At 28.0% G+C, this 41,154-nt stretch carries 44 protein-coding genes; 13 read left to right on the forward strand and 31 right to left on the reverse strand.

Annotated elements, in window-relative coordinates:
• Positions 1 to 45: 45 nt before the first annotated feature.
• Positions 46 to 438: a hypothetical protein gene (locus ACRDDE_RS04405; RefSeq protein WP_438625788.1), complete on the reverse strand. Its 393-nt coding sequence runs from the start codon at positions 436 to 438 to the stop codon at positions 46 to 48.
• 151 nt (positions 439 to 589) lie between these two features.
• On the opposite strand from ACRDDE_RS04405, the gene ACRDDE_RS04410 reads away from it, so the two are divergent.
• Positions 590 to 739, forward strand: coding sequence for a hypothetical protein (locus ACRDDE_RS04410; protein WP_438625790.1), 150 nt, complete (start codon positions 590 to 592; stop codon positions 737 to 739).
• Positions 740 to 791: 52 nt separating this feature from the next.
• Here ACRDDE_RS04410 and ACRDDE_RS04415 read toward each other — a convergent pair whose 3' ends face one another.
• From ACRDDE_RS04415 to ACRDDE_RS04440, 6 genes are all read right to left on the reverse strand, one after another.
• Positions 792 to 2,201: a HAMP domain-containing sensor histidine kinase gene (locus ACRDDE_RS04415; RefSeq protein ID WP_438625792.1), complete on the reverse strand. Its 1,410-nt coding sequence runs from the start codon at positions 2,199 to 2,201 to the stop codon at positions 792 to 794.
• Between the two features lies 1 nt (position 2,202).
• Positions 2,203 to 2,925, reverse strand: coding sequence for a response regulator transcription factor (locus tag ACRDDE_RS04420; RefSeq protein WP_438625794.1), 723 nt, complete (start codon positions 2,923 to 2,925; stop codon positions 2,203 to 2,205).
• A 161-nt stretch (positions 2,926 to 3,086) separates the two neighbouring features.
• Positions 3,087 to 4,112 (reverse strand): hypothetical protein, encoded by a 1,026-nt coding sequence (locus ACRDDE_RS04425; RefSeq protein ID WP_438625796.1) that lies wholly within the window; start codon positions 4,110 to 4,112, stop codon positions 3,087 to 3,089.
• 59 nt (positions 4,113 to 4,171) lie between these two features.
• The gene (locus ACRDDE_RS04430) at positions 4,172 to 4,930 is read right to left on the reverse strand and encodes an ABC transporter permease (RefSeq protein WP_438625798.1); all 759 of its coding nucleotides are present in this window, start codon (positions 4,928 to 4,930) and stop codon (positions 4,172 to 4,174) included.
• A gap of 3 nt (positions 4,931 to 4,933) precedes the next feature.
• Positions 4,934 to 5,821 carry an ABC transporter ATP-binding protein gene (locus ACRDDE_RS04435; protein WP_438625800.1) on the reverse strand — a complete coding sequence of 296 codons (888 nt, stop codon included), beginning with the start codon at positions 5,819 to 5,821 and terminating at the stop codon, positions 4,934 to 4,936.
• Positions 5,822 to 5,988: 167 nt separating this feature from the next.
• Entirely contained in the window at positions 5,989 to 6,876 is an 888-nt protein-coding gene (locus tag ACRDDE_RS04440) for a YitT family protein (RefSeq protein WP_438625802.1), read from the reverse strand.
• 595 nt (positions 6,877 to 7,471) lie between these two features.
• Between ACRDDE_RS04440 and ACRDDE_RS04445 the strand changes: the two genes are divergently transcribed.
• On the forward strand, positions 7,472 to 9,109 hold the full coding sequence (locus ACRDDE_RS04445; protein ID WP_438625804.1) for a Na/Pi cotransporter family protein: 1,638 nt from the start codon (positions 7,472 to 7,474) through the stop codon (positions 9,107 to 9,109).
• Between the two features lie 34 nt (positions 9,110 to 9,143).
• Here the strand turns inward: ACRDDE_RS04445 and eam are convergent, their stop codons facing one another.
• From eam to ACRDDE_RS04465, 4 genes are all read right to left on the reverse strand, one after another.
• The gene (gene eam, locus ACRDDE_RS04450) at positions 9,144 to 10,409 is read right to left on the reverse strand and encodes a glutamate 2,3-aminomutase (RefSeq protein WP_438625806.1); all 1,266 of its coding nucleotides are present in this window, start codon (positions 10,407 to 10,409) and stop codon (positions 9,144 to 9,146) included.
• Between the two features lie 194 nt (positions 10,410 to 10,603).
• On the reverse strand, positions 10,604 to 11,245 hold the full coding sequence (locus ACRDDE_RS04455; RefSeq protein ID WP_438625808.1) for an isochorismatase family protein: 642 nt from the start codon (positions 11,243 to 11,245) through the stop codon (positions 10,604 to 10,606).
• A gap of 120 nt (positions 11,246 to 11,365) precedes the next feature.
• The gene (locus ACRDDE_RS04460; protein WP_438625810.1) at positions 11,366 to 11,983 is read right to left on the reverse strand and encodes a HutD family protein; all 618 of its coding nucleotides are present in this window, start codon (positions 11,981 to 11,983) and stop codon (positions 11,366 to 11,368) included.
• A 129-nt stretch (positions 11,984 to 12,112) separates the two neighbouring features.
• Positions 12,113 to 12,301 (reverse strand): asparagine synthase, encoded by a 189-nt coding sequence (locus ACRDDE_RS04465; protein WP_195335539.1) that lies wholly within the window; start codon positions 12,299 to 12,301, stop codon positions 12,113 to 12,115.
• Positions 12,302 to 12,490: 189 nt separating this feature from the next.
• Between ACRDDE_RS04465 and ACRDDE_RS04470 the strand changes: the two genes are divergently transcribed.
• On the forward strand, positions 12,491 to 13,015 hold the full coding sequence (locus ACRDDE_RS04470; protein ID WP_438625812.1) for a 2'-5' RNA ligase family protein: 525 nt from the start codon (positions 12,491 to 12,493) through the stop codon (positions 13,013 to 13,015).
• 45 nt (positions 13,016 to 13,060) lie between these two features.
• Here the strand turns inward: ACRDDE_RS04470 and ACRDDE_RS04475 are convergent, their stop codons facing one another.
• Complete coding sequence (locus ACRDDE_RS04475) at positions 13,061 to 13,264, reverse strand: hypothetical protein (protein WP_438625814.1); 204 nt, start codon at positions 13,262 to 13,264, stop codon at positions 13,061 to 13,063.
• 138 nt (positions 13,265 to 13,402) lie between these two features.
• Positions 13,403 to 13,594 carry a hypothetical protein gene (locus tag ACRDDE_RS04480; RefSeq protein ID WP_021429486.1) on the reverse strand — a complete coding sequence of 64 codons (192 nt, stop codon included), beginning with the start codon at positions 13,592 to 13,594 and terminating at the stop codon, positions 13,403 to 13,405.
• A 357-nt stretch (positions 13,595 to 13,951) separates the two neighbouring features.
• On the opposite strand from ACRDDE_RS04480, the gene ACRDDE_RS04485 reads away from it, so the two are divergent.
• The 3 genes from ACRDDE_RS04485 (at position 13,952) to ACRDDE_RS04495 (ending at position 18,091) form a co-directional block, all read left to right on the forward strand.
• A complete protein-coding gene (locus ACRDDE_RS04485) occupies positions 13,952 to 14,563 on the forward strand; it encodes an acetate uptake transporter (protein WP_021429465.1) in 612 nt (203 codons plus the stop codon).
• A gap of 191 nt (positions 14,564 to 14,754) precedes the next feature.
• Positions 14,755 to 16,176, forward strand: coding sequence for a spore germination protein (locus tag ACRDDE_RS04490; RefSeq protein WP_438625816.1), 1,422 nt, complete (start codon positions 14,755 to 14,757; stop codon positions 16,174 to 16,176).
• A 352-nt stretch (positions 16,177 to 16,528) separates the two neighbouring features.
• A complete protein-coding gene (locus ACRDDE_RS04495) occupies positions 16,529 to 18,091 on the forward strand; it encodes an oleate hydratase (RefSeq protein ID WP_438625818.1) in 1,563 nt (520 codons plus the stop codon).
• Here the strand turns inward: ACRDDE_RS04495 and ACRDDE_RS04500 are convergent.
• Positions 18,069 to 18,224, reverse strand: a complete 156-nt coding sequence (locus ACRDDE_RS04500) for a TetR family transcriptional regulator (RefSeq protein ID WP_438625820.1) — start codon at positions 18,222 to 18,224, stop codon at positions 18,069 to 18,071. The two genes, ACRDDE_RS04495 and ACRDDE_RS04500, sit on opposite strands and share 23 nt — an antisense overlap.
• 259 nt (positions 18,225 to 18,483) lie before the next feature.
• On the opposite strand from ACRDDE_RS04500, the gene typA reads away from it, so the two are divergent.
• Entirely contained in the window at positions 18,484 to 20,310 is a 1,827-nt protein-coding gene (gene typA / locus ACRDDE_RS04505; RefSeq protein ID WP_438625822.1) for a translational GTPase TypA, read from the forward strand.
• 47 nt (positions 20,311 to 20,357) lie between these two features.
• Here the strand turns inward: typA and ACRDDE_RS04510 are convergent, their stop codons facing one another.
• Complete coding sequence (locus ACRDDE_RS04510; protein ID WP_438625824.1) at positions 20,358 to 22,037, reverse strand: ribonuclease J; 1,680 nt, start codon at positions 22,035 to 22,037, stop codon at positions 20,358 to 20,360.
• A 209-nt stretch (positions 22,038 to 22,246) separates the two neighbouring features.
• Between ACRDDE_RS04510 and ACRDDE_RS04515 the strand changes: the two genes are divergently transcribed.
• The 3 genes from ACRDDE_RS04515 (at position 22,247) to ACRDDE_RS04525 (ending at position 24,298) form a co-directional block, all read left to right on the forward strand.
• A complete protein-coding gene (locus ACRDDE_RS04515) occupies positions 22,247 to 22,792 on the forward strand; it encodes an NADH peroxidase (protein ID WP_021429493.1) in 546 nt (181 codons plus the stop codon).
• A 159-nt stretch (positions 22,793 to 22,951) separates the two neighbouring features.
• Positions 22,952 to 23,323: a Fur family transcriptional regulator gene (locus ACRDDE_RS04520; RefSeq protein ID WP_021429510.1), complete on the forward strand. Its 372-nt coding sequence runs from the start codon at positions 22,952 to 22,954 to the stop codon at positions 23,321 to 23,323.
• Between the two features lie 120 nt (positions 23,324 to 23,443).
• Complete coding sequence (locus tag ACRDDE_RS04525) at positions 23,444 to 24,298, forward strand: DegV family protein (protein ID WP_438625826.1); 855 nt, start codon at positions 23,444 to 23,446, stop codon at positions 24,296 to 24,298.
• A 393-nt stretch (positions 24,299 to 24,691) separates the two neighbouring features.
• Here ACRDDE_RS04525 and ACRDDE_RS04530 read toward each other — a convergent pair whose 3' ends face one another.
• Positions 24,692 to 25,150: a metal-dependent transcriptional regulator gene (locus ACRDDE_RS04530; RefSeq protein ID WP_438625828.1), complete on the reverse strand. Its 459-nt coding sequence runs from the start codon at positions 25,148 to 25,150 to the stop codon at positions 24,692 to 24,694.
• A 164-nt stretch (positions 25,151 to 25,314) separates the two neighbouring features.
• On the opposite strand from ACRDDE_RS04530, the gene ACRDDE_RS04535 reads away from it, so the two are divergent.
• Together ACRDDE_RS04535 and feoB are read left to right on the forward strand one after the other, a co-directional pair.
• Positions 25,315 to 25,542 (forward strand): FeoA family protein, encoded by a 228-nt coding sequence (locus ACRDDE_RS04535; RefSeq protein WP_021429491.1) that lies wholly within the window; start codon positions 25,315 to 25,317, stop codon positions 25,540 to 25,542.
• A gap of 28 nt (positions 25,543 to 25,570) precedes the next feature.
• Positions 25,571 to 27,697, forward strand: coding sequence for a ferrous iron transport protein B (gene feoB / locus ACRDDE_RS04540; protein WP_438625830.1), 2,127 nt, complete (start codon positions 25,571 to 25,573; stop codon positions 27,695 to 27,697).
• A 42-nt stretch (positions 27,698 to 27,739) separates the two neighbouring features.
• Here the strand turns inward: feoB and ACRDDE_RS04545 are convergent, their stop codons facing one another.
• Positions 27,740 to 28,585, reverse strand: a complete 846-nt coding sequence (locus ACRDDE_RS04545) for a DegV family protein (RefSeq protein ID WP_438625832.1) — start codon at positions 28,583 to 28,585, stop codon at positions 27,740 to 27,742.
• Positions 28,586 to 28,804: 219 nt separating this feature from the next.
• Between ACRDDE_RS04545 and ACRDDE_RS04550 the strand changes: the two genes are divergently transcribed.
• Positions 28,805 to 29,725 (forward strand): lysostaphin resistance A-like protein, encoded by a 921-nt coding sequence (locus ACRDDE_RS04550; RefSeq protein WP_438625834.1) that lies wholly within the window; start codon positions 28,805 to 28,807, stop codon positions 29,723 to 29,725.
• A 57-nt stretch (positions 29,726 to 29,782) separates the two neighbouring features.
• Here ACRDDE_RS04550 and ACRDDE_RS04555 read toward each other — a convergent pair whose 3' ends face one another.
• The 14 genes from ACRDDE_RS04555 to ACRDDE_RS04620 all read right to left on the reverse strand — a co-directional run.
• A complete protein-coding gene (locus ACRDDE_RS04555) occupies positions 29,783 to 30,652 on the reverse strand; it encodes an NAD(P)/FAD-dependent oxidoreductase (RefSeq protein WP_438625836.1) in 870 nt (289 codons plus the stop codon).
• A gap of 99 nt (positions 30,653 to 30,751) precedes the next feature.
• Positions 30,752 to 31,066, reverse strand: coding sequence for a thioredoxin (gene trxA / locus ACRDDE_RS04560; RefSeq protein ID WP_438625838.1), 315 nt, complete (start codon positions 31,064 to 31,066; stop codon positions 30,752 to 30,754).
• A gap of 167 nt (positions 31,067 to 31,233) precedes the next feature.
• Positions 31,234 to 32,466, reverse strand: coding sequence for a sensor histidine kinase (locus ACRDDE_RS04565; RefSeq protein ID WP_438625859.1), 1,233 nt, complete (start codon positions 32,464 to 32,466; stop codon positions 31,234 to 31,236).
• Complete coding sequence (locus tag ACRDDE_RS04570) at positions 32,456 to 33,127, reverse strand: response regulator transcription factor (protein WP_438625840.1); 672 nt, start codon at positions 33,125 to 33,127, stop codon at positions 32,456 to 32,458. The genes ACRDDE_RS04565 and ACRDDE_RS04570 overlap by 11 nt, the downstream gene beginning before the upstream one ends.
• 115 nt (positions 33,128 to 33,242) lie before the next feature.
• Positions 33,243 to 33,539, reverse strand: coding sequence for a hypothetical protein (locus ACRDDE_RS04575; protein ID WP_438625842.1), 297 nt, complete (start codon positions 33,537 to 33,539; stop codon positions 33,243 to 33,245).
• Positions 33,529 to 33,948 (reverse strand): DUF1284 domain-containing protein, encoded by a 420-nt coding sequence (locus tag ACRDDE_RS04580; RefSeq protein WP_438625844.1) that lies wholly within the window; start codon positions 33,946 to 33,948, stop codon positions 33,529 to 33,531. Before ACRDDE_RS04580 ends, ACRDDE_RS04575 begins: the two co-directional genes overlap by 11 nt.
• Positions 33,942 to 34,484, reverse strand: a complete 543-nt coding sequence (locus ACRDDE_RS04585; RefSeq protein WP_438625845.1) for a biotin transporter BioY — start codon at positions 34,482 to 34,484, stop codon at positions 33,942 to 33,944. The genes ACRDDE_RS04580 and ACRDDE_RS04585 overlap by 7 nt, the downstream gene beginning before the upstream one ends.
• 185 nt (positions 34,485 to 34,669) lie before the next feature.
• Complete coding sequence (locus tag ACRDDE_RS04590; protein ID WP_438625861.1) at positions 34,670 to 35,794, reverse strand: sodium ion-translocating decarboxylase subunit beta; 1,125 nt, start codon at positions 35,792 to 35,794, stop codon at positions 34,670 to 34,672.
• 35 nt (positions 35,795 to 35,829) lie between these two features.
• Complete coding sequence (locus ACRDDE_RS04595) at positions 35,830 to 36,186, reverse strand: biotin/lipoyl-containing protein (RefSeq protein WP_438625847.1); 357 nt, start codon at positions 36,184 to 36,186, stop codon at positions 35,830 to 35,832.
• Between the two features lie 37 nt (positions 36,187 to 36,223).
• Positions 36,224 to 36,520: an OadG family protein gene (locus ACRDDE_RS04600; RefSeq protein ID WP_438625849.1), complete on the reverse strand. Its 297-nt coding sequence runs from the start codon at positions 36,518 to 36,520 to the stop codon at positions 36,224 to 36,226.
• 17 nt (positions 36,521 to 36,537) lie between these two features.
• Entirely contained in the window at positions 36,538 to 37,938 is a 1,401-nt protein-coding gene (locus ACRDDE_RS04605; protein ID WP_438625851.1) for an oxaloacetate decarboxylase subunit alpha, read from the reverse strand.
• A gap of 234 nt (positions 37,939 to 38,172) precedes the next feature.
• Complete coding sequence (gene lepB / locus ACRDDE_RS04610) at positions 38,173 to 38,706, reverse strand: signal peptidase I (RefSeq protein WP_438625853.1); 534 nt, start codon at positions 38,704 to 38,706, stop codon at positions 38,173 to 38,175.
• 152 nt (positions 38,707 to 38,858) lie between these two features.
• The gene (locus ACRDDE_RS04615) at positions 38,859 to 39,698 is read right to left on the reverse strand and encodes a YjjW family glycine radical enzyme activase (RefSeq protein WP_438625855.1); all 840 of its coding nucleotides are present in this window, start codon (positions 39,696 to 39,698) and stop codon (positions 38,859 to 38,861) included.
• Positions 39,698 to 41,154, reverse strand: a 1,457-nt coding sequence (locus tag ACRDDE_RS04620; RefSeq protein WP_438625857.1) for a YjjI family glycine radical enzyme, incomplete at its 5' end; no start/stop codon positions are given. The genes ACRDDE_RS04615 and ACRDDE_RS04620, both read right to left, overlap by 1 nt.

Below are 41,154 nucleotides of genomic sequence, written 5' to 3' on the forward strand. Positions count from 1 at the left end.
AAAAAAGGCCCCTTGTATAAATGCAAGGGGCCTTACTTTTAAAAACTATTTTTTACAACATATTTTTTTAGCTGTTTTACATAGTTCCTTATTGTCTTCTAGTATAGCCATTAATATTAACTCTTCTAAACCTGGATGACCACATGGAAAATGTCCGCCATCTTCTAATATTCTTATTATTTCTCTTATTCCTGGATGACCGCATGGTAAATCCATATCTGATAATAAATCATATACAAATTTCCCTAAAATTTCATACACATTATTTTTATTTTTATCTCTACAAGTTGGGAATTTAACCCATTGCCATCCATTTGAGCAATTGCACTTACATTTTTTACAGTTATTACATGGTTTACATTGGTTCCATTGATTCCATTGATTATTGCATTGACAAGTTTTTTTGCAAGAACATCCTTTTTTATATTTGCAGCTCATGCTTTCAGCTCCTATATAGTAATGTATGGATAAAATATCCATACATTACTATATGACAAGTTTCATTTTTTGACACTATTTTACTTTTTTTATTTTTATTCATTTTTTTGCACCATATTTTACACTTTTATATATATTAATATAAGGAGGTGTGTATATATGCAAAATAGAAACTTTTTATGTTGTAGATGTAGATGTTGTGGAAGATGTTTTCTATTTTTTAAAATTTGTCCTAGATGTGGTTGCTGTAGATGTTGTTGTAGATGTAAATGCGGCTGTTAATTTTATAAACTTTTACTAATTTAACCAATTAATTCTATTAAAAAGTCGATCTAAATATAGATCGACTTTTTTTACTTAACAATTATTTTAATTTTAGTTCCTTTACCAACTTCACTATTCAAGTCTATATCAAACCCATGGGCAACTATAATATCTTTAGCTATTGCCATTCCAAGTCCAGACCCTTTGTGTACCTCTCCAGTACTTGTCCCTCTATAGTACCTATCAAATATTCTTTCTAAATCTTTTTTTTCAATACCTTTCCCATTATCTTCAATATTTATAATTGTTTCAGCTTCACTTATATATTCAACTTCAATTTTAATTTTTACCTTATCATTGTTATGAATTAATGCATTATAAACAAGATTGTTTATTACCCTCTTAAAAAGCATACTGTCTACTGACTTAATTATTGAGTCTTTGTTTGAAGTAAATTCTACATCTCTATTTGAATATTTAGGGTCATTTAAAATTTGAATCACAGAATCTTTTATAATTCTAACTATATTTTCATCTTTTTTGCTTAAAACTCTATCACTGCTTTTTAATTTCATAGTTAAGTTTAAATCATCAACTAATTCTTTTATATACTCTGATTTTTCATTAATTATAACCCCATAATCTTTAGCTTCTTCCCTATCCACATCATAATCTTCATCACTTAAAATTTCTGCATATCCTTTTATTGAAGATAGAGGTGTTTTTATATCATGAGAAATATTTGCTATCCACTCTTGTTTTAATTTATCTAATTTATTTCTTTCAATTTCATTACTTTTTAGGGTATCTGATAATTTATTTAATTTTTTGTATACACTCACATACAATCCTTTTTCTTTGTAGTATACATCGTATTTTCCTTCTTCTAAATTTTCTACCCCTTTTATAATATTTTTCATAGGTTTTGTTAATCTTCTACTAAAAATATATCCTACTATTAGAGCTATTATCAAATCTATAAATAATATTATCCATATTACTTTTATTATAGTATCACCTAAATCTCTAAGATTATATGTTATTATATATTTTTCTACTTCTCCCTTTGGGAATCCTAGTAAGTATGTATATTCTACGTCCCCGACTTTTTTACTAGAAACTAAAATATTGTCTGCTCCCGAATTAGGTAATCCACCTGCATACTTATATCCATTTATAAGCTCCATTGGAGTATACTTTTTGTTTAATTCTTTTGGGGCATTATATCGATATACTTGATTTCCATTTTCATCTAAAATTTGTATCCAAATTTCTTTATCATCTAAAGACTTTTTTCCTTCTTTACTTATATCTATTTTATTACTCTCAATTTGAATATATTTACTAAACTCTCTAGTAAACTCAGTTTCTGGAATTTTAGGAGAGTTTGATTTATTCGATAGTGTAACTCCTATTATTCCAATTATATTTAATATAGTTACAATCATAACTACACAAATAATACTAACTACATATCTTAGTGTTATTTTCCACTTCATATTAATCTTCCTTTAAAGTTAATTTATACCCTAACCCTTTAATATTTTTTATATATTTAGGTTTAGATGGATTATCTTCTATTTTCTCTCTAAGTCTTCTTATATGTACCATTATAGTATTATCATAACCTATAAAATCATCTCCCCATACTTCGTCACAAAATTTTTCTTTACTTATAATTTGTTCTAAATGTCTAGCCATATATATAAACATTTTAAATTCTTTAGCCTTTAGCTCTACGGTTTCTCCATTTTTTTTAACTTCAACTTTATCTTCGTCAATTTCAAATGGTCCAAACACTAACTTATCACTTTCAGGTTCTTCTTTTATTGAGTTTAATATAATGTTTTTCTTTAAATTTAACTTTACCCTAAGTACAACTTCTTTTGGGCTAAATGGTTTTGTTATATAATCATCCGCACCTAATGCAAGCCCTACTAGCCTATCCATCTCTTCAGTCTTAGCTGATAAAAATAAAACTGGAACTTGAGATATAGCTCTAATTTCTTTAAACACATCATATCCTTCTTTATCCGGCAACATTATATCTAAAACTACTATATCTATATTTTTATTTTTAAATATATCTAAAGCTTCATTCCCTGTTTCTGCTGTATAAATATTGTTAAATCCTTCCTTTTTAAAAACTGTGCTTAATAACTTTAATATATCTACTTCATCATCTACTAATAGTATGTTTTTTTCTTTTATTGTACTTTCCATATAAACCTCCTATATATCATTTTTTACAACGTTTATTTAATTGTATTTTATCCTAAAAACCCCTAATTTACAAATAATGTATATAAAACAAAATGACTAATATTTAATTATAATTAAATATTAGTCATTTTGTATAAATCCTATAACTAGTTGCTTTAAATTTATTTAGTTAAAACCTTTCTAAATACATATATATTTAATCCCATACCCATTAATAAAATTGCTCCTAATACTATATACCCCAAACTTATAATCCCTATGCTTTGCCCAAATAAGCTAATATTTCCCATATAGTTTCCTACAATCATATCTGGATGCATTATTATATCTATATAGTTTGAGTAATTGATCACACTTATTAATTTCGCAGGTAAAAATTTCATTAAAGTTAATAGCTTTCCTATAACTAAGAATACAGTAATTCCAACTATAGATTCTACTGAGTTTTTAGTTATAAATGAAAATAAACTTGCAAATATTCCAGTGCTTATAAATAGAATCATCATTGTTAATATACTTTGAATTGTATAAGCATTTATTGAAATTGGATTTACTAACGTTACTATATCAACTATTCTATATGCTTGTAACGCTCCATTTACTGGTTGTCCATATTGAACTATAGTTATACAGCCTATTATTAACACATATATTAAATATAAGACTGCTGATAGTATTATAGATAATATAAGTTTTGAAAATAAAGCTTTCGACTTATTTTTACTTGATAGTATTATAGAATCTACATTAGATAGTTTTTCATCTGTATATATATTAGAAAATATATATATTATAATACCAACTATAACAATACTTGCAAGCATATTGCTTAATCTATAATTGAAAACTTTGTAAAAACTTACATCTTTATATTCTTTCCCCGAATCTTTATCAAGCTTTACATTTGCCATCTCACTAGTTTTTTTAGTTAACTCATCTGTATTTTTCATACTATTTTGTGATTTAATTTCTTTTAATTCGCTTATCTTGTAGCTTAATTTTTCATTTGCTATAGTAGATTCTAATCTATTATCTACTGTATATTTTCCTTTATCGTCTACATATGAGTTTTCTGTTTCCAAATCAGGTTTTAACATACTCATCATTCCACATAAAAGTAATAAAATAATACTAGATATTATTATTGATTTATTTTTAAATAATTTTTTGATTTCCCATTTAAGCATGTGTTGCCTCCTAAAGATAATTTTATAGTTTTTAAATTACATCCTATGTGTTGTATAAATTATCTTTCCTGTAAGAAACCTATACTTGTAAGTCTATATAGTACATAACTTCCTAATATACTTATTCCTATAAATACTACAAAGGCTACAGGAGGTAATCCATATCTTATAAGTTCTGAGCTGTACATTCCAAATAATGGTGTAAATCCTAATATTTTTTGACTTATAAAACTACCTGCTATATATGGTATCCCCATTACTAATCCACCTATAAAGAATGGGCCTACTGCTTTTTGACTTATAGATGACAACCATAAACCTAATTGAGCAAATAGGAAAGATCCTAAAATTACTGTTAATGTCATTAGCATTAGCATTTGCACTACTGTTAAATTAGATCCACTATTTCCAAAATACCAAATGTTTTTTATACTCATGTGTAATCCACTAAAGTTATTTCCTACTATTATCTTAAAACTCATAACTGCAAGTATCGATAAGTTTATTAAACTTGCAGCTATACCATAAGCTATACTCTTAGCTAAAACTAATTTGATTTTACCATTTTTGGTAGATTTAACTATTGCATCCATATTAGAACTATATTCCAATACATAACTTCCAGAAAATAAACTAAACATTAAAATTCCCATCAAAGGAGCTAGTCCATAAAATTTACTAAACAGATCTCCATAACTATCTGATAATCCAAAATTTCTAACACTTATATATCCTAAGAATAAAGAAAATGCCCAAAATATCATTAATCCTTTTTTCTTCATTATCTTTTTAAATTCTGCATTTATAATATTAGTCATAATTTATACCTCCCTTGAATCTTCTAAATCAAAATAAAACATGTATACATCTTCAAACCTAGGCTCTATACTCTTTGCATCAAAACCTGTTATTGAATTTCCACTTATAACTCTAAGTTCTATAACGTCTACTCCACGTTGTATATTAACTACTTTATATTTATTCTGTATTGCATAAACTTCACTTTCATTTTTAACTTTTATGCTATAAACTTTTCCATTCATATCATCTAATATTTCTTTATGAGTACCTTGTAATAATACTTTTCCATCCTTTATCATTATAGTTTCTTTAGCAACAGATTCTATATCTGATATAATGTGTGTTGATAGTATTACTATAGTTTCTTTACCTATTTGAGATAATAAATTTCTAAATCTTGCCCTTTCTTGAGGGTCAAGTCCTGCTGTAGGTTCATCTAGTATAAGTATTTTAGGATCATTTAAAAGCGCTTGTGCTATTCCAACTCTTCTTTTCATCCCACCTGAAAATTTTGATATTGATTTATTTCTTACCTCATAAAGCCCTACTAATTTTAGTAATTTGTCAGTTTTTTCTTTGGCCATGCTTTTATCCATACCTTTTAATGCACCTATATATAATAGGAAATCTTTTGCACTAAAATTTTTATAAGCATCAAAATCTTGTGGCAAATATCCTACTATAGCTCTATAGTTTTCATCCAAAGTATTTATATCTTTTCCATTGTAAAGAATTTTTCCACTTGTAGGTTGTTTTAATGTTGCAACTTGTTTCATTAAAGTTGTTTTACCAGCCCCGTTTGGTCCAAGTAATCCATAAACTCCACTTTCTAAAACTAAGTTTATATTTTCATTCGCATTTTTGTATTTGTATGATTTTGTTAAGTTTACTATTTCTAATTTATTCATAATTACCTCCATATGTTGTGTTCGTTGTTATGGTTATATTATATTTAGGTAATCTTAATCCATTATAAACTCAATCTTAAATAATCCTTAAATAAATTAAAAATGCAAATAAAAAATAGACACTATGCTTTTGAAATATTGAATAGTGTCTATTTTTTATTTAATTCTTATTTAATTCCAGGTAAATTTTTTCTTATAACATGCTCTATTGATGTCTTTTCTATATTATGACTATCTGCCAAATAACTTGTCTCGATTATAGCATTGCTGTCTATATCTAAAATATTACGTTTCAAAGTTGGATAAGTAAATTTATCAGTTATGCATAAAATAACTTTTGATTCATTTCCTGAATATCCTCCATACCCTTGTAAATATGTTATTGAAATACCTAAATTGTTTACAATATGATTACCTATATCTTCAACTTTATTAGACATTACTATAATAGATCTACCTTGATTAAATCCATCTAATATTAAATCGACCAGCTTAGTCATCATATATATTACAATTAAAGAAAACATCGCACTTTCAATACTAAGCACTATTGCAGTAACTACTAAAACAATAATATTAATACTCATTAAAAATGTAGACACTGGTATTTTAAATTTCTGATTAGCCCATACAGCTAGCATCTCACTACCATCTATAGCTCCTCCGAACTTAATAACAGTTCCTGCTCCTAATCCTATTGCTACCCCTCCATAGATTACTATTAATAGCTCCGATGTAGTAACTGGTGGAACTGGTGTTAAAAAATATAAAAATGTAGATGCACAAATATTAGCCCATAAAGTTTTAAATAGAAACATTCTATCAAATGTTTTTGATGTAAATAGTAAAATTGGTATATTAAATCCAAGTAATAGTATAAACATTGGAATCCCTGTTAATGAATGTATTATTACTGATAAGGCAGTTGTCCCACTATCAACCATTCCATTTGGAGATAATATCAACTCAAGCCCCATAGCTACAATTAATGATCCAATTGTTATCATTATAAATTCATAAACCGTTCTTATTTTTTTTGTATTAACTTCTTTCATTTTATCACCTCTTTTAATTTCTTATAATTTTACAATAAAATTATTCTGTTTTTATAATTATATTATATAATAATTTTGTCTAGTTTTCAAGAATTTTCTGAAAATTGAATACAATATTTTTTATAATTTATTAATTTCAAAGTTTCTACACTTTTTATTATGTCAAAAGTATTACTATCTATACATACCCTCGATACAGTGAAATCTTCCCTTTATTAATATACCATCTTCACTGTTTATGTGCCTGAACTTTTTCAAATTTAACAATCCACTTTAATATAATAAGTATTTGTAAAAATCTTTTAACTTTTTTAAACTTATGTTAAGTCTCTATTAATATATATGAATATGTTTTACTTTACTTATATTTCAATAAAATTTGCTTTTATTATATGATTAAAAATCTTAATAAATCAGTTTCATATTTTTAGGTCCACTTCTATTAACAATTTTTTAATGTTTATCTAAAATTGTTAAGCTTAAATTTAACAAGTTCTTAACATAACTTGTCGAATTTTTTGGTATTATATTATCGTACATAAAAAGTAAGAAAATTGAAAATAAGAAAATTAACATTTCCGAGGAGGGAACAATCTTGTCTATATTCATAAGTCTTATTGGAGGTCTTGGTTTATTCCTTTATGGTATGAACATAATGGGAGAAGGTCTTCAAAAATCAACAGGTCCTAAACTTGAAAAAGCTATAGAGCTTTTAACTAGTAATGTAGTTATGGGAGTTTTAGTAGGAGCCGTTGTAACTGGTATCATACAAAGTAGTGGAGCTACTACTGTAATGGTAGTTGGATTCGTTAACGCAGGAATAATGACTCTATATCAAGCAATAGGTATTATAATGGGAGCAAATATAGGTACTACTGTAACAGCTCAGTTAGTATCTTTTGACGCGAGTATATTTTCATCTGTAGCTTTAGGAATAGGTATTGTTTTATATATGGTTGGTTCAAAATCTAAACCACAATTAAAAAATATATCAGAGATCCTTATAGGATTTGCAATACTATTTATAGGTATGGAATTTATGAAGGATGCAGTTGCACCTTTATCTGAATATGCATTCTTTAGAAATATGTTAGCAGGACTTGCAACACATCCAATATTAGCATTACTTGCTGGTTTTGCAATGACTACTTGCTTACAAAGTTCAAGTGCCTCAATGGGTATATTAATTGCTTTATCATCTCAAGGGTTAATGCCATTAGCTGGTGCATTACCAATTTTATATGGAGATAATATAGGTAGTTGTACTACATCGCTTATATCAAGTGTTGGAGCAAATAAAAACGCTAAAAGAGCAGCTTTAATGCATTTATGTTTTAACGTAATAGGAACATTATTATTTATGTTAATTTTAAATAAACCTATAACAATGATAGTTACGCATTTAGATCCAACTGATACAGCAAGACAAATAGCTAACTCTCATACTTTATTTAACTTAATAAATGTTATACTATTATTACCTTTCTCTAAGTATATAGTTAAATTAGTTATGTTACTTATACCTGATAAGCCAGGTGAAGAAGAAGAATATGATAGTCATGTAACTAAGTATTTAGATGAAAGAATGTTAGAAACTCCATCTATAGCTTTTGGAAATACAGTTAGAGAAGCTCTTAGAATGGGTAATAAGGCAAAGAAAAGTTTTACATGTTCTATGAATGCGTTACTTGAACATTCTGAAGAAGATGCAAAAACTACATTTGAAAAAGAAAAATTACTAGATGAGCAACAAAGAAAAGTACTAGATTACCTTATAAAACTGTCTAATAAAACTTTAGATGATAAGATGAGATTTTCTCTAGATTTATTGTTCCACACAGTAAATGATATAGAAAGAGTTGGCGACTTATCAGAGAATATAGCTGAATTAGCTCAATCATCAATGAAACTTAAAGCTGTTATGTCAGATAGTGCAAAATCTGAAATAATGGATATATATAATAAAGTTTTAGATGCCTACACTTTATCACTTGAGGCAATGAAACAAAATAGTGTAAACCTTGCAAATGATGTTTTAAAAATAGAAGATGAAGTTGATGCTTTAGATAAATTATATAGAGCTAAACATATGAACAGATTAAATACTCATTCTTGCAGTATAGACTCTGGAATAATATACTTAGATTTATTAACTAATCTTGAAAGAATTTCAGACCACTCTGCAAGTATAGCTAAAAGAGTTTTAAAAATTAATCAAAATCAATCAGCATAATGTAAAAAAGGAGATGAACTTTCATCTCCTTTTTTTACATTATGCTTTTATCTATAACATCTTTTATATTAACAGATTTATTATCCTCAACTTTAACAACTTCCCCTTCCCAGGTTCTTATCATTATATAATCCGATCCTTTTGAGATTAAATATTGAGGTAACAAAGGTGTTTTACCTTTTCCTTTAGGAGCATTTATTATATAAGTTGGAATAGCCATCCCTGATGTATATCCTCTTAGATACTCCATGATTTCCATTCCTTCATCTACAGATGTATTAAAATGAGTAGTTCCTTTTACATGTTTACTATGGAATATATAATAAGGTTTTACTCTTATTTTAAGAAGCTCATGATTTAAGCATCTCATTAAATACTTATCATTGTTAACTCCATTTAATAAAACCGCTTGATTTCCTAATGGAACTCCGTTATTTGCTAGTTTTTCACAAGCTTCTTTAGTTTCTTTTGTTATTTCCATTGGATGGTTAAAATGTGTATTTATATATATAGGATGATACTTCTTTATCATATCGCAAAATTCATCAGTTATTCTTTGCGGCATAGTTACTAAAGTTCTGCTTCCTAATCTTATATAATCTACATGATCGATTTTTCTTATTTCACTAATTATCCACTCTAACATTTCATCATTAAGTGTAAGTGGATCTCCACCAGTTATAAGTACATCTCTTATTTCTGCATTTTCTTTAATATAATTTATAGACTCTCTTAATACTTCTTTGCTTTTTTGGCAATCTTCTTGTCCAATATTTCTTCTTCTTTGACAGTGTCTGCAATACATAGCACACTCATTTGTAACATTTATAATTAATCTATCTGGATATCTTCTAGTTATACTGCCTGCTGGATTGGTGAATTCTTCTCCCATAGGATCTAAATCACTTATTGATTCGTCTAGTTCTACACTAGATGGAATTGACATTAATTTTATTGCATCATATGGATTGTTAGGATCTATTAAACTTAGATAGTATGGAGAAATCGCCCACCTAAATTTACTTTGAACATTTTTAATGTTTTCAACTTCTTTTTCAGTTAAATTTAAAATTTTACTAAGTATATCAACATCCGTTATTCTATTAGATAACTGCCATTTATAATCATCCCAGTCTTTTTCAGTTGCATTTAAAACCTCTAAAATTTTTCTTTTTCTATATTGTATCGATTCTTCATTTTTAATCCCAGTTGGAATTGTATCTTTAATTTTTATATAATCTTCTATTCTTGACTTCAATTGTGATGCTCTTTCTAAAGAAACTTTATTATTCTCATTCATAAGCAACTTACCTAAGCGCTATGACTTAGGTTCCCCCTTCCATGTCATAGTTGTGTTTTTTAACATAATTAATGACTGATTACTTGCATTTTTTTCTTCTTTGAATTTATTCTATCATATTTTTTCTATTTTTTCAATAAATTCTGAAATTTAACAAAATTAATAGGCCTTAATTAAATTAAGACCTATTAATTTTATTTATATATTATGTTTTTTACAACTTGAATTCCATTTTGAATCATACTATTAAAAAATATTATGTTCATAATTTCAGCGTTGTGTACTTTAGGTATATCGTAAGTATCTACTAAACTCATTGGTACTATAATTTGTTTGTGAATATTATTTTGATTAAAGTACGACTTCAATGTTACTGCAAATTGGTAAATACAGATGTCAGTACAGTCTCCAACAATTATAATATTTTCAACATCTTCAAAACTGATATCATTCAAGCAGAAAAATCCATTAGTTGAGTTTTTAGGTATTATGCTTATGTTTTTAATAGATTTTATTTCATTAACAACTTCACTTTCTTCATCATCAATTAAACAATGAGTTGGATAACTCTGTAGCTCTATAGATTCTCTAGTATGGCTATCTGTAAATGCTACAACTTTACAATTTTTACTTACTACATAATCACCTAGTTTTTTAATGGGATTTATTAATTTTTCTACTCTATCTGAATATAGAGAACCTTTTTTAGCAAATCCATTATTCATGTCCACAATAAACAATATGGTTTTTTCCATATGTAACTCATCAATATTTATATCTTCTAATTGTATTAAAACCTCTTTCATATATTTTAAATCATTTAATAAATTTTCCACTTTTCCACCCCTTTATAAATATTTATTACAATAATATCAAAGTATTTAGCTTCCATCAATTATAACAAGTCCAAAAAACTAAAAAGTATAATTGTATGTATACAATTATACTTTTTACATTTAGTAATAAACTATACTTTCAATTATATTTAACTCTTCTTCTTCACTATTTATTAAAATTAATTTTCCTTTAAACCCTTTTTTAAATTTTACTATAGCCAAATCTCCTTGTTCTGCTTCAAGTATATTACCATTTTCTAATTTTATTTTAAAACTTCCATTTAAACTATAAAAACAATTAAATTCATACCTGTGGCAGCTATCTTTTAAATTTATTTTAGGTTCTAAACTTATTTCTGATTTTACATTTATGTATCTTAATTCTCCAGTACAATCTTTACTTGTCATCAGATTAAAATCTGTAGCTTTTCCATAGCTTCTAGTATTCCAATCCCCACTAAAGCTATCTATTTCAAATTTTTCAAGCTTTTTATCATAATGATTTTGATGCCTTAATAGTAGTTCGCCATCTAAAACCATTATTTTTCTTTGTATATTTGGAAGTTTAGTAAATTCTGACTCTTCTGATTCAACAGTTGCTGAGCTTATTCTCCATTTAAAGTTTCTATTTTCATACGAAGAATTTTCAGGATATATATACAATTGATTTGTGATTCCTCCAGACCATTTGTTAGTTTTCTGACCTTGCTCTTTTACAATTTTAATTTTACAAGTCAAAATATCCCCCTCCTAATTTAAATACGTATTTACATTAATTATATATTAAATCTAATGCCTATATTACAATGTAATAAAATTATTTTAAAAATAAAAACTGTAGAACTTTAAGTTCTACAGTTTTTATTTTTAAAATCTTGCTCTATCTATTCCTCCAAGAACTATATGTGCAACCCCTGCTCCTACCAAAAGAGCTCCTGCCATATTTTTATAATCTTTTTTATCAAATTTATCATGTTTGTTTTGCTTAACATCTAAAACAATTCCTGCTGTCGTAACTGCAGTTCCTAATGCTATTGGAATCATACCTTTTTTCATAAATTCACCCTCCATACAAATTAATAAGTTTTAATATTTTAAAACTCTATAATTAATATCTCACGAATTTTAGCTTTACATTCGAAGTAATATTTTCATAATTTGTATAAAAGTATTTTTATTAATATTTATTTATAAATTTTGGTATACTTTAGTTTATATAATAAATTAAAATTAGGAGACCATTTTATGAGATATGTTATAGTATCAGTAACTAAAGAAAATGCAGGTAATTTTAATAATAAACTTCGAAAAAATTTATTTGAAAAATTTGGGGCGAAATCCTCAAAGCTACCTCCACACTTTACAATAAAATCTCCATTTGAAGCAGAAGATTTGTCATCACTTGAAAATATGTTAAAAAAGTTTTGTGATTCAAATCCCATTTCTACATATAAAATAGATGGTTATGATCATTTTGATGACCGTGTTATTTATATGAAGGTTTTAATGAGCTCTCAAGGAAAAATGATCCATGATAAATTAATAACAGAATTAGAAAAATTTAAATATATTAAATTCAATGATCACGATGGAAAAGATAAAATTTTTCATATAACTTTAGCTTCTAAAAAGATTAAAAAAATTTATAACGATATTTTCAATTATGTAAACCCAATACCATGCAACTTTGATTGTACTTTTGATAATATATCAATATTCAAATGGGAAGATAATACATGGCTTTTACATAAAGAATATTTATTTCATTAAGCGTAAAAAAGGAAAGATAATTATATAATTATCTTTCCTTTTTTATTATTCTTCGCCTTCTTCATATTCCATATAATCTTCAACTTCATGTCCACATGCCGGACATTTATATTTATCTACACAGAACTCGAATTCTTCTTTTTTTTCATTATCAGTTCCTTCGTTTATTACTTCAAAGTCAGTTCCTTCTTCATGACTTATTAAGTCCATCACTTCTACTATACACTTAGGACAATACATTGTACTCATATGTTAACCTCCGTATTTTTGCATATATATTCCCTACTATATTAACATTTAAATTATATTTTTACTATAGAATAAATATAAAATTAACTTATTTCATAAAAAATGAGCCATATAAATATATAGCTCATTTTTTATATTTTATTTAGATATTTCTTTTAAAAACAGTTCTTCATTTTCTTTTATAACTAGCTCTCCATCTATAAATCCTACCGCTTCTTTTTTAAATGAACGACATTGACCTATGCAACCTGTTTTTACATTTTCATCTCCAACAATTTCTTTTATTTTATTAACATCAACATTTGAACAAAATGGACATACTCTTATCATTTTAAAAATCCTCCTAAAACCTCTTTAATTTAATGTATTTAAAATATACCCCCTGCAACTTAGCCCAAACATATTTATTGAAAATTTTCAAAATTCCATATATAACTAATTTAAATTTCTATTTTGCAAAAATCAATCAATAATTATTAATTATAGTTATATATACTTAGAAAACTTAAGTTAAATGAATAAAATCAGAGAATTTTAAGGCTATTTGCAAAAAAATATAATTTTTTCAAAATTTTTATATACTTATCTAAAAAAAAATGATAATATATATAAGTATTTTTATTATATGTATACAAAATACAGTACTGAAATTATAAAATGATATTAGTAAAATAGGAGGATTATTAAATGACAAACGAAACAAAAGTAAAAGTTGTAACTGCTGATCCTTCAGCATTAGGACTTTTCGGACTAGCAATGATAACATTAGTTGCATCATCTTCTAAGTTAGGTTTAACTTCTGGAATATCTTTAGTTTTACCATGGGCTATATTCTTAGGAGCTACTGCTCAATTATTTGCATGTATAAACGACTTTAAACACAATAATACATTTGGAGCTACTGCTTTTGGTGGATATGCATTCTTCTGGTATGCAGTTGGTTTTACTTGGTTAATACAAAATGGAGTATTTGGACCTGAATTACAAGCTTCTGCTGATCCTAAACAATTAGGTTTTGCTTACTTAGGATATTTAATATTCACATTGTTTATGACTGTTGGAGCTATGGAAACTCATAAAGTATTATTTATAATATTTGTTCTTATAGACTGCTTATTCATAGGATTAACTTTAAGTTCATTTGGTATAATGGAACACGCTGCTCATCAATTTGCAGCATATTCTGAATTAGGAATAGCAATATTCTCATTCTACGGTTCTGCTGCAGCTGTTTTAAACACTCACTTCGGTAGAGTATTTTTACCTGTAGGAAAGCCATTTGGAATCTTTAAAAAGTAATTATTTTTTAGGGGGAGCTATATAATAAATATTATATATAGTCCTATTATATTGATATAGATAAATAGGGTATATTCTAAATTTTAATTTAGAATATACCCTATTTTTATTTACATAAATGCCAAATAATAAATTTTAATATTTTGTACATACTATTATAGATTAGTTATTAAATTAGAAAGGGTGTTTTAATGATTCTAACTAAAAGTATTAAACGAAATGTAGAACTTATGAAAGAACACCTCCCTTTAGATAAAAGTTTTGATGTTATTCAAAGAGAGGTTATTATTGGTGGTAAAAGTTGCTATTTATTCTTTATTGATGGTTTTATAAAAGATGAAGTAATGGAGAGAATTCTTTCTGGATTTTTTAAAATATCAGAAAAAGATTTCGAATCAATTCATGAGTTAAAAGACTTTATACATAAATATATTCCATATATAGAGGTAGCTAAAGAAAATAAATTGAAAAATATAGCTAAAGAAGTTCTTTCTGGACCTATGGCTATATTAATTGATGGTTTTGATGAAGCTATAATTTTAGATGTTAGAACGTATCCTGCAAGGGGAATAGAAGAACCTGAAAAAGAAAAATCTCTAAAAGGTGCAAAGGATGGATTCGTTGAAACTATAGTTTTTAATACTGCCCTTGTTAGACGAAGAGTAAAAGATCCTGATCTTATATTTGAAATGTTTACTGTCGGAAAAAGGTCTAAAACTGATGTAGTAATCGGATATATAGATGGGCTGGTTGACGATAAAACATTAAAACAATTAAAAAAGCAGATAGATGAAATAGTTGTAAAATCATTAGTAATGAGCGAACAAAGCTTAGTTGAATCACTTGTTCAAAGCAAATGGTATAACCCTTTCCCAAAAGCTAGATATACCGAGCGTCCAGATGTGGCAGCTGCTCATGTTCTAGAAGGTAAAATCTTGCTAATTATAGATAATTCACCTAATGCACTAATACTCCCTACTAGTATATTTGATTTTTTACAAGATGTAGATGATTTTTATCAACCCGTAATTATAGGAAATTATTTAAGACTAATTAGGAACTTCACATTGATAACTACATTAATGTTAACCCCTTTATACGCTTTAGCAGTTAGATATCCAGCTAATATCCCTGCATGGCTCGAGTTCATACTCCCTAAAGATCCTTACGATGTCCCTGTTTTTCTTCAATTTTTAATACTTGAGTTTTCAGTAGATGCACTTCAGCTTGCATCACTCAATACTCCTGGTTCACTAGGAATGTCTCTATCTGTTATCGGGGCTCTTGTTTTAGGAGATTTCGCAGTACAGACAGGATGGTTTATACCTCATACTATATTATATATGGCTATCGTCTCCCTTGGAAGCTATTCTCAACCAAGTGTAGACCTAGGATACTCTATAAAAATCATTCGGATATTGCTCTTAATTTTAACAGCTGCATTTAATATTTGGGGATTTGTGGCTGGATTAATAATTTCACTTGTACTTCTAATGACAAATAAAACAATCACTGGAAAAAGCTACTTATATCCTCTTATTCCATTTGAATATAGTGCTTTGAAAAGATTAATTTTTAGAGTTAAACTAGATACTAAAAATGAAGGTAAATAGTCTTTTAAAAATGATGCCACTAAACGGCATCATTTTTTACGCTTAAGGAATTTATGATTAACGAATATATGTGTATAACTTATGAAGTATAGTACATCAAAATATTAGTGAAAGTAAAAAATGACATTTTGAGCAACGGACGAAGTCGTTTGAGTAACGGGACACGAGTTTACCGAGTGGACGTTGACGACATGAAATTTGAGCGACATGAGTGAAGCGAATTTTTTATTGAACAAATTCAATTAAATGTGATAACTTTACACACTTAATTGAATTTGTTTATTTATAATCTTTTAAAATTTAACTACTCTTACTTATAAGGAAATTTAATAAATTATGGTGGTGTATTATAATGGGTAACTTTCAAAATATTAAAACTTTAAAACCCAATTATATTGAAAACAAAAATGCATACTTAATAGGAGGAGGTATATCCTCTTTAGCTGCAGCTGTATTTTTAATTAGAGATGGTCACATGGATGGTAATCATATTACGATTTTAGAGGAAACAGATATTCTTGGTGGTGCTATGGATGGATGTGGTAGTTTTGAAAATGGTTATTTAATTCGTGGTGGACGCGAAATGGAAGAACACTACGAATGTACTTGGGACTTATTTTCTAGTATCCTATCTTTAGATGATCCAAATATAAGTATTTTAGAAGAATTTAGAGAGTTGAATATTAAAGATCCTAATGAATCTACTTGTAGAATTTTAGAAAACTGTGGAGAAAAGGGCGACTTTTCATCTCTTGGCCTAAATGATTTGCATATAAAACAACTAGCTAAACTTTTTCTTGCAACAGAAGATGAACTAGGCCCAACTACAGTTGATCAATTTTTCGATAAATCTTTCTTTGATACTAATATGTGGTGTTTTTGGCGTTCTATGTTTGCATTTGAAACTTGGCATAGTGTTGTAGAAATGAAAAGATACATGGAACGTTTCATCCATCTGCTTCCAGGTATGAATTCAATGAAAAACATTATGTTTAGCAAATATAATCAATATGATTCTTTTATACTACCTTTAAAGAATTGGTTAAAATCTAAAGGTGTTATATTTAATTTAAATTCTCAAGTCACAAATTTAAGTATGGAAATTAATGAAGATATAAAAAAAGTTACAGCTATACATTTATTAAGAGGTAAAAACAAAGAGGTAATTAATATAACAGAAAATGATTTAGTTTTTATTACGACAGGGTCTATGACAGAAAATTCAACTATTGGAAATATGGACACTGCACCTGTTTTAAACTTAGATGAAGGAGCTTGTTGGACTTTATGGAAAAATATATCTAAAAATCATCCATCATTTGGAAATCCAGAAGTATTTTGTAGTGATATAGACAAAAGTAAGTGGGAATCATTTACTATAACATGCAAAGATTCTAAATTAATAAAGAAACTTCAAGATCTAACTGGAAGAGATCCATATTCAGGAAAAGTTGTTACAGGGGGAATTATAACTATAAAGGATTCTAATTGGCTATTGAGTATAACTTGTAATAGACAACCTCATTTTATAAATCAACCTAAAGATGTTATTGTATTATGGGCTTATGGCCTTTTCCCTGATAATATTGGTAACTTTGTTAAAAAGAAAATGTGCGATTGTACAGGTTCTGAGTTAGCAATGGAACTTTTATATCATATGGGATTAGAAAATGACATTCCAGAAATTTTAGCTACAATTAATGTTATCCCATGCATGATGCCATATGTTACTAGCCAGTTTATGCCTCGTATAAAAGGAGACCGCCCAGATGTTGTACCCAAAGGAAGTGTAAACTTTGCATTTTTAGGTCAATTCGTTGAAATACCTGGTGATTGTGTATTTACTGTTGAGTACTCTGTTCGCTCAGCAATGATGGGAGTATACAGTTTACTTAATATAGATAGATATCTTTAAAATGATAATAAAATGTGCGTCTATTTACACCACAATCTTGTACAATATCATTAATTGTAATTTTATTTAACGATGTTGTGTTCATTAAACTTTTTAATGATGAGGCCAAAGCTTTTTTTGTTATTTGTGACATAAATAAAATTTCCTTTCATCAATATAAATATATTATATTTTAACTAAAATATATAGTCAACGATTACAAAACTCTAAAATTAGACAAAACAATTTTCAATTTAACAATTCCAATTTTTTTAAATTACATATATAGTAATATTATTTTACAATTTAGGATAACCTTATCATTGTAAATACTCATTTTTTTAGTTTTACAATTTCTTTTGTATATGGTATACTTAATCAGTTATTTAATATCGGAAGGAGAGTTTTTGACAATGACAAACAAAAACAAAATAATAAACATAGCAGTTATCGCCCATGTCGATGCTGGTAAATCAACATTAGTTGATGCCTTCTTATCTCAATCAGGAGTTTTCAGAGATAACGAAGTTGTAAAAGATTGTGTAATGGATAGTAATGACCTAGAAAAAGAGAGAGGTATAACAATATACTCTAAAAACTGTGCTATAAACTATAATGATTATAAAATAAATATAGTAGATACTCCAGGACATAGTGACTTCTCTTCTGAAGTTGAGCGTGTTATAAAAACTGTTGATACAGTTGTATTACTAGTAGATGCTAGTGAGGGGCCAATGCCTCAAACTAGATTCGTTTTACAAAAATCATTAGAGTTAGGTTTAAGACCTATATTATTCATAAATAAAATAGACAAAAGTGATCAAAGAGCAGAAGAAGTAGTAGACGAAGTATTTGACTTATTCGTGGACTTAAATGCAAATGATGAGCAATGTGAATTCCCTATAATATACGGAGTAGCTAAGCAAGGTATAGCTAAATTAGAAATGGATGATGATAGTACTGATCTTTCTCCATTATTTGAAACAGTAATAAACCATGTTTCTGCTTACCCTGATTATGACGCTGAAGATTTACAACTTCAAGTATCAGCTCTTGCATATGATGATTATGTAGGTAGACTTGGTATAGGTAGAGTCTACAAAGGAACTGTTAAAAATGGTTCTCAAGTTTCTATCTGTAAAGCTGATGGAACTGTTGCTAGAGGAAAAATATCTAAACTTACAGTTTACGAAGGCTTAGTTCAAGTTGAAAAAGACGAAGTGGGTTCAGGTGAAATAGTTGTTGTAGCTGGTATGCCAGATATATCTATAGGTGAAACTATATGTAATCCGGATGCTCCAAAACCTATGGAAATGATACACATAGAAGAGCCAACATTATCTATGAACTTCTTAGTTAATGATTCTCCATTCTGTGGTAAGAGTGGTAAGTTCGTTACAACTAGACATATAAAAGATAGATTAGATAAAGAATTAGAAGTTAACGTTGGGCTTAAAGTTGAGCCAATGGATACTAGTGACGGATATAGAGTATCTGGACGTGGAGAGCTTCATTTATCTATATTACTTGAAAACATGAGACGTGAAGGATATGAAATAGCTGTATCTAAGCCAGAAGTTTTACTTCATAAAGAAGATGGTAAGCTAATGGAACCAATGGAAAAAGTTATAGTTAACTGTCCAGAAACTTACTCAGGAACTGTTATAAATAAATTAAACTTAAGAAAAGCTATGATGGAAGCTATGGAAATAGAAGGGGATTATGTTAAAATAACATTTATAGCTCCTACTAGAGGTCTTCTAGGTTATAGAAGTGAGTTTATAAATGATACTCGTGGAGAAGGAACTATAGTTAGATCATTTGAAAGATACGAAGAACATAAAGGTGCTATACCAGGAAGAACTAATGGAGTTTTAGTTGCTCACGGACCTGGAACTACTATGGCTTATTCTTTAGCTGCTTTAAGTGAAAGAGCTTCAATGTTCGTTGATCCAGGTGTTGATGTTTACGAAGGTATGATAATCGGTATGAACTCAAGAAAAGACGATATGGTTGTTAATGCATGTAAAAACAAAAAGTTAACTAACGTTCGTTCTTCTGGTACTGACGATGCTGTTAAGTTAAACCCTGCTAAACATTTCACTTTAGAAGAAGCTTTAGAGTTTATAGGTGATGATGAGTTAGTTGAAATAACTCCAGATGCTATAAGATTAAGAAAAAGATTCTTAAATGAAAATGAAAGATTAAGATATAATAAATCTAGACAAGCTAGTAAATAATTTATAAAAAAGGAGTCGCATATGCAACTCCTTTTTTTATTTCTATATTATACTTCTACAATTATAGGGAATATACTAGTTCCTCTCTTTAATTTGATATACAGATGTCTATCAACAGCTTTTTTCACTCGAGATTTCATTACACTCCACTCTAATACATCATTTTCTAAGCATTTTTCAACTTCATTTAATACAATAGTTTTTACATCATCTATTAAATCTGTAGCTTCCCTTGCATATATAAATCCTCTAGTTATTATATCTGGACCTGCTACTATAGACTTGCTTTCTTTGTCTATACCTATAACAATTGTCATCATCCCATTTTCTGCTAAATATTTTCTATCCCTTAAAACTATATTCCCTACATCTCCAACTCCTATACCATCTACATATACAGTCCCTACTCTTACCTTTCCATTTTTTTTAGCGTTTTTTTTATTTAATTCAAGAACTTCTCCATTATCTAAAATAAATATATTTTCTTTTTTCATTCCTAATTTAATTGCTAAATTTTTATGGTGTACTAAATGTCTATACTCACCATGAACCGGCATAAAAAACTTTGGATGAACCAATGTATGTATAAGTTTCAATTCTTCTTGATATGCATGCCCTGAAACATGTACAGCCTCTAAATCTTTGTATATTACTTCTGCTCCTTTTCTATATAACTGGTTTATAACTTTTGAAATAAGTTTATCATTTCCAGGTATAGGTGAAGCTGATATTATAAATAAGTCATTATTTTTTATTTTTATTTTTTTATGCGTATCAAAAGCTATTCTAGCTAGTCCTGCCATAGCTTCTCCCTGGCTCCCTGTAGTTATTATAGTTATTTCATCATTATTATAATCTTCCATTTCATCAATGCTTATCTTATAACCATCAGGAATATTTAAATATCCAAGCTCTATAGCAACAGCTGATACATTCTCCATACTACGTCCGCTAAATACAACTCTTCTATTATTAGCTACAGATGCATTAACAATCTGTTGCATTCTATGTATATTAGACGCAAATGTTGCCACTATTATCCTTCCTAATCTACCATTAAAGATTCTATCTAATGTTTCTCCTATGGTTTTTTCAGATAACGAATGTCCCTTTCTTTCCACATTTGTACTATCAGCTAATAACAATAATACGCCTTTTTTCCCTATTTTAGATATACTCTCTAAATCCATCCTCCTCCCATCTATAGGAGTGTAATCAACTTTAAAATCTCCAGTGTGGAGTATTACTCCTATCGGTGAATGTATGCAAATAGCACATGCATCCGCAATACTATGAGTTACACTTATAAATTCAATTTTAAAATATTCTAACTGAACTAACTGTTTATCTTCTACTGAATTTAAAGTACATATATCTAATATATTATGTTCTCTTAACTTATTTTCAATTAGGCCTATAGTTAACTTAGTTCCGTATACAGGCATATTTATTTGCTTTAATATGTATGGAATAGCCCCAATATGATCTTCATGCCCATGGGTAACAAACATACCTTTAACTCTATCTTTATTTTCTATTAAATAAGATATATCCGGAATTAATAAATCTACACCATACATATTTTCATCTGGAAATGATAAGCCTCCATCTATAATAATTATTTCATCTTTATACTCTATCGCTGTTATATTTTTTCCTATTTCTCCAAGTCCACCTAATGGAATAACTTTTAGTTTATCTATATTTGATTTTATTGAACCTTCCATATTTAAAACACCTCTCTAACTATTTCTTCTATTTATACTTATTATGCATATTTTTCACATCTATTAGTCTCTTCTTTTATAAATATTGCGGCATTATTTATAATTTATTTAATTTAAAACTGTTGACAGAGTTATAACTTTATTGTATCATTAATTCATAGTTAATAATAGTAATGATTATTACTTTTAATTTCAAGGAGGAATATATAATGAAAAAATTTGTTTGTACAGTATGTGGATATATACACGAGGGAGAAACTGCTCCAGAAATCTGTCCAGTTTGTAAAGTTGGAGCTGATAAGTTTAATGAAATGTCAGGAGAAATGGTTTGGGCTGACGAGCATAGAATAGGTGTTGCTCAAGGTATAGATGCTGAAATAGTTGAAGGTTTAAGAGCTAACTTCGTTGGAGAATGTACAGAAGTTGGTATGTATTTAGCTATGAGCCGTCAAGCTGATAGAGAAGGTTTCCCAGAAGTAGCTGAAGCTTATAAAAGAATAGCATTTGAAGAAGCTGAGCATGCAGCTAAATTTGCTGAATTATTAGGAGAAGTTGTTGTTGCTGATACGCAAGCCAACTTAAAAGCTAGAGTTGAAGCTGAATACGGTGCAACTGAAGGAAAATTAAAAATAGCTAAAAGAGCTAAAGAGTTAGGACTTGATGCCATACATGATACAGTTCATGAAATGTGTAAAGATGAAGCTAGACATGGTAAAGCATTCTTAGGTCTACTAGAAAGACACTTTACTAAATAATATTTTATTGCCATTTCTCAATTCACATAATCCTAGAGTAGCTTAATTATTAGGCTACTCTATTTTATTATTTTTAATTTTAGTTTATAATATAATTTGATTATAAATTAACTCTTTAGGGTATATTTATGATAAAAACAATGATAAGCAGGTGGTATTTTGAAATTTTCAAAACAAAGAGAACTTATATTAAACGCCGTTAAGGACAACACGGTTCACCCTACTGCAGATTTTATATATGATTATCTAAAAAAAGATAATCCAAACTTAAGTTTAGGTACCGTTTATAGAAACTTATCTCAACTTGTAAATCACGGTTATATTCAAAAAGTTAGTATGCCTGGTCTTCCCGATAGATTTGATGCTAACGTAATAGAACACAACCATATGATTTGTGACGTTTGTGGAAACATACAAGACATTCATTCAGATATATTAAAGAATATTCCTTCAGCTATTTCCAACGAACTCGATATAGAAATTACATCTTGTACTGTTATACTTCATGGTATCTGCAAAAATTGTAAATAATATCATATAATAAGAGGCACTGTATAGTGCCTTATTATATTTTACAATCCAATCATTTTATTATATAATGAATTATCGCAGTTTTTATAAATATATTTATATATATAGAAGGAGGTTTTTATGGGTATTAAAATAATTACAGATAGTACATCTTACATACCTGCTGAATACATAGAAAAATTTGATATAAAGGTAGTCTCTCTTAATGTTTTTATGGATAATGAAAGTTTCCGTGAGTTAGACTTAGATAATAAAACTTTCTATACTAAAATGGATACTTTATCTGAGATACCTAAATCATCTCAACCAGTTCCAGATGAAATGCTAAATGTATTTAAAAATATAGTAGAAAATGGTGATTCTATTTTAGGAATTTTTCTATCTTCAAATATGAGTGGGACATATTCTAGTGCTAACTTAATAAAAAATATGATTTTAGAAGACTACCCTAATGCAGATATTAATATAATAGATTCAAAGACAAACTGTATGCAAATGGGATTTGCAGTTATTGAAGCTGCTCGTTTAGCAATTGATGGTAAATCTATGGATGAAGTTATAGATAGAACAAATAAAGTTTTGTCTAATAGTAAATTTATATTCTCCCCTGATACTCTAGATTATTTGAAAAAAGGAGGCAGAATAGGAAGTGCTTCAGCTCTTTTAGGTTCTATATTGCAAATAAAGCCTATTTTAACAGTTACAGATGGTACAACTTCTGTTTTTACAAAAATAAGAACTAGAAAAAAAGCTATAGAAAAGTTAGTATCTACATTTTTTGAAGAAATTGATAATAAAGGTCTTGGAGACGTGATAGTCCACCATATAAATTGTGAGGAGGAAGGTCTTCAACTTGCTAGTTATTTAGAAAAAAAATTAAATACTACTGTTAAAATACAATCTATAGGACCTGTAATCGGTCTTCATGTTGGCCCCGGAAGTATCGGTATAGCTTTTTATACAAATATAGATTAAAAAATAAAAGCCCTAGGAAAATTTCTAAGGCTTTTTATATATTATCTTTCTATTATATACTGTCATCAACTACGTTTTCAGATATATATGCAGCAACATATAATCCGTACATTAATACTAATAAAACTGCAGTTATTAAAACTATAGTCATATCCTCTCACTTCCTTCTTAACTCTAATTGTAGTTTTTCAATGTGAAATCTATATGATTTTGATATGTTTTTTGAATTAATTATTTTTTGCTAAATTAAAACTACATATTATTCATTTGAATTTTTATAAATATAATTATTATTTACCTTATATATGTTATATCATTAATTAAGATTTTCACAGTTACATTATTGTAATATTTTTCAATTTAATAATTTTCAACTAATATATGTAATATGTTTTACAAATTTTGATATACTTTTAACCTTTCCAATATCTCTTCATTTTCTTTTAAAAAATTAATCAAATTATTTATTCTTACTAAAGTTTCTAAACTTATTGTATGTTCTATTTTTTCCGTTTCTTCATGCAAGTATTCATCCAATCCAATTAATTTTAAAAATTCGTATATAGTATTATGTCTTTCTAAAAATTTTTTCCCCATATCTTCCCCTAAATCACTTAAATTTATCGATCCATAAAGTTCATGTGTTAATAATTTTTTTTGCTGTAACTTTCTTACCATGTTACTTACAGATGATGGTTTTATATTTAAAGCTTTTGATAAATCTTTTATTTTTACATTTTCATTTTCACTTTGTAATCTATAAATCATTTCAATATAGTCTTCTTCATTAGGGCTTAGACTATTATCTTTCATATATTCTTTAAATGTATAAAACTGATTAAGATCCCTCAAACTTTCTCCTCCTAAATCCAATCTCATATCTACTATATTAGATTTTCATGTAATATATTCTAAATTAATGTAACATCCTCATAAAATTTTTCATAATATTTATTGTAAGAAATTTAGCTTAAACTAAAATTTTTTCTTACTTTTATTAAAATGGAGGTATTTTTATGGTAAAACTTACTGATGTAGATATTTGTAGCACCGTTAAGGTAGAAGGACTTTTATCAGAAGGTTACCTAAGAGAGCGAATGTTAGCGCTTGGTTTAACTAATGGTGCTTTAATAGATGTAGTTAGACGTGGTCCTAAAGATAATTTAACTGTATATAATATACGAGGTGCTATGATTGCACTTAGAAAAGAAGAAGGTCAAAAAATTTTAGTTTCATATATATAAACCTTAAATTTAAAGGGGGGATAAAATTATGGGGTTAACTTATAATTCAACTAAGATAAAATCATTAAAAGATATGTTTAATATAGATAAAAAAGATAATCAATATATAATAGCACTTGCTGGAAATCCTAATACCGGAAAAAGCACTGTGTTTAATTATTTAACTGGACTTAAGCAACATACTGGAAATTGGCCGGGAAAAACAGTATGTACAGCTAGAGGGGACTTTAAATATAATTCAAAAGATTTTGCTTTAATTGATTTACCAGGTACTTATTCTTTATTTGCTGCATCCCAAGAAGAAATAGTAGCTCGTGATTTCGCTTGCTTTGGAAATCCAGATGCAGTCATTGTAGTAGCTGATGCTACTTCATTAGAACGTAATTTAAATTTAGCTTTTCAAGTAATGGAACTTACAGATAATGTTATACTTTGTATAAATCTAGTTGATGAAGCAAGAAAAAAAGGTATTTTTATAAATAAAGAAATTATAGAAAATAAACTTGGAATTCCTGTTGTTTTAACATCAGCTAGAAACGGTGAAGGTATGGATAATTTACTTGAAACTTTAGATTCAGTCGTAACTAATTCTTATAACTATAATAATAAGATCATAAAGTATAATGAAAATATAGAGGATTTATTAAAAATTATAGAAAGCGATTTATCTTCAAATATACCTTATATAAAATCTAGATGGCTAGGGCTTAGATTAATTGATGGAGATACTAGTATATATGACTCTATGAATAATTATATAAATGGAGACTACAAAACTGAAATAGATAAAATAAAAGCAAAATTACCAGAAGATATTAATAAAATTTCAATTAGAGATTCTATGAGTATGAATATGTATGAATATGCAAAAGAACTTTATGATAAAAGTGTTATCATACAAAATAAAAGCAAATTCCACAGGGATGAAAAAATCGATAAAATAATTACATCTAAAATACTTGGATTACCGTTAATGCTTTTAATGCTTTGTATAATTCTTTGGATTACTATTGAAGGCGCCAATGTGCCATCAAACCTACTATCTAATTTTTTGTTTAAATTTGAACCTCTTTTATATAACTTTTTATCATCTATTCAATGTCCTTTGTGGTTAAACGAAATGATTAGTTATGGCATGTACAGAACTCTTGCATGGGTTATTTCAGTTATGCTTCCTCCTATGGCAATATTTTTTCCATTATTCACTCTGCTTGAAGATTTTGGATACTTACCTAGAGTGGCCTTCAACCTAGACCATATGTTTAAAAAAGCTTGTTGCCATGGTAAACAATGCTTAACTATGTGTATGGGATTTGGATGTAATGCAGCTGGTGTTATAGGGTGCAGAATCATAGATTCTCCTAGAGAAAGACTAATTGCTATACTTACAAATAATTTTGTACCTTGTAATGGACGTTTCCCAACATTAATAGCTATAGCTACAATTTTTTTCACATGTTTTATCAAAAACTCTTTTGTGAGCAGTACTATTGTTGCCCTTTGTATAGCCCTTTGTATAATATTTGGAATTGTGACTACTTTACTAGTTTCTTATATTTTATCTAAAACACTGTTAAAAGGAGTCCCTTCAACTTTTACATTAGAACTTCCACCTTATAGAACACCAAAAATCGGTAGGGTTATATACACATCTATAATAGATAGAACTATTTTTGTATTGGGTAGAGCTATCGTAGTTGCAATCCCTGCAGGCCTTATTACATGGGTATTTGCAAATATTTATATAGGTGATATGAGTATATTATCCCATGTAGCAAGCTTTTTAGATCCAATCGCAAGCTTAATTGGACTTGATGGGTTTATATTGCTTGCATTCATTTTAGGATTCCCAGCAAATGAAATTGTAATCCCGATACTATTAATGTCTTATTTGGCAACAGGTTCTATGATTGAGTTTGATAGTATAAATGCACTTGGAGAGGTTTTGAAAGATAATGGCTGGACTTATTTAACTGCTATAAATACAATGCTGTTTAGCCTTTTGCATTGGCCTTGTGCAACAACACTATGGACAATAAAAAAGGAAACACAAAGCCTTAAATGGACTACAGTTGGATTTTTAATGCCTACTCTAGTTGCGTTTATAGTATGTTTCTCAACAACTTGTATATTTAATTTGTTTGGCTTAGCTTAATTTATCAAAAAGACTGTTTCAAATTAATTTGAAACAGTCTTTTTATATATCAGAACAAACTATACCTATTATGCCAGGTCCTGTATGTGAGCATATACTTGAACTAACATTTTCAATTATTATCTCACTTACATCGAACTCTTCTTCTATTTTATCTTTAAATGAAGAAAGCTCAAGTTCATTATCTCCATAAGTAAGTATTACTCTTTTGTTACTTAAATCATTACCTATATTTTCTTTTATTATATTTATTATTTTATTTAAAACTTGCTTTTTACCTCTTACTTGCCCTACAGCCTTTACAAGACCTTCTTCTACAGAAAGAATCGGCTTTATATTTAACATATTTCCTATAGTAGCTTTTGCTAAAGACAACCTTCCACCCTTTTGTAAATAATCTAATGTATCTACAGTAAAAAATATGTTTATACTTTTCTTAATTTCTTGCAGATGATTAATTATATTAGATATAGGCTCTCCATTTTCAATCATTTCTGCTGCTGATATAGCAAAGCAAGCACTACCTATAGATAAATTTTTTGTATCAAAAATATATATTTCTCCATCTAAGTCGTTTTTTGCCATAGTCGCACTTTGCAGTGTCCCTGATGCAGATGATGAGCCTCCTATATAAAGTATTTCTTTATCTTGACTTATATATTTTTTAAAAGTATCTAAAAATTGTATATATGTACATTGAGATGTTTTAGGCGTATTTTCACTATTTCTTAACATTTTATAAAACTCTTCTTTGCTTAAATCTACTCCATCAATGTACTCTTTATTGTCAAATATAACAGTTAATGGAACTACATGTATATCATATTTATTTATCAATTCTTTGGGTATATCCGACAAACTGTCACATACCAATTTTATATTACTCATTTAAATCCCTCCAAAACTAGAACTTTATAAGTATAATACTCCCTTGTATTATAGTTTAATATAATAGCAAAGTATTATTACCTGGTATTAATTATAATAGCATATATGTTTTTTTATTTCTACTATAATATTTTTCTAATTTAATAAAGTTTTAAAATTTGTTAAATCAAAGCATATTATAAGTTTATATACAAATATTAACAATAGGAGGTGATAGATTTGTTTTTACCAAAGAACAATCTATTTATTAAAGCAAAAGAAAGTAAATATTTAGCAAATATCATTCTAGGTCCAATCTTAGCACTTTTAATGATAATATTTGGTCAAATTTTAGGAGAATTCTTAATACCTTTTATATATAACCCATTTGCCAAATTAACTTCAATTTTGAATCTAAGTACTAATTTTGCAAACTTATTTTTAGAACATATACTACTAACTTTACCAACTATATTAATGGTATTTTTATGGGTTAAACTTATTGAAAAGCGAAAATTCTCTTCTATAGGTTTTACTAGCAATAATTTCATTATAAAATATCTAAAAGGATTTTGCATAGGCCTTTTGATGATGACTTCAACTGTAGCTTTATTATACTTATTTGGTTCTATTACCGTTGATAATATTCCAAAGCAAGCAATCGGAACTTTTGCCTTATCAAATGTTTTACTTATTATACCGGCTTGGATGATTCAAAGTGCAAATGAAGAAATAGTTGTTAGAGGTTGGCTTATGAATATATTAGGAGCAAGATATACTCCTGTAGTAGGGCTAATAGTATCTTCGGTTTTCTTTGGAGTTGTCCATTTAGCTAATCCAGGTATAACATTTGTTGCTGTACTTAATATAATTTTAGTTGGGTTATTCCTAGGTATGTATGTAATAAAAACAAATGATTTATGGGGTGTATGCGGAATTCACGCAGCTTGGAACTTTTCTCAAGGAAATGTTTTTGGATTCGAGGTCAGTGGAGGTAAAGCTTTAATAGGTTCTATTTTTGATTTTAAATTAAGAGGAAGTGAAATTATATCAGGGGGAGTTTTTGGCCCAGAAGCTGGATTATGTGCAACTATAGTTTTAACCGTTTGTGCAATTATAATCGCAATTAATCTAAAAAATACAAGAACACTAGACAATTAATTTATATAATTCATAAAAAAACCTCCTTTTAAAATAAAAGGAGGTTTTTTTATGTTTTTATTTTAGACTTTCTCTCTTCTTTTTATCCAAATAGCTAACTGCGTTAAGTGCAGCTATTTGACCTTGACCTGCTGATTTTAAATATTGATATGGCTTACCTGCACAATCACCACAAGCGTAGCATCCTGGTATATTAGTTTCCATATTTATGTTAACTTTTATATGCACTCCTTCAGTTTCTATTCCTGGAACTAAAGCCTTTGGAGAAGCACTATCTTTCATAACAAATACACCATCAACATCTAATTCTTGATTTCTAAGCTTCAATTTATTAACTAGATTATCGCCTTGTATCTCAAGTGGAAAATCTTTTATAACATCTATATTTTCATTTAAATTAAGTTCATTTTTATGCATAGGTATAAAATATGTTTTAGCTGCAATTTCACTCAAGAAGTTTGCATCTTCTTCAGCCTCATGATTATAACCTATTACTGCAACATTTTTATCTCTATATAATGGTGCATCACAAGTTGCACAGTATCCTACACCTTTTCCTAAAAATTCTTCTTCACCTTTTATAGGCTTTCCATATTCAACACCTGTTGCTATTATAACAGTGCTAGCTTCAAACATCTCATCTCCAGCCATTAATGTAAAATACTCTCCCATAGCATATACATTATTTATTTTTAACTTAGTAATTTCAATATTCATATCTTCTAAATGTTTTTTAAACTTATCCTTTAAATCATTTCCACTTATATCATAAAATCCTAAATAATTATCTATTGATGGAGCTTTAACTAATTTAGCACTTAAATCATCATTTCCAAATAAAATTACTTTTTTATTTCTTATCGTTCCATTTATCGCTGCAGAGATTCCTGCTGGACCGCTTCCTATTACAGCTATATCATATCTCATTAAATCCACCTTCTTTCAAATTGTTTACCCATTAAATATATGTAATTTAGGGTGCTAATATAACTTAGCACCCTAATAAGTCTAATCATTTAATAAACTTTATAAATGAGCTTCTACTTTAGCTTTTAAACTTTCTTTTGGCATAAATCCAACTAATTTATCAACTACTTTACCATCTTTAAATATCATCATAGTTGGAACTGTTGATATTCCAAATTTTTGAGCTAATTCTAGACTTTCATCTATATCAACCTTTACAAATTTAGCATTATTTAATTCTGCTGAAACACTTTCAAATACTGGAGCTAACATTTTGCAAGGACCACACCATGTTGCAAAAAAGTCTACAACTACAACACCTTGATTATCTTCTACTGCTCCTCTAAAATTCCCTGTATTTATTATTTTAGCCATAATATTTTCCTCCTAATATATCTATATATTTATTTTAATTTTTACTGTTTTATTCTTTATTATATTATATGTTATAAAGAACTTTTATTCTGTAACTTTATCACATTTCTGTAAATTAATTACTCTTATTAAGATATTCTAATTATACCCATACACTGTTTTCTAAATCAATTATTTTTTAGCTTTTTAGGTAAAGTTATATTAAATTCTGTACCCTCATTCAGTTTAGAATAAACTTTTATATTTCCTTTTAAACTCTTTACAATCATATTTGCAATACTAAGACCTATTCCCGATCCATCAATTCCACTTTCTCTCACAGCATCACTTCTAAAAAATCTATCAAAAACTAAATTTATATCTTTTTCATCAATTCCTATTCCACTATCTCTTATAGATATGATACATATATTTTCTTTATTATTTACACTTATATTTATATCGTCACCTTCATTTGTATATTTAAATGCATTATCTATAAAAATTATTAACAACTGTCTTAACTTGCATTTATCACTTACTATAAAATGGTTATTCCCATTAAAACTATAACTAAATTTCTTTCCATGTATATCTGAAATTTCAATGTAGTCATTACTTATATTTTTTATTAATTCATATACATCAAATTCCTCTAGATTAAATTTTGTTATACTTTCTTCTTTCGTTAAATCTAGTAAATCGTTTACCATTTTTTTTAATCTTCGATTTTCTTTCATTGCATCTGCAATAGTTTCAATTTCATCACTTATAGAATTTTCAGGGGTTTTTAATAAACTTTCTAATTTAGATGAAATTATAGTTATAGGTGTTCTCAGTTCATGAGATGCATCTTGTATAAATTTAACTTGATTACTCCATGTTTTTTCAATTGGAATAAGTGCTTTTTTTGTTAAATATAAAGCTATGAAATAAGTCGTTACTATAGCTAAAACTGTTCCTATAAAAAATACAATTAATAGTTTATTTAAAAGTCCCATTTCAGAATCTATATTTCTTATAATTTGAATTGTATATCCATTTACATTAAATTTAAGCTCTCTAAATGTATATGAGCTGTGTTTGTAGGTATTAAATCCTAATCCATTACTGTTATTATATGGTATAGAATCTTTAAAATAACCATTTGGAGTAAAGAATTTCACCTTGCTATCTTTGTATATATATACCATATTTTTAGGATCTAATAATTTAGGAGTAGAATATAGATTATTTACATCCAGTTGCATTCCTATATATTCTAATTCTTCTTTTAAGTGTGTATCTACATTATTATATGTTTGAACCTTAAAATAACTATATATACAAAGTGAAAATATTATTAAAAAGCTACCAACAACAGCTATATTTATTTTTATAAGGTTTTTTCTAGTGCTATATAAAATATCATTATTTATCATCAAACATATACCCCACTCTTCGTTTTGTGATTATGTATTTATGATACCCATATTTACTTAGCTTTTTTCTAAGATTACTTATATATACTTCCACTATATCTATAGTTGAATCACTTTCCATCCCCCAAATCCTATCAAAAATTTGCTCTTTTAACAATATCGTTCCTTTATTTAAAAGTAAATATTCTAGTAAGTTGAATTGTTTATTTGGAATTTCTATATCATTGTCATCTATAGTTACGATTTTTTTATTTAAATCAAGCTTTAGACCTTTAAACTCTAAAGTATTTTTATTATCAATTTTGCCTTTAGTTCTTAACATTGCATATATTCTAGCTACTAATTCTTCCATATAAAATGGTTTAGTTAAATAATCATTAGCACCTAACATAAATGCTTTAACTTTATCATCTAAACTTTCTTTTGCTGTTAAAATCAAAACCAATACATCTTCATTTTCTTTACGTATTTTATCTAATATTTGAATTCCATCCATCCCAGGAAGCATTAAATCTAATACTACAAGATCATAAATATTTTGTTTTATAAGAAAATATGCATCTTCACCATTACCTGTGCACTCAACTTGAAAGTGATTTTCTAATTCTTTTTTAATACTTTTTAATAAACTTAAATTGTCTTCTACAACAAGTATTTTCATAATTTTTCCTCCATAATGTTTATATGTATATTTTATTATAAAGAGTAAATTTTTTCTATATTTAAACATATACAATAAAAGTGTTATCTAAAATATTTTAGATAACACTTTTAATTCAAATCATATATTCCTTAAGATAAACACTTGAAAATTCAATAATTTCCTTATGAATAATATTTAATTCATGAAGTTCTCCATTTTTCAAATTACATACTTTATTAGATATCGCATCTATTAAGCAAAAAAATTTCTCACATTCCATATCATCTAGATTATCTATTTTTTCACTTATATCATTAGGTATATTTAATTCGTCACTTTCTATACCATAAATTGATTCATTTTTTATATCTTCAATCATCGCCATAACAATAGTTATTATTTCATTTGTATTAAATGTACTACTTACCATTTACTAAAAGTTCTCCTTTTGATTTTAATAGTATAAGTTCTTTACAGTTTGTCTTTTTATACCAACTACAGTTTTTGCAAACTTCTTCGATTATCTCTTCACTTATATTATTATATATCAAATTTTCAATTTTTTCATATTTATATATACCTTCTGCTATATTGAAATAATTCATTATATTCTTATCCATTTTAATTACTTCTTTATCTGTAGTACAAAACTTATAATCTATATTATTAGGACATTTATAACATACACTATCTAAGTTAGCTGTAATTTTTATATCTTGATTTTTAGATTTATTTAAACTAAAAATAATATCTGTCATATTATCAGTGAAGTCTTTACTGTAACCTCTTCCTATAAAAGCTTTCATACAAAAAAGATGGTGAGGTCTAATCTCTAACATAAAAATGCCTCTCTTTTAATTCTTCTTTTTACGTTTATTCCAATAGTGGTAGCTAGTGCTACTTTAAGTAAGTCTACTAATATGAAAGGTACTACACACACCATAAATCCTTCCATAAATCCAACTCCAGCTATAAATGAATACCATAATGTTCCTATAGTATAATTTATCATAAGAGATACAATCATAGATATCATTATAGGTAATATAGAATCATATTTATCACTTACATATCCTATTATCAATGCCATTAATGGAAAAGCCATTATAAATCCACCTGTATATCCAAATAATATACCAGCTCCTCCGCTCATTTGTGCAAATACAGGCATTCCTATAGCTCCCAATAATATATATATAACCTGAGTTACAAATCCTTTTTTAGAACCAAGTATTACTCCGCTTATTGTTACTGCAAATACTTGCATAGTAAGTGGCACTGTTGAAAATGGAAGGGGTATGGCAATTTGGGCTAAAATAGCTGTTATACTTGCAAACATGGCACAAATTATTAATTCTTTAGTGTTTAGTTTCATATATCCTCCTTATTAGTTAACTATATAAAATAAATAGTTTACATTTTTATTGTACATATATTAAAAGGTTTTTGTCAACTGTTTAAATTTTTAAGTTAACTAAAAGTATAACTAAAAAGCTATTTCAATATAAGAAGCTCCAAACCTAGAACTCATACCTTATATCAAAATAGCTTTTATTTTTATTATTTAACAAATAGTTGTAATAAAACTCCTGCTGCTACAGCTGACCCTATAACGCCTGCAACATTAGGTCCCATTGCATGCATAAGTAAGAAGTTTGAAGGGTTTTCTTTTTGCCCAACTTTTTGAACAACTCTTGCTGCCATAGGAACTGCTGAAACCCCGGCTGCCCCTATCATTGGATTAACCTTCCCGCCACTTACTTTGTACATTATTTTACCGAATAAAACTCCTGCTGCTGTTCCTACTGCAAATGCTAAAAGTCCCATAGCTGTTATTCCTAACGTTTGTGAAGTTAAAAATGTCTCTGCATTTGCTGTAGCTCCAACAGTTAATCCTAATATTATAGTTATTATGTATAGCATAGGTCCTGTTGCAGTTTCAACTAACTTTGGAACCACTCCACTTTCCTTTATTAAGTTTCCAAACATAAGCATCCCTATAAGAGGTGCTGCTGTTGGCAATAAACCTATAACTAGTATCATTATAACTATTGGAAATATTATTTTTTCTGTCTTTGAAACAGGTCTTAATTGTTCCATTTTTACCATACGTTCTTCTTTAGTAGTCAAAGCTTTTATTATTGGAGGTTGTATAACTGGAACTAGTGCCATATAAGAATATGCTGCAAGAGCTATAGTTCCTAATAGATGTGGCGCTAATTTTCCTGTTAAATATATCGCTGTTGGCCCATCTGCTCCACCAATTATACCTATAGATGCAGATTCAGGACCTGTAAATCCTAATAATATAGCTCCAATAAATGCAAAGAATACACCAAATTGAGCCGCTGCCCCTAGTAATAGTGTTTTAGGGTTTGCAATTATCGGACCAAAATCTGTACTTGCACCTATACATAAAAATATTAGAGGTGGATAAATTCCTAATTTTGTTCCTTGATATAAGTAGTATAAAAGCCCTCCATTTTCTGAATCGGTAGCTGCTTTCATTAAGTCAACTCCTGGCATATTAGCAAGAAGCATACCTATAGATATAGGTATTAAAAGATATGGTTCATACCCCTTTGCTATAGCTAAGTATAAAAATACACATGCTATTAAAATCATTATTATTTGTCTATAATCTACTATTGCAAATCCAGTATTTGCAAAGAAAGTCTGTAACATTTCTAACACAGTAACGCCCCCTATTTTCTATACGATTATCCTATTTGTACTAAGCTATCCCCAAGATTTACATTTTGACCTTTTTCAACATCAACAGAAATAACTGTTCCATCTATTGGAGCTACTATTTCATTTTCCATTTTCATAGCTTCAAGTATAGCTATAACTTGACCTTTCTTTACTTTGTCTCCATTACTAACCATTATATTTACTATAGTTCCTGGCATTGGAGCATCTATAGCTTCTCCTGAACCTGCAACTTGAACTTCCTTCTTAGGTTGTGATGCTTTTTCTTGGATTGTCGGCTGTGGTTTTTCTCCTTTTTTAACTTCTTCAATTTCAACTTCATAAACTTTTCCATTTAATGTTATGTGATATGTTTTAGCGCTCATTTTTATCTCTCCCTTAAAAATTTCATTATTATAGCTATTATTTTATTCTTGTTATTCTCTTTACATGAAGATTAGGATTTATTTTTCCCTCACCTGCCATTATAGATGCTGCAAGTGCAACCACTACTCTATCTTCTTCTTCATCTTCGTCAAAAGCTATTTGCTCTTTTTCTACTTCTTTTTTAATAACTGTTTTTACTTGTGGTTTTGCTTTAAATATATATTTAAACGAAGATAATACAAGAGATATCAATATTAAAGTTAAAAATACTATAGTCATACTAGATATAGTTATATTGATAGCTTCCATTATACTTATTTCATTACCAAACATTAATTATCACCCATTTTCTACATAGTTACTGTTATATAGTGAATTTTATTTTCTTCACTTAACTCTTCTTCTTTTTTTGGATTGTATTTGTTTTCTAAGAAGTTCGGTGCTACTTGTGGGAATAATGCATATGTTAATACATCTTCATCACACTTAGCTAATTTTCCAGCTTCAATCTTTATATTTTCAAATTCTGGTTCTAAAAGATCTGCTGGTCTTATAGTTATAACTTCTTCTTCACCTATTATTGTTTTCTTAATATCTTTATCTATAGGTGCTGGAGCTTTTCCATATTGTCCTTTTACATAATCTTTTATTTCTTTTGGAACTAGTTTATATCTCTCTCCAGTTAATACATTGAATAAAGCTTGAGTTCCTACCATTTGACTCATAGGTGTAACTAATGGAGGGTATCCAAGGTCTGCTCTAACTCTTGGAACTTCTTTTAATACATCTTCGTATTTTTCAGTTGCATTTTGTTGCTTTAACTGAGAAAGTAAATTAGAAAGCATTCCGCCTGGAACCTTATAATTTAAAGTTTGAGGCTCTGTTAATAACACTTTTGGATTTAAAGTACCTTGTTCCATATATTTATCTCTTATAGGTTTAAAGTATTCTGCAACTTCTAGTAAAGCTTCCATATTTAATTCTGGATTTCTTTCCATTTCGCTAAATGTTACAGCTAAGGATTCTGTTGGAGGTTGAGATGTTCCTCCCGAAAATGGAGATATTGCAGTATCTATTATATCTACTCCAGCCTCAACAGCTTTCATATATATCATATCTGCTATCCCACTAGTACAATGCGTATGTAATTCTATTGGCAGGTTACTTATCGATTTCATCTTTTTGACTAACTCATAAGCGTTATACGGAGTTAAAACTCCAGCCATATCTTTTATACATATAGAATCTGCCCCCATAGATTCCATGTCCTTTAAAAGATTTAAATAATACTCGGTTGTATGAACATCACTTGTAGTATAGGAAATTGCACACTGGCAATGCCCCCCGTATTTTTTTATAGCTTTCACAGATGCTTCGATATTTCTAACATCATTTAACGCATCAAATACTCTTATTATATCGATACCGTTTTCCAGCGAAAGTTTAATAAATTTATCAACTAGATCATCTGCATAGTTTCTATATCCAAGAAGATTTTGTCCTCTTAAAAGCATTTGTAGTTTAGTATTTTTTACTCTTTTTCTTATTTCCCTTAATCTTTCCCATGGGTCTTCATTTAGAAAACGTATGCATGCATCAAACGTCGCTCCACCCCAAACTTCCATAGAGTGATATCCTACCTTGTCCATAGTTTCTAATATAGGTAGTATTTCTTCTGTGGTTAACCTTGTAGCAATTAAAGACTGATGCCCATCCCTTAATGCTGTTTCAGTTATTTTTAACTGATTCACTATATACTCACACTCCTAATTTTATAAATATATACCCAATTTAAAATTTTACCTCAATTACATTATATATTGTTTTGTTTAATTTCTAAAGCCTTTTTAACATTTTTTACTATTTTTATTAGTATTTCTTCCATTTCAGACTTTTTTATTAAGCATTTCTTATTATTTTATTTACAAATAAAATATGCGTACTATAATACATATGTATTATAATACGCACTTTAATATTACAAATTATCCAATAGTCCCAACTTCTTTAAATGGAAATAACCTCATGCTTACTTCCCCAACTATTTCATTTTTATTCACAACTCCAACGTCTGAATCCCTACTATCTTTACTTACTAATCTATTATCACCCATAGCAAAATAACTGTCACTTGGTATTTTTATATCTATATCTCCCGCTGTGTAAGTATCTTCTAAATAAGGTTCATCTATTAAATTATCATTTATATAGACTTGACCACTTTTTATTACTAAATGATCATTTGGAAGTCCTATAATTCTTTTCACTAAACTTTTTTTCTCTCCATCGCTATTTTTCAAGTCAGTTTTAAATACTACTATGTCTCCCCTATTTGGATTTCCAGTTTTGTATGCTAACTTATTTATTATCAAGTAATCCTTAGTATTTAAAGTTGGATACATCGATTCTCCACTTACAACTGTAGGTACAATAAAATATGTAACTATAAGCCCCATACATATAGCTAACGTTATAACCTTTGCCCATTCAATAGTTTTTTCTATAACTTTTTCTTTCATATTATCCCCCCATACATTTATTCATGTAATTAGTTTTCTATTTTTATAAATGTATGTCCTTCGCTAATTCCAAGCTTTCGTACTCTATTTTATTGCATAAAAAAAACCTAGATAACAATTTGTTACCTAGGTTTACATATATATTCATTATATTAAATAATAGGGTTTATCATTCTCTCTTTTAATACTTCTTTCGCTTTTTCATGGTATTTCATGTATTTTTCTTTCGGATAATCTCTAAAATTAGAAAGTTCTCCTTTTACTCCGTATTGCCTAAATGGTATTAATTTAAATTTAGCATGCTCATTTAAATTTTTTATATATTTAACCTCATCTATAAATGTATCCCAATCATCATTTATATTTTCGATTAATACAGTTCTTATTTCATATAGTTTTTTAGTCTTAGCACATTTATTTATATTATTAAAAACTATATTATTTTCTATTCCTGTAACCTTAATATGATTATCCCCTTCAAATGCCTTTAGGTCAAACATAAATCCATCTACATGTTCTATAAGCTTCTCAATATCTTTTTCGTTTATATTTCCATTTGTATCAACAAAAACATTTAGATTTGTTTTTTCATGAATAATATCAGCAAATTCTACTATAAAGTCACTGTAAATAGTACATTCTCCTCCAGAAAATGTAATACCATCTATAAGGTTTTTATATTTATTGATATAGTTAAATAGTTCAGTTGTATCGTAATAAGTAATTTTAGGTGAGGCAAATTTCTTGCATACACCTATACATTCATCACAATTTATGCACTTATTTTTATCATATTTTATTTTGCCTTCAAATGTAAGTGCACCTGTCTTGCACACATCTATACACTCTTTACATGAAAAGCAAATATTTTGTGTTTCTGGATTATGACAATATATACACTCCATATTGCAACCTTGCAAAAATATACTTATCCTACATCCAGGCCCATCTATAAAGCTCATATTTATAATTTTATTAACAGGAGCTTTCATTAAACAGTTCTTACCTTTCTTTCTTCTATTCCATTTTTCATACTTAATGCACCTAAAACAACTGAGTCTTCTCTTAAGTTTTTACCTTCATTAAATTTATTTATATCAGTCTTTTTAACTAAGTATCCAGTTATTCTTACAAATTCTGAAGAATCACTGTTTATAGATAATACTCTTATTCCATTTTCAAGAGCTCCTTTTACAACTCTAAGCATCCCATCTATATTATTTTTTGCAGTTTCATCAAATAAATATATATCACTACATCCTGTATCAAAATACTTATGAAGTTTTCCTGATAAATTAATATGATCAAATATATCAGGTTCACATCCATACTTAATTCTAATTGCTGGAGTTGTATCTGTATCCGATTCTAATCCCCCTTGTGCATGAACTCCATGCTTACCTTTTGTTCCTCCACAATATAGCGCATCTTCATTTCTAACTAATTCAGCAAATCGTTTGCATATTTCTTCTGCTACATCATTGGCTCTCTCGTCATGACCCATTTGTTTTCCTGTAAACATTTCTACACATTCAAAAGTTCCATATATAGCTAGCATAGATGTAAACTTATTTAAATCTATTAACCCTTCTTTTGCTAAGAATGAACTTTCAAAGAACTTAACTTCTTCAACTAAATATTTAATTCTAGCATTTGTAAGTTCCGATAATGATTTTACTGCTTTTGGAAGTTGTGCATTCATAAAATCTTCATAATCTTTACTTTCTTCTGCTAATGCTTTTAAATTTAATCTAGTTAACGTATGTGCTCCTCCACCTATTCTAAGCGAGTTATAACAACTAACTACACCATAATCTTCCCCTAAATCATTAGTCATTAATTTATGATTTACAAAATACGGCTTTATATTTTCAAGAGCTGATTCTATACCATACTTTATAAGATCATCTGGAGTTTCTTCGCTACACTTTAAAGTAACATTAGGTATTGCTTTTCTAAGTTCTCTTTCTATTTGTATCACTAGTCTTCCAACTCTGCTATCTTTTGGTCCTATGTTCATATGAACAAATGCATCAGGTAATGTTCTATCTATATTTATAAGTAGCATTTTTATTAAATTATAAGCTTCTTTTTCACTTACAGTATCCATAAATGGTTCTAATACATCGTCTATTTGTCCTACATAAACAGGATACCCAGTTATAGATGGTACATATTTATAAAGTATTAACATTGCATTAACAGCCTCATATAAATCCTTTGGTGGCTGCATATCTAAGTACTCACTACCTTGTTTTATAAACTTTACATAGTCAGGTAATACGTATCTAGGTCTATATGGTCTAGCGCCTTCATTCATATCACATAATATTTTTCTATCTAAATAAGACTTTGTTTCTTCGCTTATTTTTAAAGGCGCTAAAGAATCTTCTGCTAATCTTGCCATATTAGCTCTTTTTTCATGATATTGCATATCCATAGAGTGTA

The sequence above is a fragment of the Paraclostridium sp. genome (assembly GCF_051656405.1).
In the GTDB taxonomy this organism is placed as follows: Bacteria; Bacillota; Clostridia; order Peptostreptococcales; family Peptostreptococcaceae; genus Paraclostridium.

Bases quoted from the DNA above. Each gene is read 5' to 3' on its own strand.
- ACRDDE_RS04480 (WP_021429486.1), bottom strand. From the start codon at position 13,594: ATGATAAGAGTATGTCCATTTTGTTCAAATGTTGATGTTAATAAAATA.
- ACRDDE_RS04490 (WP_438625816.1), top strand. From the start codon at position 14,755: ATGATTCTAACTAAAAGTATTAAACGAAATGTAGAACTTATGAAAGAA.
- ACRDDE_RS04510 (WP_438625824.1), bottom strand. From the start codon at position 22,037: ATGGAAGGTTCAATAAAATCAAATATAGATAAACTAAAAGTTATTCCA.
- trxA (WP_438625838.1), bottom strand. From the start codon at position 31,066: ATGGCTAAAATAATAAATACAGGGAATTTTAGAGGAGCAGTAGAAGAT.
- ACRDDE_RS04535 (WP_021429491.1), top strand. From the start codon at position 25,315: ATGGTAAAACTTACTGATGTAGATATTTGTAGCACCGTTAAGGTAGAA.
- ACRDDE_RS04415 (WP_438625792.1), bottom strand. From the start codon at position 2,201: ATGAAGTGGAAAATAACACTAAGATATGTAGTTAGTATTATTTGTGTA.
- ACRDDE_RS04475 (WP_438625814.1), bottom strand. From the start codon at position 13,264: ATGAGTACAATGTATTGTCCTAAGTGTATAGTAGAAGTGATGGACTTA.
- ACRDDE_RS04470 (WP_438625812.1), top strand. From the start codon at position 12,491: ATGAGATATGTTATAGTATCAGTAACTAAAGAAAATGCAGGTAATTTT.
- ACRDDE_RS04570 (WP_438625840.1), bottom strand. From the start codon at position 33,127: ATGAAAATACTTGTTGTAGAAGACAATTTAAGTTTATTAAAAAGTATT.
- ACRDDE_RS04565 (WP_438625859.1), bottom strand. From the start codon at position 32,466: ATGATAAATAATGATATTTTATATAGCACTAGAAAAAACCTTATAAAA.
- ACRDDE_RS04435 (WP_438625800.1), bottom strand. From the start codon at position 5,821: ATGAATAAATTAGAAATAGTAAACTTAACAAAATCATACAAATACAAA.
- ACRDDE_RS04495 (WP_438625818.1), top strand. From the start codon at position 16,529: ATGGGTAACTTTCAAAATATTAAAACTTTAAAACCCAATTATATTGAA.
- ACRDDE_RS04590 (WP_438625861.1), bottom strand. From the start codon at position 35,794: ATGTTACAGACTTTCTTTGCAAATACTGGATTTGCAATAGTAGATTAT.
- ACRDDE_RS04595 (WP_438625847.1), bottom strand. From the start codon at position 36,186: ATGAGCGCTAAAACATATCACATAACATTAAATGGAAAAGTTTATGAA.
- ACRDDE_RS04430 (WP_438625798.1), bottom strand. From the start codon at position 4,930: ATGACTAATATTATAAATGCAGAATTTAAAAAGATAATGAAGAAAAAA.
- eam (WP_438625806.1), bottom strand. From the start codon at position 10,409: ATGAATGAGAATAATAAAGTTTCTTTAGAAAGAGCATCACAATTGAAG.
- ACRDDE_RS04465 (WP_195335539.1), bottom strand. From the start codon at position 12,301: ATGAAAAAAGGTATGATTCCAATAGCATTAGGAACTGCAGTTACGACA.
- ACRDDE_RS04575 (WP_438625842.1), bottom strand. From the start codon at position 33,539: ATGGTAAGTAGTACATTTAATACAAATGAAATAATAACTATTGTTATG.
- ACRDDE_RS04615 (WP_438625855.1), bottom strand. From the start codon at position 39,698: ATGAAAGCTCCTGTTAATAAAATTATAAATATGAGCTTTATAGATGGG.
- ACRDDE_RS04580 (WP_438625844.1), bottom strand. From the start codon at position 33,948: ATGTTAGAGATTAGACCTCACCATCTTTTTTGTATGAAAGCTTTTATA.
- ACRDDE_RS04515 (WP_021429493.1), top strand. From the start codon at position 22,247: ATGAAAAAATTTGTTTGTACAGTATGTGGATATATACACGAGGGAGAA.
- ACRDDE_RS04485 (WP_021429465.1), top strand. From the start codon at position 13,952: ATGACAAACGAAACAAAAGTAAAAGTTGTAACTGCTGATCCTTCAGCA.
- ACRDDE_RS04545 (WP_438625832.1), bottom strand. From the start codon at position 28,585: ATGAGTAATATAAAATTGGTATGTGACAGTTTGTCGGATATACCCAAA.
- ACRDDE_RS04600 (WP_438625849.1), bottom strand. From the start codon at position 36,520: ATGTTTGGTAATGAAATAAGTATAATGGAAGCTATCAATATAACTATA.
- ACRDDE_RS04585 (WP_438625845.1), bottom strand. From the start codon at position 34,484: ATGAAACTAAACACTAAAGAATTAATAATTTGTGCCATGTTTGCAAGT.
- ACRDDE_RS04420 (WP_438625794.1), bottom strand. From the start codon at position 2,925: ATGGAAAGTACAATAAAAGAAAAAAACATACTATTAGTAGATGATGAA.
- typA (WP_438625822.1), top strand. From the start codon at position 18,484: ATGACAAACAAAAACAAAATAATAAACATAGCAGTTATCGCCCATGTC.
- feoB (WP_438625830.1), top strand. From the start codon at position 25,571: ATGGGGTTAACTTATAATTCAACTAAGATAAAATCATTAAAAGATATG.
- ACRDDE_RS04440 (WP_438625802.1), bottom strand. From the start codon at position 6,876: ATGAAAGAAGTTAATACAAAAAAAATAAGAACGGTTTATGAATTTATA.
- ACRDDE_RS04525 (WP_438625826.1), top strand. From the start codon at position 23,444: ATGGGTATTAAAATAATTACAGATAGTACATCTTACATACCTGCTGAA.
- ACRDDE_RS04555 (WP_438625836.1), bottom strand. From the start codon at position 30,652: ATGAGATATGATATAGCTGTAATAGGAAGCGGTCCAGCAGGAATCTCT.
- ACRDDE_RS04405 (WP_438625788.1), bottom strand. From the start codon at position 438: ATGAGCTGCAAATATAAAAAAGGATGTTCTTGCAAAAAAACTTGTCAA.
- ACRDDE_RS04500 (WP_438625820.1), bottom strand. From the start codon at position 18,224: ATGTCACAAATAACAAAAAAAGCTTTGGCCTCATCATTAAAAAGTTTA.
- lepB (WP_438625853.1), bottom strand. From the start codon at position 38,706: ATGAAAGAAAAAGTTATAGAAAAAACTATTGAATGGGCAAAGGTTATA.
- ACRDDE_RS04425 (WP_438625796.1), bottom strand. From the start codon at position 4,112: ATGCTTAAATGGGAAATCAAAAAATTATTTAAAAATAAATCAATAATA.